Origin of the sequence: Bradyrhizobium sp. MOS002 (assembly GCF_003020115.1) — a bacterium.
Taxonomy (GTDB): Bacteria; Pseudomonadota; Alphaproteobacteria; order Rhizobiales; family Xanthobacteraceae; genus Bradyrhizobium.
On sequence record NZ_PYFX01000003.1, the window covers coordinates 230,032 to 287,702 of the forward strand.

At 64.6% G+C, this 57,671-nt stretch carries 48 protein-coding genes (2 of these 48 only partly in view); 26 read left to right on the forward strand and 22 right to left on the reverse strand.

What is annotated here, in order from left to right; translation table 11 throughout:
- The 9 genes from hyi to C7G41_RS09895 form a co-directional block, all read right to left on the reverse strand.
- Positions 1-475, reverse strand: the 5' portion of a protein-coding gene (gene hyi, locus C7G41_RS09855; RefSeq protein ID WP_106942388.1) for a hydroxypyruvate isomerase. It extends 311 nt beyond the left edge of the window; the window shows 475 of its 786 coding nt (coding positions 1-475); its start codon is at positions 473-475; the stop codon falls past the left edge of the window.
- An 11-nt stretch (positions 476-486) separates the two neighbouring features.
- Positions 487-2,277, reverse strand: a complete 1,791-nt coding sequence (gene gcl / locus C7G41_RS09860) for a glyoxylate carboligase (RefSeq protein WP_106942389.1) — start codon at positions 2,275-2,277, stop codon at positions 487-489.
- Positions 2,278-2,430: 153 nt separating this feature from the next.
- Positions 2,431-4,233, reverse strand: coding sequence for an adenine deaminase (locus C7G41_RS09865; protein WP_106942390.1), 1,803 nt, complete (start codon positions 4,231-4,233; stop codon positions 2,431-2,433).
- A gap of 85 nt (positions 4,234-4,318) precedes the next feature.
- Positions 4,319-5,119 carry an NYN domain-containing protein gene (locus C7G41_RS09870; protein WP_106942391.1) on the reverse strand — a complete coding sequence of 267 codons (801 nt, stop codon included), beginning with the start codon at positions 5,117-5,119 and terminating at the stop codon, positions 4,319-4,321.
- A gap of 51 nt (positions 5,120-5,170) precedes the next feature.
- The gene (locus C7G41_RS09875; RefSeq protein WP_027517005.1) at positions 5,171-6,670 is read right to left on the reverse strand and encodes a tripartite tricarboxylate transporter permease; all 1,500 of its coding nucleotides are present in this window, start codon (positions 6,668-6,670) and stop codon (positions 5,171-5,173) included.
- On the reverse strand, positions 6,670-7,155 hold the full coding sequence (locus C7G41_RS09880) for a tripartite tricarboxylate transporter TctB family protein (RefSeq protein ID WP_106942392.1): 486 nt from the start codon (positions 7,153-7,155) through the stop codon (positions 6,670-6,672). Before C7G41_RS09880 ends, C7G41_RS09875 begins: the two co-directional genes overlap by 1 nt.
- Positions 7,152-8,120, reverse strand: a complete 969-nt coding sequence (locus tag C7G41_RS09885; RefSeq protein WP_106942393.1) for a tripartite tricarboxylate transporter substrate binding protein — start codon at positions 8,118-8,120, stop codon at positions 7,152-7,154. The genes C7G41_RS09880 and C7G41_RS09885 overlap by 4 nt, the downstream gene beginning before the upstream one ends.
- Before the next feature lie 102 nt (positions 8,121-8,222).
- On the reverse strand, positions 8,223-9,065 hold the full coding sequence (locus C7G41_RS09890; RefSeq protein ID WP_106942394.1) for an IclR family transcriptional regulator: 843 nt from the start codon (positions 9,063-9,065) through the stop codon (positions 8,223-8,225).
- Between the two features lie 137 nt (positions 9,066-9,202).
- The gene (locus C7G41_RS09895) at positions 9,203-11,332 is read right to left on the reverse strand and encodes an acetate--CoA ligase family protein (RefSeq protein ID WP_106942395.1); all 2,130 of its coding nucleotides are present in this window, start codon (positions 11,330-11,332) and stop codon (positions 9,203-9,205) included.
- A 349-nt stretch (positions 11,333-11,681) separates the two neighbouring features.
- Between C7G41_RS09895 and C7G41_RS09900 the strand changes: the two genes are divergently transcribed.
- The 4 genes from C7G41_RS09900 to C7G41_RS09915 all read left to right on the forward strand — a co-directional run bounded on the left by C7G41_RS09900 (position 11,682) and on the right by C7G41_RS09915 (position 16,089).
- Positions 11,682-12,374: a GntR family transcriptional regulator gene (locus C7G41_RS09900; protein ID WP_197031202.1), complete on the forward strand. Its 693-nt coding sequence runs from the start codon at positions 11,682-11,684 to the stop codon at positions 12,372-12,374.
- A 79-nt stretch (positions 12,375-12,453) separates the two neighbouring features.
- A complete protein-coding gene (gene oxc, locus C7G41_RS09905; RefSeq protein ID WP_106942397.1) occupies positions 12,454-14,187 on the forward strand; it encodes an oxalyl-CoA decarboxylase in 1,734 nt (577 codons plus the stop codon).
- A gap of 65 nt (positions 14,188-14,252) precedes the next feature.
- Positions 14,253-15,530: a formyl-CoA transferase gene (frc, locus tag C7G41_RS09910; RefSeq protein WP_106942398.1), complete on the forward strand. Its 1,278-nt coding sequence runs from the start codon at positions 14,253-14,255 to the stop codon at positions 15,528-15,530.
- A 376-nt stretch (positions 15,531-15,906) separates the two neighbouring features.
- Complete coding sequence (locus C7G41_RS09915; RefSeq protein ID WP_007593314.1) at positions 15,907-16,089, forward strand: hypothetical protein; 183 nt, start codon at positions 15,907-15,909, stop codon at positions 16,087-16,089.
- A gap of 53 nt (positions 16,090-16,142) precedes the next feature.
- Here the strand turns inward: C7G41_RS09915 and C7G41_RS09920 are convergent, their stop codons facing one another.
- The 3 genes from C7G41_RS09920 to C7G41_RS09930 all read right to left on the reverse strand — a co-directional run bounded on the left by C7G41_RS09920 (position 16,143) and on the right by C7G41_RS09930 (position 16,971).
- Positions 16,143-16,367: a hypothetical protein gene (locus tag C7G41_RS09920; RefSeq protein ID WP_007608359.1), complete on the reverse strand. Its 225-nt coding sequence runs from the start codon at positions 16,365-16,367 to the stop codon at positions 16,143-16,145.
- A 54-nt stretch (positions 16,368-16,421) separates the two neighbouring features.
- Complete coding sequence (locus C7G41_RS09925; protein WP_007608356.1) at positions 16,422-16,664, reverse strand: hypothetical protein; 243 nt, start codon at positions 16,662-16,664, stop codon at positions 16,422-16,424.
- Between the two features lie 97 nt (positions 16,665-16,761).
- Entirely contained in the window at positions 16,762-16,971 is a 210-nt protein-coding gene (locus C7G41_RS09930; RefSeq protein ID WP_007593324.1) for a cold-shock protein, read from the reverse strand.
- A gap of 453 nt (positions 16,972-17,424) precedes the next feature.
- On the opposite strand from C7G41_RS09930, the gene C7G41_RS09935 reads away from it, so the two are divergent.
- From C7G41_RS09935 to C7G41_RS09950, 4 genes are all read left to right on the forward strand, one after another.
- The gene (locus tag C7G41_RS09935; RefSeq protein ID WP_106942399.1) at positions 17,425-18,024 is read left to right on the forward strand and encodes a glutathione S-transferase family protein; all 600 of its coding nucleotides are present in this window, start codon (positions 17,425-17,427) and stop codon (positions 18,022-18,024) included.
- The gene (gene pcaB / locus C7G41_RS09940; RefSeq protein ID WP_106942400.1) at positions 18,018-19,397 is read left to right on the forward strand and encodes a 3-carboxy-cis,cis-muconate cycloisomerase; all 1,380 of its coding nucleotides are present in this window, start codon (positions 18,018-18,020) and stop codon (positions 19,395-19,397) included. The genes C7G41_RS09935 and pcaB overlap by 7 nt, the downstream gene beginning before the upstream one ends.
- 6 nt (positions 19,398-19,403) lie before the next feature.
- Positions 19,404-20,393: a tripartite tricarboxylate transporter substrate binding protein gene (locus tag C7G41_RS09945; RefSeq protein ID WP_106942401.1), complete on the forward strand. Its 990-nt coding sequence runs from the start codon at positions 19,404-19,406 to the stop codon at positions 20,391-20,393.
- A gap of 260 nt (positions 20,394-20,653) precedes the next feature.
- Complete coding sequence (locus C7G41_RS09950; RefSeq protein WP_106942905.1) at positions 20,654-21,097, forward strand: SRPBCC family protein; 444 nt, start codon at positions 20,654-20,656, stop codon at positions 21,095-21,097.
- A 39-nt stretch (positions 21,098-21,136) separates the two neighbouring features.
- Here C7G41_RS09950 and C7G41_RS09955 read toward each other — a convergent pair whose 3' ends face one another.
- Entirely contained in the window at positions 21,137-22,468 is a 1,332-nt protein-coding gene (locus tag C7G41_RS09955) for an Hsp70 family protein (RefSeq protein WP_106942402.1), read from the reverse strand.
- 261 nt (positions 22,469-22,729) lie between these two features.
- Here C7G41_RS09955 and C7G41_RS37720 point away from each other — a divergent pair, with 261 nt between their 5' ends.
- The 13 genes from C7G41_RS37720 to C7G41_RS10030 all read left to right on the forward strand — a co-directional run bounded on the left by C7G41_RS37720 (position 22,730) and on the right by C7G41_RS10030 (position 39,020).
- The gene (locus tag C7G41_RS37720) at positions 22,730-22,867 is read left to right on the forward strand and encodes a hypothetical protein (protein WP_007593333.1); all 138 of its coding nucleotides are present in this window, start codon (positions 22,730-22,732) and stop codon (positions 22,865-22,867) included.
- A 239-nt stretch (positions 22,868-23,106) separates the two neighbouring features.
- Positions 23,107-24,393 carry an oxalate/formate MFS antiporter gene (oxlT, locus tag C7G41_RS09965; protein ID WP_106942403.1) on the forward strand — a complete coding sequence of 429 codons (1,287 nt, stop codon included), beginning with the start codon at positions 23,107-23,109 and terminating at the stop codon, positions 24,391-24,393.
- Positions 24,394-24,651: 258 nt separating this feature from the next.
- Positions 24,652-25,974: an oxalate/formate MFS antiporter gene (gene oxlT / locus C7G41_RS09970; RefSeq protein ID WP_106942906.1), complete on the forward strand. Its 1,323-nt coding sequence runs from the start codon at positions 24,652-24,654 to the stop codon at positions 25,972-25,974.
- 177 nt (positions 25,975-26,151) lie between these two features.
- Positions 26,152-26,577, forward strand: coding sequence for a CBS domain-containing protein (locus tag C7G41_RS09975; protein WP_106942404.1), 426 nt, complete (start codon positions 26,152-26,154; stop codon positions 26,575-26,577).
- 104 nt (positions 26,578-26,681) lie between these two features.
- Positions 26,682-27,701, forward strand: a complete 1,020-nt coding sequence (locus C7G41_RS09980; protein ID WP_106942405.1) for a 2-dehydropantoate 2-reductase — start codon at positions 26,682-26,684, stop codon at positions 27,699-27,701.
- Complete coding sequence (locus tag C7G41_RS09985) at positions 27,698-28,486, forward strand: fumarylacetoacetate hydrolase family protein (RefSeq protein WP_106942406.1); 789 nt, start codon at positions 27,698-27,700, stop codon at positions 28,484-28,486. The genes C7G41_RS09980 and C7G41_RS09985 overlap by 4 nt, the downstream gene beginning before the upstream one ends.
- A gap of 712 nt (positions 28,487-29,198) precedes the next feature.
- The gene (locus C7G41_RS09990; protein WP_199198288.1) at positions 29,199-30,605 is read left to right on the forward strand and encodes a hypothetical protein; all 1,407 of its coding nucleotides are present in this window, start codon (positions 29,199-29,201) and stop codon (positions 30,603-30,605) included.
- A 255-nt stretch (positions 30,606-30,860) separates the two neighbouring features.
- Positions 30,861-31,061: a hypothetical protein gene (locus C7G41_RS09995; protein ID WP_106942408.1), complete on the forward strand. Its 201-nt coding sequence runs from the start codon at positions 30,861-30,863 to the stop codon at positions 31,059-31,061.
- Positions 31,062-31,126: 65 nt separating this feature from the next.
- Positions 31,127-31,774, forward strand: coding sequence for a hypothetical protein (locus C7G41_RS10000; RefSeq protein ID WP_106942409.1), 648 nt, complete (start codon positions 31,127-31,129; stop codon positions 31,772-31,774).
- Positions 31,775-32,910: 1,136 nt separating this feature from the next.
- Complete coding sequence (locus C7G41_RS10015; protein ID WP_106942411.1) at positions 32,911-33,906, forward strand: nitronate monooxygenase family protein; 996 nt, start codon at positions 32,911-32,913, stop codon at positions 33,904-33,906.
- A 25-nt stretch (positions 33,907-33,931) separates the two neighbouring features.
- Positions 33,932-34,900 carry a zinc-binding dehydrogenase gene (locus C7G41_RS10020; protein ID WP_106942412.1) on the forward strand — a complete coding sequence of 323 codons (969 nt, stop codon included), beginning with the start codon at positions 33,932-33,934 and terminating at the stop codon, positions 34,898-34,900.
- Positions 34,901-35,088: 188 nt separating this feature from the next.
- Positions 35,089-36,462 carry a cation-efflux pump gene (locus tag C7G41_RS10025; protein WP_106942413.1) on the forward strand — a complete coding sequence of 458 codons (1,374 nt, stop codon included), beginning with the start codon at positions 35,089-35,091 and terminating at the stop codon, positions 36,460-36,462.
- Between the two features lie 227 nt (positions 36,463-36,689).
- A complete protein-coding gene (locus C7G41_RS10030; RefSeq protein ID WP_106942414.1) occupies positions 36,690-39,020 on the forward strand; it encodes a PAS domain-containing sensor histidine kinase in 2,331 nt (776 codons plus the stop codon).
- 3 nt (positions 39,021-39,023) lie between these two features.
- Here the strand turns inward: C7G41_RS10030 and C7G41_RS10035 are convergent, their stop codons facing one another.
- Positions 39,024-39,917 carry a LysR family transcriptional regulator gene (locus tag C7G41_RS10035; protein WP_106942415.1) on the reverse strand — a complete coding sequence of 298 codons (894 nt, stop codon included), beginning with the start codon at positions 39,915-39,917 and terminating at the stop codon, positions 39,024-39,026.
- A 223-nt stretch (positions 39,918-40,140) separates the two neighbouring features.
- Between C7G41_RS10035 and C7G41_RS10040 the strand changes: the two genes are divergently transcribed.
- Genes C7G41_RS10040 through C7G41_RS10060 form a run of 5 tightly spaced genes read left to right on the forward strand, consistent with a single transcriptional unit; the run spans position 40,141 to position 46,121 of the window.
- A complete protein-coding gene (locus tag C7G41_RS10040) occupies positions 40,141-40,617 on the forward strand; it encodes a formate dehydrogenase subunit gamma (protein WP_106942416.1) in 477 nt (158 codons plus the stop codon).
- A complete protein-coding gene (locus C7G41_RS10045) occupies positions 40,614-42,170 on the forward strand; it encodes an NADH-quinone oxidoreductase subunit NuoF (protein ID WP_106942417.1) in 1,557 nt (518 codons plus the stop codon). The genes C7G41_RS10040 and C7G41_RS10045 overlap by 4 nt, the downstream gene beginning before the upstream one ends.
- 10 nt (positions 42,171-42,180) lie before the next feature.
- Entirely contained in the window at positions 42,181-45,066 is a 2,886-nt protein-coding gene (fdhF, locus tag C7G41_RS10050) for a formate dehydrogenase subunit alpha (protein WP_106942418.1), read from the forward strand.
- 4 nt (positions 45,067-45,070) lie between these two features.
- Complete coding sequence (gene fdhD / locus C7G41_RS10055) at positions 45,071-45,898, forward strand: formate dehydrogenase accessory sulfurtransferase FdhD (RefSeq protein WP_106942419.1); 828 nt, start codon at positions 45,071-45,073, stop codon at positions 45,896-45,898.
- Positions 45,888-46,121, forward strand: a complete 234-nt coding sequence (locus C7G41_RS10060; protein ID WP_199198289.1) for a formate dehydrogenase subunit delta — start codon at positions 45,888-45,890, stop codon at positions 46,119-46,121. The genes fdhD and C7G41_RS10060 overlap by 11 nt, the downstream gene beginning before the upstream one ends.
- Here C7G41_RS10060 and C7G41_RS10065 read toward each other — a convergent pair.
- The 8 genes from C7G41_RS10065 to ccmE form a co-directional block, all read right to left on the reverse strand.
- The gene (locus C7G41_RS10065; RefSeq protein ID WP_106942421.1) at positions 46,078-49,065 is read right to left on the reverse strand and encodes a bifunctional [glutamine synthetase] adenylyltransferase/[glutamine synthetase]-adenylyl-L-tyrosine phosphorylase; all 2,988 of its coding nucleotides are present in this window, start codon (positions 49,063-49,065) and stop codon (positions 46,078-46,080) included. The two genes, C7G41_RS10060 and C7G41_RS10065, sit on opposite strands and share 44 nt — an antisense overlap.
- Positions 49,062-50,522 carry an ATP-binding protein gene (locus C7G41_RS10070; protein WP_106942422.1) on the reverse strand — a complete coding sequence of 487 codons (1,461 nt, stop codon included), beginning with the start codon at positions 50,520-50,522 and terminating at the stop codon, positions 49,062-49,064. The genes C7G41_RS10065 and C7G41_RS10070 overlap by 4 nt, the downstream gene beginning before the upstream one ends.
- The gene (locus C7G41_RS10075) at positions 50,506-51,186 is read right to left on the reverse strand and encodes a response regulator transcription factor (protein WP_106942907.1); all 681 of its coding nucleotides are present in this window, start codon (positions 51,184-51,186) and stop codon (positions 50,506-50,508) included. The genes C7G41_RS10070 and C7G41_RS10075 overlap by 17 nt, the downstream gene beginning before the upstream one ends.
- 273 nt (positions 51,187-51,459) lie before the next feature.
- Positions 51,460-53,043, reverse strand: coding sequence for a Do family serine endopeptidase (locus tag C7G41_RS10080; RefSeq protein ID WP_106942423.1), 1,584 nt, complete (start codon positions 53,041-53,043; stop codon positions 51,460-51,462).
- A gap of 219 nt (positions 53,044-53,262) precedes the next feature.
- Complete coding sequence (locus C7G41_RS10085) at positions 53,263-54,606, reverse strand: methyl-accepting chemotaxis protein (protein ID WP_106942424.1); 1,344 nt, start codon at positions 54,604-54,606, stop codon at positions 53,263-53,265.
- Between the two features lie 188 nt (positions 54,607-54,794).
- A complete protein-coding gene (locus C7G41_RS10090; protein WP_106942425.1) occupies positions 54,795-55,274 on the reverse strand; it encodes a cytochrome c-type biogenesis protein in 480 nt (159 codons plus the stop codon).
- Between the two features lie 4 nt (positions 55,275-55,278).
- Positions 55,279-57,261 carry a heme lyase CcmF/NrfE family subunit gene (locus tag C7G41_RS10095; RefSeq protein WP_106942426.1) on the reverse strand — a complete coding sequence of 661 codons (1,983 nt, stop codon included), beginning with the start codon at positions 57,259-57,261 and terminating at the stop codon, positions 55,279-55,281.
- Positions 57,258-57,671: the 3' portion of a cytochrome c maturation protein CcmE gene (ccmE, locus tag C7G41_RS10100; protein WP_106942427.1), read on the reverse strand. The gene runs 96 nt beyond the window's last position; the window shows 414 of its 510 coding nt (coding positions 97-510); the start codon falls outside the window, past its right edge — the gene reads right to left on this strand; its stop codon occupies positions 57,258-57,260. Before ccmE ends, C7G41_RS10095 begins: the two co-directional genes overlap by 4 nt.

The following is a 57,671-nucleotide window of genomic DNA, read 5'->3' on the forward strand; positions in this document are numbered from 1 at the left end:
CGGTGCCGTTGAGGAAGAAGCCGGGAATGTCGAGCGTATTGATCGGCTCGACCAGAAGCTTGATGTTCTCCCGCGCCAGCGTCGAGGCGGCGAAGCGCAAATTCCCGACCAGCGTCTCGTTGAGCTCGCGCGGATCGGCATCGACAGGCGCGATGCCGACGAGACAGTTGAGCTGCTCGCAATCGAGCGCCTTGGCATAGTCGATGGCGCGAAACACGCCGTCCCGGAACTCGCTGACACGATCCGGCAGGATCGCGATGCCGCGCTCGCCCGCCGCCCAATTGCCGGCCGGCAGATTGTGCAGCACCTGTGTCAGCCCATGGCTGTCGAGTTGCTCGCGCAGCTGCGCCTTGTCGAAATCATAAGGGAAGAGGTACTCGACCCCGCCGAAGCCCGCCGCTTTGGCCGCGGCGAAGCGGTCCACGAACGGCATTTCGTTGAAGAGCATGGTGAGATTGGCGGCAAATTTCGGCATGATGCTGCTCCCTATTCCGCTGGCTGCAGCACGCCGGGCCGCACTGTCGCGACCTCGTCGAGCGGCAGATCCAGCACCTCCTCGAATTCGACGATGTTGTCGATCTCGGTGCCCATCGCGATGTTGGTGACGCGTTCGAGGATGAATTCGACCACCACGGGCACGCGGTGCTTCGCCATCAATTCGCGCGCGGTCGCGAACGCGGCCTGCGCGTCCTTGGGATCGGTGACGCGGATCGCCTTGCAGCCGAGCCCCTCAGCGACGGCAACGTGATCGACGCCGTAGCCGCCGAGCTCGGGCGCGTTGATGTTCTCGAAGGAGAGCTGGACGTGATAGTCCATGTCGAAGCCGCGCTGTGCCTGGCGGATCAGGCCGAGATAGGAATTGTTCACGACGACGTGGATGTAGGGCAGATTGAATTGCGCCCCGACCGCGAGCTCTTCGATGAGAAACTGGAAATCGTAGTCGCCCGAGAGCGCGACGATATCGCGATCCGGACACGCCGCGCGGACGCCGAGCGCCGCGGGTAGCGTCCAGCCGAGTGGTCCCGCCTGCCCGGCATTGATCCAGTTGCGCGGCTTGTAGACGCCCAAGAACTGCGCGCCGGCGATCTGCGACAGGCCGATCACGGTGACATAGGTGGTGTCGCGGTCGAACGCCTTGTTCATCTCCTCATAGACGCGCTGGGGCTTGATCGGGACGTTGTCGAAATGGCTCTTGCGCAACATTGTCTTCTTGCGATCGCGGCACGCCGCTGGCCACGCCTGGCGCTCGCGCAACCTGCCTGACCGGCGCCACTCCCTGGCGACGGCGACGAACAGTTCGAGAGCGGCCTTCGCGTCCGAGACGATGCCGAGATCGGGATTGAACACGCGCCCGATCTGGGTCGGCTCGATGTCGACATGCACGAAGGTGCGACCCTTGGTGTAGGTCTCGACCGAGCCGGTGTGGCGGTTGGCCCAGCGGTTGCCGATGCCCAGCACGAAATCGGATTCGAGCATGGTGGCATTGCCGTAGCGGTGGCTGGTCTGAAGACCGACCATGCCGGCCATCAGCACGTGGTCGTCGGGGATGGCTCCCCACCCCATCAGCGTCGGCACGACCGGCACGTTGGTGATCTCGGCAAACTCGACCAGAAGGTCGGACGCGTCGGCATTGATGACGCCGCCGCCCGCGACGATCAGCGGCCGTTCGGCCGCGTTGAGCATCTCCAGTGCCTTCTCGACCTGCTTGCGCGTGGCGGTCGGCTTGTAGACCGGCAGCGGCTCATAGGTCTCGTCGTCGAACTCGATCTCGGCGAGCTGCACGTCGAGCGGCATGTCGATCAGGACCGGGCCGGGCCTGCCCGAGCGCATCACATGAAACGCTTGGCTGAACACGCGGGGCACCAGTGCCGGCTCGCGCACCGTCACCGCCCATTTAGTCACGGGCTTTGCGATCGACTCGATGTCGACGGCCTGGAAATCTTCCTTGTAGAGTCGCGCCCGCGGCGCCTGCCCGGTGATGCACAGGATCGGGATGGAATCGGCGATCGCCGAATAGAGCCCGGTGATCATGTCGGTGCCCGCCGGCCCCGAGGTTCCGATGCAGATGCCGATATTGCCGGCCTTGGCCCGCGTGTAGCCCTCGGCCATGTGCGAGGCGCCCTCGACATGGCGCGCCAGGATATGGCGGATCGAGCCGCGCTTCTTCAGCGCCGAATAAAGCGGATTGATCGCGGCCCCGGGAACGCCGAAGGCCGTCGAGATGCCTTCCTTCTCCAGAATTCGCACGGCAGCATCGATGGCTCGCATCTTCGCCATATCGGACCTCGCTTGAGTTGCATTGGCTCGAGCGAGATCATCGGGCCCGCGAGGGCTGCACTCAACGAGATCGATTTTATTTTCCACGATGCGGCAGCCGTGGAAAAATCGCGGCGGCTTCAGTCAGTTAGGTCGAGACACGCGTGAAAGCGATCACTCGAACAGCGGCGCCAGCTCCATCTGCGGCACCAGCACGAGGCCCTTGTCGGTGATGCGAATTTCCGGAATGACCGATAGCGGAATCAGATTGAAGCCCATGTAGGGGATGGTGCAGCCCGCCTCCGCCCATTCCTTCTTCAAGACCTTGACCTCCTCGGCCACCTCCGTGACGCGCTTGTCGGACAAGAGCCCAGCGATCGGCAGCGCCACCAGCGCCCTCACCTTGCCGTCGGCGACGACACAGACGGCGCCCTGGTGCTCCTTGATGGCCGAGATCGCCACCTGCATGTCGGCCTCGTTGGTTCCTGCAACGATGATGTTATGGCTGTCGTGCCCGACGCTGGAGGCCACCGCCCCGCGCTTCAGGCCAAAATCCTTCAACAGGCCGTAGGCGACGTTGCCGGCGGATTTGCCGTGACGCTCGACCACCGTGACGAAGCACAGGCCGTAGCGGGCGAACAGTGAGGGCCAGTCTTTTGCGGGCTCGAGCGCGATCTTCTCGTGGATCAGCGTGATGCCGGGCAGCGCCGTCTTGATCGCGTTGACGATGCAGGCTTTCGCCGGAAGCGCCGGCGTCAGCTTGACCTTCTCGGGCAGCTTCACGGTCGCATAGGCCGCCTTCGGGTATTGATAGCGCTGCGACAGCGCCTGATCGAGCTTCGGCGTGATCTTGCGGTTCTCGACCACGAGATCGCCGCCATACCAGGTGCATTGCGGTTTCAGATCGTCGTCCATCAGCACCAGATCGGCGCGGCGCCCGCCGCCGAGCCCGCCGATATCGCTGTCCATGTTGAAGCGCGTCGCGCCATGCAGGGAGCCCATCGACCAGGCCTGCTCGGGCGACACCCCCGCCTTCACGGCTTCGCGCACCACCCAGTCGAGGCCGAACAGCAGGAGATCATCGGCGTCGCGGTCGTCGGTGCACACGGCCGTGCGCTTGTGCGAAGCGCCGAGCTTGGTGATGGTGCGGATCGCCTGCGGCAGCGAGTGCCATGGCGTGGTCGGCGGTCCCCCGCGCAGGAACACCCAGACCCCGGCGTCGAGCAAATCGTCGGCGATGTCGCGGTCGATCGCCTCATGGGTGTCGGTGACGCCGGACGCCGCATAGGCCGCAACGAAGTCGCGGCCATAGACATGGCCGGACACCGGGCGCCCGCGCTTCAGGGCGGCGGCGAGGATGGCGTGGCTTCGCTCATCGCCCATGGTGACAGGCACGAAATCCATCTTCTCGCCGAGCCCGACTGCCTCCGGCCAGCGGTCGAACAGGCCGGCGATCTTGTCCGGCGTGAGGTCGCCGCCCGCGGTCTCCAGTTCCGCCGAGGTCGCCGGCACCGTGCTCGGCACAGTCAGGAAGATCGACAGCGGCGCCTCACGCGCGTCCTCCAGCATCGCCTCGACGCCGGCAACGTCCATCACGTTGCCGATCTCGTGGCTGTCGCAGAAGATCGTGGTGGTGCCGTTGAGCAGTGCCGCCTCGGCATAGGCGCAGGCCGTCACCATCGAGGATTCGATATGGATGTGCGGGTCAACCAGCCCCGGCGCGATGATGCCGCCGGCGGCGTCGTAAAGCGGAACATTGCTCCAGGCCTTCTTCGCCGTCCCGGCCGGCTTCACCGCAGCTATCCGGCCACCCGTGATCCAGACCTCGCGCCCCGAATGGATGCGCTCCGAATAGGTCGAGAGCACCCGCGCGCCGGATATGACGAGGTCCGGCGCGACACGCGCCGAGGCGACATCGGCCAGACGCCGTGTCATTTCATGCAGTGGTGCGACGGCGAAGCGGGTGAGTTTGGTCATCTGGACCCTCGCGTGGCGTTAAGGCCAAGCGATGGTTACGCCCTGCGCCAAACCGGGCAAGCTCAAATATAACGGCACGCCCTGCTTACGCTTTAGGCGCCGAACCGCCTGCCGTGACCGACTTTGCAGGTCTGCGCGGGTTCCGCCTTCTTGGCGGTGGTGCGGCAGCGGGCTTGACCCGAATTCGTATCAACCGCCCCTTCGATTCATCGATCTCGAACGAATTCGTCTTTCGCACGAGGTCGCTCAGCTTGCGGGAGCCGTAGGTTCTCGAATCGAAATCGGGGGCGAGGTTGGTAAGCCCTTTTCCGACTTCCCCGAGAGAAACCCATCCGTCTTCGCTTTCCATCTGGGCGATGACTTTCTTGATCATGGGGATGGCTGCGTCAGGGGGTTGAAGTAGCGGCGACCTCGAGGCAGTGTCCTGATTGCTCGCCGCGCCGGCAAGCAGGTTCTCGGTGTAGACGAACCTTCGGCAGGCCTGCCGAAAACTTTCCGGTGTCTTCTGCTCGCCGAACCCGAAGACGTCGACGCCCTGCTCCCGGATGCGGGCCGCGAGACGGGTGAAATCGCTGTCCGACGACACCAGGCAAAAGCCGTCGAACCGGCCGCTGTGAAGCAGATCCATCGCGTCGATGACCAAGGTGATGTCGGACGCATTCTTCCCTGTCGTATAGGCGAACTGCTGCTGCGGGATGATGGCGTGTTTCGACAGGATATCGGCCCAGCCCCTCGACCTGGCATTGGAGAAATCGCCGTAGATGCGGCGAACGCTGGCCTCGCCGATCTTGGCAATCTCCTCGAACAGTCCATCGGCGATCTTTGCCGAAGCATTGTCGGCATCAATCAGGACAGCGAGACGGGGCGAACGGAGCTCGGACGGCATGACTTTCCCACGAGATGAACGTAGCATTAGAAGACGCTCGCGTCGGGATGGCTAGTCCTCGTTCGCCTTGAAGCGTCCCATCCCTTTAAGCACGAAGGGTGCCAGCAGCGCGATCAACGCCAGCGCAAGCAGCGTCGCCGAGATCGGGCTCTGGAGCAGTGTCATGGGATCGCCGAGACTGATCGCGAGCGCGCGACGCAGCTGGCTCTCGGCGATCGGGCCGAGGATCAGGCCGACCACGACGGGTGCGATCGGAAAATCGAAGCGCCGCATCAGAAAGCCGAGCACGCCGAAGCCGGCCAGCATCGACAGTTCGACCACCGACGGCTTTGCGGCGATGGTGCCCATGGTCGCGAACACGAGGATGCCGGCATAGAGCCACGGCTGCGGGATCGCCAGCAGCCGCACCCACAGGCCAACCAGCGGCAGATTGAGCACCAGCAGCATGCAATTGGCGATGAACAGGCTCGCGATCAGACCCCATACGAGGTCGGGCCGCTCGGCGAACAGCAGCGGCCCCGGGTTGAGGCCGTATTGCTGGAAGCCCGCCAGCATCATCGCGGCCGTCGCCGAGGTCGGCAATCCCAACGTCAGGAGCGGCACCAGCGTGCCCGCAGCCGAAGCGTTGTTGGCGGCCTCCGGTCCTGCGACGCCTTCGATCGCGCCCTTGCCGAATTCTTCGGGGTATTTGGTCAGCCGCTTCTCGCAGGAATAGGACAGGAAGGTCGGGATCTCCGCGCCGCCGGCAGGCAGCGCACCGATCGGGAAGCCGAACATGGTGCCGCGCAGCCACGGTTTCCACGACCGCTTCCAGTCTTCCTTGGTCATCCACAGCGAGCCGCGCACCGGCTCGAGCTTCTCCTCGGTGTGGTGGCGGCGCGATGCGACGTAGAGCGCCTCGCCCACCGCGAACAGGCCGACCGCGAGCGTCGTCACCTCGACGCCGTCGAGCAGCTCGGGCACGCCGAACGCAAGCCGCGCCTGACCGGTCAGCTTGTCGATGCCGACGAGGCCCAACGTCAGACCAATGAACAGGCTGGTCAGGCCACGGATCGGGGAATCGCCGAAGGTCGCCGACACCGTGACGAAGGCGACGCACATCAGCGCGAAATAATCCTCCGGGCCAAAGCGCACGGCGAAATCGACCAGCCACGGCGCGAGAAAGGCAAGCCCGATGGTGGCAATGGTGCCGGCGACGAAGGAGCCGATCGCGGAGGTCGCGAGCGCCGGCCCGCCGCGGCCGGCCTTGGCCATCTTGTTGCCTTCGAGCGCCGTCGCCATCGAGGCGCTCTCGCCGGGCGTGTTGATCAAGATGGCCGTGGTCGATCCGCCATACATCCCGCCGTAATAGATGCCGGCAAACATGATCAGCGAACCGCCGGGATCGAGCTTGTACGTCACCGGCAGCAACAGCGCGACCGTCAACGCTGGGCCGATGCCGGGCAGCACGCCCACGGCGGTGCCGAGGAACACGCCGATCAGGGCGTAGAGGAGATTCATCGGCTGGACGGCGACCGCCATGCCATGCGCCAGCGCGGCAAAGGTGTCCATCACAGCAGTCGCTCCAGGGGGCCGGCCGGAAGGCTCAACGTCAACAGCCGATCGAATGCAAGGTAAACGAGGGTCGACATCACGAGGGCGATGGCGGAATCAACCAGGACGGCCCGGCGCCCAAATGCCGCCGAGGTCGTGACGAACAGCGCCGACGTTGCCAGGATGAACCCACCGCCGAAGCCGATGATGGCGATCAGCAGCGCAAGGCCCGCGAGGATCAAGACAACGGGCACGGGATCGGCGCTTTCGCGCGCCGGCAGGTTACCACGCCACGCGTCGATGAAATTGCCGATCGCGAGCAGCGCGAGGCCGGAGGCGATCACGACCGGCATGGCTTCCGGCCCCATCCCGTACATCGCGGTGGATTGCAGGCCGCGCGCGTCCCAGACCAGCACCGCGGCAAGACCTGCGAGCGACGCGGCAATGACGATGCCGGCGCGGTCGACGCGCCGCGGCGGCTGGACGGGATCGCCTGTGGTCATGACTTGACCAGGCCAACTGATCTCAGCACGTCGGTCACACGTATCGTTTCCTTCTTCAGGAACTCGGCGAAGGCGTCGCCGCCGAGATAGGCATCCTCCCAGCCCTTCTGCTTGAGGATGTCCTTCCAGGCGTCCGACTTCACCATCTTCTCGACCGCGTCGCTCAGCGTCTTGCGCTGCTCCGGCGTGATTCCGGGAGGCGCGACCACCGAACGCCAGTTGGCGATCACGAGGTCGATGCCCTGCTCCTTGAAGGTCGGGATGTCGCTGCCTGGAATGCGCTTCTCCGAGGTCACGCCGATCGCGCGCAGCTTGCCGGACTTGATCTGCCCGTCATATTCGCTGAGGCCCGAAATGCCGGCGGTGACCTTCGCGCCGAGAATGGCGGCGAGCGACTCGCCGCCGCCCGAGAACGGGATGTAATTGATCTTCTTCGCGTCGGCGCCAACGGCGCCGGCGAACAATGCCGCCATCACGTGATCGACGCCGCCGGCCGAGCCGCCGGCGAAGGTCACCTTGGCGATGTCGGCCTTCACCGCCGCGGCCAGATCCTGCGCGGTCTTGATCGGCGAATTCGCCGGCACCACGATCACCTGGATTTCCTCGGTGAGGCGCGCGATCGGCGTCACCTGCTCGAGCGTAACGGGTGATTTGTTCATGGCGAGCGCGCCCACCATGACGAAGCCGTTGACCATCAGCTGGTTACCGTCACCCTTGGCGCCGTTGACGAACTGCGCGATGCCGACGCTGCCGCCTGCGCCGGGAACGTTGGTGACCTGCACGCTGCGTGCGACCCCGGCAGCGACCAGCGCCTGCTGCATCGAGCGCGCGGTCTGGTCCCAGCCACCGCCCGGCGCCGCCGGTGCCATCAGCTTGAGCTCGAGCTGCTGGGCAAAGGCCGGCGTGGCTGCCGCAAGGGTCAACGCGACGGCTGCGCGGACGAGGCGCGCGGGAAGTTGAAACATGGGGACGTCTCCGGGCTCATGCGAACGTTTGCCGCATCGTGTCGTTTGGTCGCATATCAGCCAAAACGGCCGACACTGTCCAGTGACATACCGGGTTTCCGATTAGCGGGGCGCCGGAATTGCCCCGCCGAGCGCGGCCGTCAGTTCGGCGGCAACATTCCGGACGACTTGCCCGATTTCCGGCAACCTTTGATCGGTCAGCCGGCTGGTCATGCCGGAAACCGAAATCGCCGCGAGCGGCTCGGCGCAGTCATTGTAGACCACCGCGGCAACGCAGCGCAGGCCCATGCAGGCCTCTTCATCATCCAGCGCGTAGCCTTGCTTGCGGATCTTTTCGAGCTCCTTGAACAGGTCGCTCGGCCGCACGATCGACTTCTCGGTCAGGCGGGGCATGCCGTGATGGCGGATGACGGCGCCGACATCCTCGTCGGAATAGGTCGCGAGCACCGCCTTGCCGACGCCCGACGTCACCATCGGGACGCGGCCGCCGACTTGGGTCAGCGAGCGCATGATCTCGCGGCTCTCCATGCGGGTCAGCACGATGATGAACTCGTCGTCGACCATGGCAAGATTGGCCGTCTCGCGGGTGAGATCGCGCAGCTTGCGCAAGTAGGGAATGGCCTGGGCGCTGAAATTGCGCCGCCTCGCAAAGCTCGCGCCCACCGTGAAGCTGCGCACGCCGACATGCCATTTGGATTGGGCGCGGTCGAATTGCACGAAGCGGCGGCTTTCCAGCGTCGCCAGCAGCCGGTGCACGGTCGAGGCCGACAGCCCGGTGCGAACGGCGAGGTCGCTGAGGCGATAACCCTCGTCGTCCTCGGACAATGTCTCCAGGATCGACAGCGCGCGGTCAACCGACTGCACGCCACCGTCACGCGCCTCGTGGTCGGCCTCCGACGGCGAGCGGGGCTCGAGCGGTTTACGCCGGATCACGTTCCTGCCCATCGCGACCTGCCGCTTTGGCTATCGTCATTCCGGGGCGCGCGTAAGCGCGAACCCGGAATCTCGATATCCTCAGGTGCGCAATCGCGCACTGGAGTTCGATGCCGCGCATCGCCCCGGGATGACCAGAATGATGACGCTCAGAGCAGCCCTGCCCCACGCGCCCACTTGTACTTGGCGCCCAGGACCTCGACCGGCAGCTCGGTCGAATAGGCATATGCCGGAATGCCGTTCTGGTAGAGATATTCGGCGGCCTCCTCGACCTCGACGTCGCCGGCGAGCGAGGCGACGATCGGCTTCACGAAGCCCTTGGCCTCCATCTCCTTCTTCACCTCGACCATGTTGCGGGCGAACACCATCGGCGGCGTGACGATGGTGTGCCAGTAGCCGAGGATCAGCGAATGGATGCGCTCGTCGGTCAGGCCGAGCTTCACCGTGTTGACATAGGTGATCGGCGGCTCGCCACCGGTGATGTCCACGGGATTTCCGGCCGCGCCAAACGGCGGGATGAACTTGCGGAAGGCCGCATCCAGATCCGCCGGCATCGCCATCAGCGACAGGCCGTTGTCGACGCAGGAGTCCGACAGCAGCACGCCCGAGCCGCCTGCACCCGTGATGATCAGCACGTTCTCACCTTTCGGCGTCGGCAGCACCGGCACGCCCCGCGCGAACTCGAGCAGCTGTCGCAGCGACCGCGCCCGGATCACGCCGGACTGCGCCAGGACGTCTTCGTAGATCTTGTCGTTGCCGGCGAGCGCGCCGGTGTGCGACGAGGCCGCCTTCGCACCGGCCGAGGTGCGGCCGGCCTTGAGCACGATGACCGGCTTTTTCTTGGAGACGCGCTTTGCCGCTTCCGCAAAGGCGCGGCCGTCCTTGAGGTCTTCGCAGTGCTGCGCGATCAGGTTCGTGTTCGGATCCTGCTCGAAGAAAGCAAGCAGATCGTCCTCGTCGATGTCGGACTTGTTGCCGAGGCCCACGATCGCCGACACGCCCATCTTGGCCGAACGGGAGAAGCCGATGATGGCCATGCCGATGCCGCCCGACTGCGAGGACAGCGCCGCGTGGCCCTTGACGTCATAGGCGGTGCAGAAGGTCGCGCAGAGATTGGCAGGCGTATAGTAGAAGCCGTAGATGTTCGGCCCCATCAGGCGGATGTCGTATTTCTTGCCGATTTCGACGATCTCGGCCTGGAGCTCCGGCGCGCCGGCTTCCGCGAAGCCGGACGGAATCAGGACCGCGCCGGGAATTTTCTTCTCGCCGCACTCGATGAGCGCCCCGGCCACGAACTTCGCGGGAATTGCGAACACCGCGGTGTCGATTACGCCGGGCACGTCCTTGACGCTCTTATAGGCCTTGTAGCCGAGGATCTCGGCGGCCTTTGGATGAATCGGGTAGATGTCGCCCTTGTAACCGCCGTTGATGAGGTTCTTCATCACGGAATTGCCGATCTTGCCGTCTTCGGCCGAAGCGCCGACCACGGCAACCGCCTTCGGCTGCATGATGCGGCTCATGGCCGCGACGATCTCTTCGGTCGGGCGCGGCTTCGGCTTGGGCACGTAAGCGAAGTCGACGACGATGCGGACGTCGGCCGCGATCGCGTCCTTGGCCGTGGCGAACACCGGGTTGAGATCGAGCTCGACGATCTCGGGGAAATCGGTGACGAGCTGCGAGACCTTGACGATGACATCGGCGAGCGCCGTCCGGTTCACCGGCTCGCCGCCACGAACGCCCTTCAAAATCTCATGCGCCTGGATGCCGTCGAGCATCGACAGCGCGTCCTGCTTGGTCGCGGGCGCGAGGCGGAAGGTGATGTCCTTCAGGACTTCGACCAGCACGCCGCCGAGGCCGAAGGCAACCAGCTTGCCGAACGAGGCGTCGGTGATCGACCCGACGATCACTTCGGTGCCGCCGGCCAGCATCTGCTGCACCTGGACGCCCTCGATCTTGGCGTCGGACTTGTACTTCCTGGCATTGGAGAGAATCGTCTCGTAGGCCTTCTCGGCGTCTTCGGCCGTCTTGAGGCCGACGATGACACCGCCGGCTTCGGTCTTGTGGAGAATGTCCGGCGAGACGATCTTCATCACCACTGGGAAGCCCATCGAGGAGGCCATCTTGCCGGCCTCGCCGGCCGACTTCGCCACCCCCTCCTTCGGCACCGCAATGCCGTAGGCATCGCAGACCAGCTTGCCTTCCGGCGCGGTCAGGCTGGTGCGCTTGTCCGCCTTGACCTGGTCAAGCACCTTGCGGACGGCATCTTTGGAATTGGACATGTGGCTTCTCCCTTGACCTTGGTTCTTGCGTTCTCAAAGCGCGCGCGTGTTGCGGCTGCCCGTGATGCTTTCCATTCGCCGCGCTCTGTTCCATGTCGCGGAACGGAGTGGCATAAAGCCGAGGTTACTCCGCCGGCTTGGATCACAAATGGCTGGCGATGGCATTTGGTATGCCAGAAGCCAACTTGTCAAGCTGCAGCGCACCTTAGAATGCTGCAAAAAATAGGCAGCTTGACATTCTGGTATTTGGTATGCCAAAAACTTTCTCGTTAATATTCCTGTAAAAGACGACTCCCACTGGAGGAGATTCGTCGTGTCACTGCGGAAACCAACCAAGGCGTTGCCGAACATGGCCGAGGCAGATATCGCAATCGTTCGTATTGCCCCGGAGTCGAGCTTCAAGAACAAGGCGTATGACGCCTTGAAGGAAGCCATCCTCAAGATGGACATCTACTCGACGCCCGAGCCGGTCATGCTCGACGAGCGCGCGTTGTCCGAGCGCCTGGGCGTGAGCCGCACGCCGATCCGCGAAGCCATCGCGATGCTCGAGCAGGACGGCTTCGTGAAGACGGTCCCGCGTCGCGGCATCATGGTGGTGCGAAGGACCAAGAGCGAGATCGTCGACATGATCCGCGCCTGGGCGGCGCTGGAGAGCATGGCCGCCCGCCTCATCACGGCCACGGCCCGCAAGAAAGACATCACGGCGTTGCGCGACTACTTCAAGGATTTTGGCAAGGATCGCCTGCCCGAGGATCACGTCGAGGAATATTCGCGCGCCAACATCGCCTTCCACCAGGCGCTGATCTCGCTGTCGGAATCGCCGGTGCTGGTCGATCTCACCAACGACCTGCTGCTGCACGTGCGCGGCTATCGGCAATTGACCATCGGACGCAAGGACCGCACCGCGACTTCGCTTCCCGAGCATCTCGGCATGATCGAAGCCCTGGAGGCGCGCGACACCGAGCTCGCCGAGAAGCGCGCCCGCGATCACACCCTTGGCCTTGCAGCTTACGTCGAAGCGCATGGTCAGGAACTCTTCTAGCCAGCAACGTTCACCAGAAGGGCGAGGCATCGCCCCCAAAAGCCCGAAACGGCATCTTGAGACCAGGGAGACAAGGCCCATGCTGAATACCGCGACCAAGTCCGAAGCACCGGGCACCGAGCAGGAATTGACGGATGGTTTTCATCTCGTCATCGACGCGCTCAAGCTGAACGGCATCAACACCGTCTATAATGTGCCGGGCATCCCGATCACGGATTTGGGCCGCATGGCGCAGGCGGCCGGTATTCGCATGATTTCGTTCCGCCACGAGCAGAACGCCGGCTATGCGGCGGGCATCGCCGGCTACCTCACCAAGAAGCCCGGCATCTGCCTCACCGTCTCCGCGCCCGGCTTCCTCAACGGTCTCACCGCCCTCGCGCACGCCACCACCAACTGCTACCCGATGATCCTGATCTCGGGCTCCTCCGAGCGCGAGATCGTCGACCTCCAGCAGGGCGACTACGAAGAGATGGACCAGCTCGCGATCGCCAAGCCGCTGTGCAAGGCGGCCTATCGCGTGCTGCACGCCCAGGACATCGGCATCGGTCTGGCCCGCGCCATCCGTGCCGCCGTCTCCGGCCGTCCGGGCGGCGTCTATCTCGACCTGCCGGCAAAACTGTTCGGCCAGGTGATGAACGCCGATGCAGGCCAGAAGTCGCTGGTCAAGGTGATCGACGCGGCTCCCGCGCAGATCCCCTCGCCCGCTTCGATCAAGCGCGCGCTTGATGTTTTGAAGAGCGCAAAACGTCCGCTCATCATCCTCGGCAAGGGCGCGGCCTACGCGCAGGCCGACGAGGAGATCAAAACCTTCGTCGAGAAGAGCGGCATCCCCTTCCTGCCGATGAGCATGGCCAAGGGCCTCCTCTCCGACACGCATCCGCAGTGCGCAGGCGCCGCCCGCTCAACGGTGCTGAAGGAATCCGACGTCGTGCTGCTAATCGGCGCCCGGCTGAACTGGCTGCTCTCGCACGGCAAGGGCAAGAACTGGGGCGAAGCGCCCAAGAAGTTCATCCAGGTCGACATCGAGCCCAGGGAAATGGACTCCAACGTCGAGATCGTCGCACCCGTCGTCGGCGACATCGGCTCGGTCGTCTCCGCCTTCAATCAGGCGATGGCGTCGGGCTGGACCGCTCCGCCGACCGAATGGACCAAGGCGATTTCGACCAAGCGCGAAGAGAACGTCGCCAAGATGGCGCCGAAGCTCATGAACAACAAATCGCCGATGGACTATCACGGCGCGCTCGGCGTGCTGAAGAACGTCATCAAGGATCATCCCGAGGCCATCCTCGTCAACGAGGGCGCCAACACGCTCGACCTCGCCCGCGGCGTCATCGACATGTACAAGCCCCGCAAGCGTCTCGACGTCGGCACCTGGGGCGTGATGGGCATCGGCATGGGCCAGGCCATCGCGGCGGCTCTCGAGACCGGCCATCCCGTGCTCGCGGTGGAAGGCGACTCGGCCTTCGGCTTCTCCGGCATGGAGGTCGAAACCATCTGCCGCTACAATTTGCCGATCTGCGTCGTCATCTTCAACAATGACGGCATCTATCGCGGCACCGACGTCAACGGCGCCAACGCCGATCCGGCAACGACCGTGTTCGTCAAGGGCGCGCGCTACGACAAGATGATGGAAGCCTTCGGCGGCGTCGGCGTGAACGCCACCTCTCCCGACGAGCTCAAACGCGCCGTCAACGAAGCCATGGCCTCGGGCAAGCCGACGCTCATCAACGCCGTGATCGATCCGGCCGCCGGTTCCGAGAGCGGCCGCATCGGCAACCTCAATCCGCAGAGCGTTCTGCAGAAGAAGAAGTAAGCACTCCCCTTCAACCCATAAGGTCCCTGCGGGTGCAGGGGTAGATCAGAGTACGGAGCAACACGATGACAAAAGCGCTCGAGGGCGTTCGCATTCTCGACTTCACCCACGTCCAGTCCGGGCCGACCTGCACGCAGTTGCTCGCATGGTTCGGCGCGGACGTGATCAAGGTGGAACGTCCGGGTGTGGGCGACATCACCCGCGGCCAGCTGCAGGACATCCCGAACGTGGACAGCCTGTATTTCACCATGCTCAACCACAACAAGCGCTCGATCACGCTCGACACCAAGAACCCCAAGGGCAAGGAAGTCCTCACCGAGTTGATCAAGAAGTGCGACGTGCTGGTCGAGAACTTCGGCCCCGGCGTGCTCGACCGCATGGGCTTCCCCTGGGAGAAGATCCAGGCGATCAACCCGAAGATGATCGTCGCCTCGATCAAGGGCTTTGGTCCCGGACCGTACGAAGACTGCAAGGTCTATGAGAACGTCGCGCAGTGCACCGGCGGCGCCGCCTCCACGACCGGCTTCCGCGACGGCCTGCCGCTGGTCACCGGCGCGCAGATCGGCGATAGCGGCACCGGTCTGCATCTGGCGCTCGGCATCGTCACCGCACTCTATCAGCGCACCCATTCCGGCAAGGGCCAGAAGGTGACGGCAGCGATGCAGGACGGCGTGCTCAATCTCGCGCGCGTCAAGCTGCGCGACCAGCAGCGCCTCGCCCATGGTCCGCTCAAGGAATACAGCCAGTTCGGCGAAGGCATTCCGTTCGGCGATGCCGTGCCGCGTGCCGGCAACGATTCCGGCGGCGGCCAGCCCGGCCGCATCCTGAAGTGCAAGGGCTGGGAGACCGATCCCAACGCCTACATCTACTTCATCACCCAAGCCCCGGTTTGGGAGAAGATCTGCGACGTAATCGGCGAGCCGACCTGGAAGACCGACCCGAACTACGCCAAGCCGACCGTCCGCCTGCCGCGCCTCAACGAGATCTTCGGCCGCATCGAACAGTGGACGATGACGAAGACGAAGTTCGAGGCGATGGAAATCCTCAACAAGGACGACATCCCCTGCGGCCCGATCCTGTCGATGAAGGAGATCGCCGAGGACCAGTCGCTGCGCGCGACCGGCACCGTGGTCGAGGTCGACCACCCCACCCGCGGCAAGTACATCTCGGTCGGCAACCCGATCAAGCTGTCGGACTCCCCGAGCGAGGTGGAGCGCTCCCCGCTGCTCGGAGAGCACACCGACGAGATCCTGCGCTCGGTGCTCGGCTTCAGCGACCACCAGGTCGCCGATATCCACAAGTCCGGCGCGCTCGACCCGCCGCAGAAGCAGGCCGCGGAGTAAGCGGGCTTATCTCACGACGCGAAAGGCCGCCGACTTCGGCGGCCTTTTTGTTGGCGCGCAAAGGGGGCGCATCGCACGATCGGCACGCTTGCCGCGCCGCCAAGGCTGGATTAAAGATTGGTTCGCGAGGAACAGACGCGGTGGCCGGCCGTTACTCCCTCGACCGGCGTGCTCCCGGAAATGCGAGCATGCCCGGAAATACCAGCATGCCATCTCCACAGCGAGTGCAGTACGCCTCGCAAAGAACCTGCCCCACGCTGAAGAACTGGTCGCCTTCGCTTCCGAGGATGGCAAGCCGGCCTTTCAGTTCAGGCACGGGTGGCGTCGCGTCCGGCACTCGCCAGGACCACGCTCGTTGATCAAATTGAGGGCTCAAATGTCGAAAGATCAATCCTCTGATCGCGCCAAGCGTGAAGCCAACAAGGCGTTCAAGCCTGCGACAACGCAGAAGCCGATCAACGACTATGCGAAGGACCAGAACTCCTTCAACGAGAATCGCGAGCGGCTGAAAGCGGAGCGATTGGCTCGGGAGGCCAAGCCGGGAAGCCGTTCCGAATAAGCGCGGACGGGGCTCGAATTCCGCTGAAGGCGGGGCGCCGAAATCCGCCTGATCTACAGCATCGAGAGCACGACGATTCCGTCTTCGACTGCACCAGAAGCGAGCTGCGCCCGCGCCATGCGCTCGAACTCGGTCCGGTTCTTGCGAAGATAACTGAAAGCCTGCTTCTGCGTCAGGAACGTCGTCGCAAGGCGGCACATCTGTCGGCCCGCGCCAAGCGCGAGAAAGAAGGTGATGGTGCCACCGCCGTCCAACTTGATTCTAGGCACGACCCGCACTCTTTGGCATGTGATCGGCCCTCTCCGAGGTGTCGTCGGCGCAATGTAAGGCAGCTACGGCGTCACCTTCTTCTTGCGCTTCGTCGGGGTGACCGGAGGCAGCGATGCCTGAAGGGCGGCGTCTGCCGCTTCCTTGGCTTCGCGCAGCTCTCGAAGCCGCGCCATGTTCTTGCGAACATCAACGGCTTGCTTTCCAACATCCACCATCGCCCGAGCGCCTTCCTCGGCGGCCAAACGCTGACGGTTAGAACGCGCGATGCTTTCGGGTGACGGTTCGGCCGGTCTCTTGGCGCTCATTATTCACCCTGCTCTGCAACGGACAAAACCCGCTCAATCCTGGGATCGAGCGGGTGGCATTGCCGTTTCAGTACATCCGTGAAACGGCATCAAGGCTTTAGGCCAGCGAGAGATTCTCAGCGCTGACCTTGCCCCGCATCTTGTCGGTCTTGAGCTCGAAGTTGACCTTTTGGCCTTCAGCGAGACCTGCAAGACCAGCCCGCTCGACCGCGCTGATGTGAACGAACACATCGTTGCCGCCGTCGTTCGGCTGAATGAATCCAAAGCCCTTCTGGCCGTTAAACCACTTCACAGTACCTGTCGTCATTTTCTTCTCCAAAGCGCATACGCGCAGGTTCCGCGTGATCGTCACGCAGAACAAATTCTATTCGTCGATGTCTATGGAAAAGGAGCCCGCGGGCGCATTCAACAAGGCACAGCGGCTGAACGAACAGCCTCAACGTATACCACATCCTCACTATTTGCAAGGCTTGGCATTTGGCCGATTCGACGCCTCAGGAGCTTGGCGGTAGGTACAGGACGCTTCCGTCGGAGAAGCTTGCGTTAGCGGCTTTGATCTTCTCGGCGACGATCTGCAACCCACACATGATCGCGCTTGGCCATATCCGAATTCCAGCGCGCTCAACGGCGTTCTCCAATTCAGAACGCATGTATCGCAATAATGCATTTTTACAAAACGAGGGGGTAACCTAGGCTTGATCGAAGTCAAGCCGTACGGCCGCGCAATGAGGCGCGACGACGGAGGAATCGATACCGACCGATGCGGCTATTCTTCAATCAGACGTCGCCATACGCCCGCAAGGTACGGGTCTCCATTCACGAACTCGGGTTAAGCGAGGCGATTCAGTTTGTCGAAGTCGATCCCTGGCCCGAGCTGCATCATTTCACCGACATCACCCCGCTCTCCAAAGTGCCGGCACTCGTTCTCGCCAACGGCACCCTCGTGACCGAGAGCGACACGATCGGTCAGGCCCTGCACGGCCTGACCATCGGCTCGCAACTGATCCCGAACGAAGAGCCTGCACGTCACCTCTGTCTTGGACGCGCCGCTCTGTATCAGGGCCTGATCGATGCAACCTTCATCTGCGCCATCGAAGGACGCAGGCCATCGGAGTTGCGCTGGGCGGATTGGGTTGCGCGTCAGGAGCGAGCGATTGCGCGGACGCTGTCGTCGATCGAAGCCCGATTCGACCTCGATGACCGGCGCTTCGACCTCGGCGACATCGGGCTCGCCTGTGCACTTGACTATATCGATTTTCGCGCGGGGCATCTGTCATGGCGTTCCGAGAGACCAAGGCTTGCCGGATGGTTTGAACGCGCGCGCGTTCGTCCATCCATGATCGCGACACGGCCATGCTGAGTTTCGAGCCCGGAACGGTCTTCAGCAGCCGTCACCTCGCCGATATTTTCAGCACCGCCCCGATGCGCACTATTTTCGGTGAGCGCAATTCGCTTGAGTCCATGCTCCTGGTCGAGGTCGCGCTGGCGAAGGTGCAAGGGCAGCTCGGTTTGATTCCTGCCGAGGCTGCTGCTGCGATCGCCTCCGCTGCACGTGCTGAACTAATCGATCTCGACGAATTGGCCGCCGGCACCTTGCGCGCTGGTTTGCCGGTCGTGAATCTGGTCGAGCAGCTGATCCGGCTCACCGGCAAACCCCATGGCGAATTCGTCCATTGGGGTGCCACGAGTCAGGACATCATGGACACCGCGCTCGTGATGCAGATGCGCGACGCGCTCGAGCTCATCCACCGCGATCTGGAGCGCCTGATATCGACGCTTGCGGATCTGGCGCGTACCCATCGCGATACGCCGATGGTCGGCAGGACCAAGCTTCAACACGCGATCCCGATCACCTTCGGGTTCAAGGTTTCCGTCTGGCTGTCGGGCCTGCTGCGCCACAGGCAACGTCTCGCCGAACTCAAACCAAGAGTCCTCCAGGTCCAGTTCGGCGGTGCGGTCGGCACTTTCGCATCACTCGGCGATGACGGCGACAGCGTCCGCGCTGCGCTGGCCAGCGAGCTCGGACTCGGCGAGCCCCTGGTGGCATGGCACGCAGCGCGCGATGGTTTGGCCGAGACGGTTTGCCTGCTTGGGCTGATCTCTGCGACCCTGAGCAAGATCGCGACCGATGTCGTGTTGATGGCGCAGACCGAGGTCGGCGAAGTGCTGGAGCCAGGCGGTCAGGGCCATGGCGCATCCAGCACCATGCCGCACAAGCGTAACCCGATCATCTGCGAGCAGATTCTCAGCACCGGACCGTCGCTGCGCCGGCTGGCAAGCGCCATGCTCGACGCTTCGGTCCACGACCACGAACGGGCGACGGGACCGTGGCAAGCCGAATGGTTGCTGCTGCCGGAAGCGTTCGCGCTGGTCTCCCGGGCCATGGATAACGCTGTTCGCCTCTGCAGCGGACTGGTCGTCAGGCCCGATGCGATGCAGGCCAATCTCGGTCGGACACAGGGTCTCATCGCCGCAGAGGCCGTCATGATGGCGCTGGCGCCGCACGTCGGGCGCCATCATGCGCACGAAATGGTGAGTGCGGCATGCACGCACGCCATCGCCTCGGGTCTGACGCTAGCCCAGAGCCTTTCGCGCGATCCGGCCGTGACGGCCCACATCGCACCCCATGAGATCGAGGCGGCTGCGGATCCGGCCCGATACATCGGCCTGTCCGGCCGTGAGGTCGATCGTGTTCTCGCGGCGGTGCAAGGCGACGCCATTGATGCGGAGTGAGGCCATATGATTTTGAAGCGCAAGCGCATCGGCCTCGTCGCAGCTGCGGTGCTGACAATGTTGAATGCGGCACAGGCCGAGTCGCCGTTCCCGTCACGGCCAATCACGTTGATCGTCCCGTTCGCGGCTGGCGGCCCCAATGACGTGATGAGCCGGATCGTGTCCGAACACATGGCGCGAAAACTTGGGCAGCCGATCATTGTCGAGAACATCGCCGGGGCGGGCGGCACGACCGGCTCAACACGCGTCGCGAAAAGCGCGCCCGACGGTTATACGCTCGTCAGCGGTCACGTCGGGACGCATGCTGCATCGGTCGCGCTGTATCCGAATCTCCGTTACGACCCAATGGTTGATTTCACGCCGATCGGCCTCGTTGCGGAAACGCCGATCCTCGTCGTCGTTCGTCGCGACCTCGCCGCCGACAGCATGGCGTCGTTCATCGCGATCGCCAAGGCGCGTGGCCCAGACCTCACCTTGGGCCATGCGGGTGTCGGTTCGATCAGCCACATCAGCTGTCTGCTGTTCACCTCCGTGATCGGATTCAAGCCGGTGGAGGTGCCATATCGCGGATCAGCGCTGGCGATGACCGACCTGATCGCGGGCCGCAGCGACTTCAGCTGTGGACTGTTGGGCGACGTTCTTCCCTTCCTGGGTGACAACAATCTGCGTTTTCTGACCGTTTCGGCGCCCGCACGGGTTCCGCAATTGCCGGACACGCCGACGGCGAGGGAAGCAGGGCTTCCACAGTTTGTCGCATCGAGCTGGTTCGCGCTCTACCTGCCGAAAGGCGCGCCTGACGCCATTCGCGACCGCTTCTCGGATGCGCTTCGCGCAGCGCTCGACGATGACGGCGTGCGGAGACGGCTCGAACAGGTGGGCTTGATCCTGCCACCGCCGGACCAGCGAGGCCCCGAACCGCTCAAGCGGCGGATGACCGAAGAGATCGCGCGCTGGCAGGACATTGTCAAAACCGCGCAGATTCGTCTCGATCAATAAGTGCAACCGATGCAGTCGAGCGCGTGATGGCCGGCCAGCTTTCGCGGTCGGCGCCTCACGCAGGCCGACGAAACAATCCGGTGATCCGCTGTTGCAAGCTGGTGTTCACCATGATGCCACCGGTCGTGGCGGCAGTCTGCCAGTCATCTATCAAAAAATTCGAGATGCCCTGTCGGATCGGCGGTATCTCGTCCGTCATCTAGACATGAATGGGCAATAGACGCTGACGTCGAGCCCGGCGATTCATGAGGAAGATGATCATGCCCAGCACTGTCCGCCTGCACCGCGTTCTCACGACCAGTCCGGAGAAAGTCTATCGCGCCTTCCTGGAGGCGGACGCGCTGGCGAAATGGCTTCCGCCGAACGGCTTCACCTGCACCGTCCATCATTTCGAGCCGAAGGTCGGGGGCACGTTCAAGATGTCGTTCCGTAACTTCACGACGGGCAGCAGCCACGCCTTCGGCGGCGAATATCTCGAGCTCGTCCCCGGCGAACGTCTCCGCTACACCGACAGGTTCGACGACCCCAATCTGCCGGGCGAGATCCAGGTCACCGTGATCCTGAAGAAAGTATCCGTCGGAACCGAGCTGGATATCACGCAGGCCGGCATCCCCGACGTCATCCCGCCGGAGGCTTGCTATCTCGGCTGGCAGGAATCGCTGCGCAATCTGGCGAAGCTCGTCGAGCCCGAGATCAAGCAATAGCGACCGGACGGGACTTAGGGGCGGCCGCGTAACCGTAGGCTACGCGCCCGCCCTCGACTGGAGCCCGCCGCTTGCGGTCCAGCGGTCGGGGTCCGGGCTATGTCCGATCAACGCAAGGCCGTAGGCGATCGACTCGAACTGGTCGCCCGACATCAGCCGTTCGTTGCCGAACCGCTCGGCGAACAGTTTTCGAACGGCGGGCACGAAGGACGTGCCGCCGGTCAAAAACACCTTCTCGATCTCGCGCGCGGTGATGCCGGCTTCGCCCAGCACCTTGTCGACGGTGGCCGCGAGCCTCGCGATGTCGTCGGCAATCCAGGCTTCGAAATTCTTCCGCGTGATGGTCGAGCCGATGTCGACCCCGCCGCCTTTGAAGCGGAACTCCACCTGGTCCTGCGCGGATAGCGCGACCTTGGCGTCGGATACCGCGCGGTACAGCGAAAAGCCGAGGTCGAGATCGACGATGGTGATGAAATCCTCGAGCAGAGCCGGCTTCACCGCGGTGCGCGCAAGCTCCCGGAGTTCGCGCAGGTCGCCGTTGCTCTTCATCATCGCGAGCTGATGCCAGCGCGCGAGGTTGGTGTAGTGGCCGGTGGGGATCGGCAGCACCTTGTCGAACGAGCGGAAGCTGGAGCCCTTGCCCAGCCGCGGCGAGACGACGTGATCGACAATACGATAATCGAACGTGTCGCCCGCAATCCCGATGCCGGCATGGCCGAGCGGCTCGGCACGCAAGGCGCCGCCGGCACGCGAGAACCGCATCACGGAGAAATCGCTGGTGCCGCCGCCGAAATCCGCGACCAGCACGGTCGCATCGCGCTCCAGCCGGCGGGCGAAGGAGAACGCAGCTCCGACAGGCTCATAGACATAGCGGGCGTGGCCGGCGCCAAGGCGCTCGAACGCGGCCCGGTAGCGCTGCATCGCCAGCGCCTCGTCGGGATTGCCGCCGGCGAAGCGGACGGGGCGGCCGACAGTGATGGTGGACGTCTCGAAGCCGAATTTATCGCCACCATGGCGCGCCAGCGTCCGCAGGAACGCCGCCAAAATATCCTCGAACTTGTAGCGCTGCCGGAACACCTGGGTGGTGTTGAAGCTGGAGCTCGCGGCAAAGGTCTTGAACGACTGGAGGAAGCGGTAGACATGCCGGCCTTCCAGGAACTGCTCGATCGCCCACGGGCCGCCTTCGGCCTGGGCCCCGGCTCCCGGCCGGTCCTCCCAGAAGCACAGCGCGGATACGAAGACGCTGTGGCGCTGTCCGCCATGGTCGAAGCGGATGGCCTCGACCCGGCGGTCGTCCGCTGCAAGGGCCACGACCGTGTTGCTGGTCCCAAAATCGATGCCGATCGAGACGGCGGGCGAGGCGCTCGACATGAACCACTCTGACAGATGATTGGAAGGGGGCAGACCACTAACGGCTTTGCCTTGCGCTGCCAAGACCTGCGCTGCCAAGACCTTCGCCTCCGCCAAGTTCCCGAACGCCGCATTCCTAAGCCGTTAACCCGGCGTTATGCTGCAATGCGGTGGATTAAATGCTGCTATGCAATGGCATGCATAGACATTGGCATCTGGTATACATAAATTGCCCTTCGAAATGAGACAGCACTGCTGACCGTCTCAAGAAAGGGATTTCCGATGTCCAAGACCGCTTCCGTCGCTCTCGCGCCCTCCTCCTCGCTGTTCGCCCGCCTGATGGCCACGATCGACCGCCTCCTGATGGCGAGCGCCGAGATCTCGAATCACAATGGCGACCTGCCGCGCTTCGGCCTGTAAGCTGGGCAGCCTCCCGCGCCGCGAGACGGTTTCAGAACGCTTCGCATACTACTTTTGATGAATGGCCCCGGATGACGGGGCCATTTCTACTTGTGCTGTCCTGAGTCACAGCCGCAATCGCGCAAGGTCCTGCGGCATTTGCGCACGGTGACCGGACCAGCGCTTGAAGCTTGGCATAATGCATACAAGAATGCCGTTCCAGCGCTCGCAGAAAAATGAGAGGCGCCACGGGAGGCTTTATGACGGACATGGTGCAAGCAACCGCCCCGACAGCCGCGCGCGTTAGCGACACGTATCGCTGGGCGCAATTGGCAGTCGGTGTCGCGGCTATGGTGATGATCGCCAACTACCAATACGGCTGGACGTTCTTCGTCCCCGACATCCAGAAGAAATTCGGCTGGGATCGTGCGTCGATCCAATGGGCCTTTACGCTGTTCGTGCTGTTCGAGACCTGGCTCGTGCCGATCGAAGGATGGTTCGTCGACAAATACGGCCCGCGCATCGTCGTGCTGGTCGGCGGCGTGCTCTGCGCCATTGGCTGGGCCATCAACGCGCAGGCGACAACGCTCAATGGCTACTATCTCGGCATGATCGTCGCGGGCATCGGTGCCGGCGGCGTCTACGGCACCTGCGTCGGTAACGCGCTGAAGTGGTTTCCGGACAAGCGCGGTCTTGCCGCGGGCATCACGGCCGCGGGCTTCGGTGCAGGTTCTGCGCTGACCGTCGCGCCGATCCAGGCCATGATCAAGGACAGCGGTTTCCAGACCACCTTCCTCTATTTCGGTCTCGGACAAGGCATCATCATCTGCATCCTCGCCTTCTTCCTGCTGGCGCCGAAGGCAGGCCAGGTGCCGAACATCGTGGCGAACGCCAATCTGCAACAGACCCGCCGCAACTATCAGCCGACTGAGGTGCTGCGTCAGCCGATCTTCTGGCTGATGTACTTCATGTTCGTCATCGTCGGCGCCGGCGGCCTGATGGTGACGGCCAATTTGAAGCCGATCGCGGCCGACTGGAAAATCGACAACGTCCCGGTCACGCTAATGGCGGTGACCATGACCGCGGTGACCTTCGCGGCCACGATCGACCGCGTGCTCAACGGCCTGACGCGCCCGTTCTTCGGTTGGATCTCCGACATGATCGGCCGCGAGAATACGATGTTCATCGCCTTCGGCATGGAAGGTATCGGCATTTGGATGCTCTACCTCTGGGGCCACGATCCGCTCTGGTTCGTGCTGCTCTCGGGCTTCGTGTTCTTCGCCTGGGGTGAGATCTACTCGCTGTTCCCCTCGACCTGCACCGACACGTTCGGCGCCAAGTTCGCGACCACCAATGCCGGCCTGCTTTACACCGCGAAGGGCACGGCCGCGCTGCTGGTCCCGATCGGCAACTACATGCAGCAGTCGTCGGGCAGTTGGGACAACGTGTTCATCATCGCGGCCGGCGCCAACATCCTGGCCTCGGCGCTGGCGATCGCGGTGCTCAAACCCTGGCGCAAGGTCGTGGTCGCGCAATCGACCGTCTGACGCTCTCGAAAAGCGCTTTCTCGCGCAAAACGCCCGGCCTCGCGGCCGGGCGTTTTCGTTGTGCGCAAGGTTTTCGTGAACCCGCCGTCCCGTACGGAACTCCGCATATTTTGTCACCGGCTTGCCAAGATAGGGCTTGCAATCTGGAATATGGTATACCAAGGTCGGCGCCGCGCTTGCGACGATAAGCCACAATATTGCGACATCAGGTCATCTTGCGATCGGTGTCGAACCAGACAGGCGCTTGGGAGGTTCTTGATGATTTCCAGCACCGATGGCGCTGTCACGGCCGCGCCTCTCCGCACAGGTTTCCGTTGGCTCCAGCTGGTCATGGGCATCGTCTGCATGGCGATGATCGCCAACCTGCAATATGGCTGGACGCTGTTCGTCGATCCGATCGATCACGCGCACCACTGGGGACGCGCCGCGATCCAGCTCGCTTTCACCATCTTCGTCGTCACCGAAACCTGGCTGGTGCCGATCGAGGCCTGGTTCGTCGACAAATACGGCCCGCGCATCGTCATCATGTTCGGGGGTGTCATGATCGCGCTGTCGTGGATTCTCAACTCCTACGCCGATAGCCTCACTTTGCTCTATGCGGCCGCGATCATCGGCGGCATGGGCGCGGGCGCGGTGTACGGCACCTGCGTCGGCAACGCGCTGAAATGGTTTCCTGATCGCCGGGGCCTTGCCGCCGGTGCAACCGCCGCCGGCTTCGGCGCGGGCGCTGCACTCACCGTCGTGCCGATCGCGACCATGATCGCAACGAGCGGCTATCAGCACGCGTTCCTCACCTTCGGCATCGGCCAGGGCGTGATCGTCTTCGTGCTCGCGTTCTTCATTCAACCGCCGCGGCTCTCGATTCCGCCGAAGAAGAAGCAGCTCAATTTGCCGCAGACCAAGATCGACTTCACCCCGCCCCAGGTGCTGCGCGCCCCTATTTTCTGGGTCATGTATCTCGTGTTCGTCATGGTCGCCTCGGGCGGCCTGATGACCGCGGCGCAGATCGCCCCGATCGCGCACGACTTCAAGATCGCCGACACGCCGGTCACGCTCGCCGGCTTCCAGATGGCGGCATTGACGTTCGCGATCTCGCTCGACCGCATCTTCGACGGTTTCGGACGTCCCTTCTTCGGCTTCGTCTCCGACACGATCGGCCGCGAGCACACCATGTTCATCGCCTTCGGCACCGCCGCGCTGATGCTGCTGACGCTGTCGGCCTATGGCCACGTGCCTGTCGTCTTCGTGCTCGCCACCGCGGTCTATTTCGGCGTGTTCGGCGAGATCTACTCGTTGTTCCCCGCCACCTGCGGCGACACCTTCGGCTCGAAGTTCGCAACCACCAACAACGGCATGCTCTACACGGCGAAGGGGACGGCGTCCCTGCTCGTTCCGCTCGCAAGCGTGATCTCGGCCACGTATGGCTGGAAGGCCGTGTTCGTGGTCGCGGTTGCGCTGAACGCGACGGCGGCGCTGATGGCGCTGTTCGTGATCAAGCCGATGCGCCGCTCCTTCATCCTCGGCAAGGAAGCCGAGAGCGCCAACGCCACGACGGGGAACGCCAAGACCGAGACGGCATAACAAACACGCACCTTGGACGGGCGAGAAGGGGGCGCAGCGATGCGCCCCTTTCTTGTTTGGCTCGCGGCAAATGTCAGCATTGCTGCCGCAAGATTTTTCGGATCAGCCAAATCGAAGGCTTGACGGTTGGCATTATGTATACCACACTTGGCTCGTCATTCACCCAAGGAGGTTGCAATGCTGGTCGGAGACATTCTGCGCAAGAAGACACCGCGCGTTGTCACGGTGCGAATGAACGAAACGGTGGGTATCGCCGCCAAGCTGATGCGCGCCAACAATATCAGCGCACTGGTGGTGAAGGACGTGGTCCGCTCCGAAGGTAACACCGCGGTCGGCATGTTCACCGAGCGCGACGTCGTGCGCGCGGTCGCCGAGCACGGCGCCAATGCCGTCAACGTCAAGGTCTCGCAGCTCGTCTCGGTGCAGCAGCTCGTATCCTGCACCTCGAGCGACACGATCGAGCACGTCCGCCATCTGATGAACCGGAATCACATCCGGCACCTGCCCGTGATCGACGATTACAGCCTCGTCTCGGTCATCAGCATGCGCGACGTCGCTGCCCTCATCGACGAAGCGATCAACGGCACGCCGCAAGCAGCTTAACGCGCCTCACTTCCCCTGCGACTACCGGCCCCGGCTCGGACCCTTCCGAGCCGGACCGGATCTTTCGTCCCGAAATCCGGCTTCTGCTGCTTCGCGAGGATTCCATGAAGATCTGCATCTACGGCGCCGGCGCAATCGGCGGATATCTCGGAGTTCAGCTCGCGCGCGCGGGCGCCGACGTCAGCCTGGTCGCTCGCGGCGCGCACCTTGCCGCGATGCGCGAGCGCGGCCTGACGCTGCTCGCGGGCGAGGAGAAGCACACCGTGCATCCGCGCTGCACCGACGTTCCCGCCGAGTTCGGCGTGCAGGACTACATCATCATCACGCTGAAGGCGCACTCGATCACCGGCGTGATCGAGAAGATGCAGCCGTTGCTCGGACCCCACACCCGCATCGTCACCGCCGTCAACGGCATCCCTTATTGGTACTTCCACAAGCACGGCGGCCAATACGAGAACTCGACGCTGGAGAGCATTGACCCCGGCGGACGGCAGTGGCGCGAAATCGGCGCCGAGCGCGCCATCGGCTGCATCGTCTATCCCGCCACCGAGATCGAGGCACCCGGCGTGATCCGTCACGTCTACGGCAACAATTTTCCGCTCGGCGAGCCCTCCGGCGAGATCACCCCGGACGTGCAACGCCTCGCCGATCTCTTCGTCGCCGCCGGGCTGAAAGCCCCGGTCCTCGACCGCATCCGCGACGAGATCTGGCTCAAGCTGTGGGGCAATGTCTGCTTCAACCCGATCAGCGCACTCACCCATGCAACGCTCGACGTGATCTGCACCGATCCTGCCACCCGCGCGCTGTCGCGCGCGATCATGATGGAGACGCAGGGCATCGCCGAGACGTTCGGCGTCAAATTCCGCGTCGACGTCGAGCGCCGCATCGAAGGCGCCCGCAAGGTCGGCGCGCACAAGACCTCGATGCTCCAGGATCTCGAGCGCGGCCGCCCGATGGAGATCGACCCGCTCGTCACCGTCGTGCAGGAGATGGGCCGCCTCACCGGCGTCGCCACCCCCGCGCTCGACTCCGTGCTGGCGATGGTGACTCAGCGCGCCCGCATCGCCGGTCTCTACGACGGCATCTCGACATCGTCAGATCCGCGCGCGCTGGCGGTGGCATGATGGCTGGCGAGATCAAACAATGGCTCCGCTTCCGCAAGAGCGGTGCGACCGGCTTCGGCACGCTGAATTCGTCAGGCATCAGGGTGCATGAGGGCGAGATGTTTGGCCACCATGCAGCCACCGGCAAGATGCTGGCGCTGTCGGAGGTCGAGCTGCTGGCGCCCTGCGCGCCCAGCAAGATCGTCGCGCTCTGGAACAATTTTCACGCGCTCGCAGCCAAGCTCAACCAGCCCGAGCCGCCGGAGCCGCTCTACCTCCTGAAGGCCACCACCAGTATCACGACGCCTGGCGCGGTGATCCGCCGCCCCTCTTATTACGACGGCAAGACCACCCATGAAGGCGAGCTCGGCATCGTCATCGGCAAGACCTGCGCCCGGGTGTCGCCGGCGGAAGCGGACAGCGTCATCTTCGGCTACACCTGCGTCAACGACATCACCGCCAACGACATCCTGACCAGCGATCCCACCTTCCCGCAATGGGCGCGGGCCAAGGGCATCGACGATTACGGCCCGTTCGGTCCCGTCATCGCCACCGGTCTCGATCCGGCCAAGCTGGTGGTCCGCACCATCCTCAACGGCGCGGAGCGGCAGAACTACCCGATATCGGACATGATCTTCACCGCGCAGGAGCTGGTCAGCAGGATCTCCCACGACATGACCCTGCTCCCCGGCGACCTCATTGCCGTCGGCACCTCGGTCGGCGTCGGCGTGATGAAAGAGCCGGTCAATACAGTGACCGTCGCGATCGACGGCATCGGCGAATTGACGAACGAGTTTCGGCTGTAGCCGCAACCGCGGTGCCCCGGCCCGGATCGTAGCGATATCCGGGACACCATACCCGCAGGGCACGCGCATATCGCTACGCTCACGCGGGTACGAATTCCCAGCCTCCGTCCGACATCTGTGCTCCGCCTAAATCGGGAAGACCTGGCCAGGAAGACCCGGCAAATTGAATGCCTTGCAGAGATCTGACAGCCGAAATGTGACCAAAACCACAGATGGGTTTGCGGCATGGTCGTAGGGTCCTTTCACTGTTCGGCGCCTACTGCGTTGGACTTCAGATGGGGAAGTACGATGACGCTCAAGGGGATCATGACGGGCATTCTGGCCGGCGTTTCACTGGCTGGCACCATCCTGGCCACGACCGGTTCGGCCGAAGCCCGCTTTTTGGCCGGCCACGGGAGCCAGTCCTACTATAGCCGGGTTGCGACTCCTCACCCGTCTTCGAGCACGACATTCAACTGTCCCCGTTGCAGTGACGGCCAGCAACGGCCCGCCACTGGCCCCTCCAATCCCCACTACGGCTGGGGCAAAGCTTGGTGACAAGGCACGAATAGGCCGGCCACGTGCGGTGCTTCCTCATCGTCGTGGCCGGTTCGTCCCGGCCGGCCGCGGATTGCGCGCCTGAAAAATGGGTGCGCCCGCGCCCGCCCCTTGATCTCGGTTCCGCTCTCCAATAGCAATTATGGCGATAATGTGCCGGCGTGAGGAAGTCACGATGTGGCTGTTTTTCCTGGTTGCGTGGTTTGTTCTGCTCGCCGCCATCGCGATCTTCGCCCAGCAGGCGCTCGGTTACGAGGTCGGCCACCTGCCCGCCTGGTTCGGAGGCCTGCCTGTCCCGCAACGTATTGCGACCGGCGCGATCCTGGCACTGGCGCTGGCACTGATCGGCGCCTCCGCCTGGCGGCTCTCGCGCCAGGACCGTCGCCTCGACAATTTGCGCGACCGCCTCAAGAAGACCCGCGAGGACGTCGTCGTCGCCCATGCCCTGCAGAACCACCTCGACGCCACCGTCCAGCACCTGATCGAGAGCGATCCCCGGGAGGCCGTCTCCGCCCTCCATGACAAGCTGGGCGAGACCGAGCAGCGTGCGCTGCTCCAGCGGGGCCGCAACGAATCCACCGACATGCACGACCAGCTCGCCGAGATCCGCCGCCGCCAGCAGGAACTGCGCGACATGGTCGGCAAGGTCGCCGAGCAGCGCCGCGCGGTCGAGCCCGTTTTCACCGAGATCCGCGACCGCCAGAACCAGCTCGAACGCTCGCTGCACGACCTCGAGACCGACGACCGCAAGAACAACCTCGCCGACCGGCTCAAGGACATCGCGCGCGACGTGTCGACGCTGCTGTCCCGGGTGGGCAAGGTCCAGGACACCTTCGCGACCCTGAACCAGTACAAGGAAGATCTGGCGAAGTCCCACGCCGAACTGGTGCCGCTGCGCGCGTCGGACGCCGGCCTCAATGCCCTGATCGGCGAGCTGGGTCTCAGCCATGAGCGCCTCGCCAAAAGCGTCGACGAGCTCGAAACCGGCGGCGAAGCGCCGCTTGGCACCCGCGTCGAGACGCTGTCGAAGAACAAGATCGAGATCGAGCAGCGCCTGGCCCGCGTCGACGACAGCTTCCACATCCTGAAAGGCATCGGGCTCGACTTCGAAGAGCTCCGCCTGCGCCAGGCCCAGCTCGAGCGCTCGCTCGCCGGTGTCGAGACCGACGCCGACGGGAAGACGCTTGCCGACCGCCAGAATGCGCTGAACGAGTTTGTCCTCCAGTCGCGCCAGCGCCTCGGCGCGTTGCAGGAGACGCTGGCGACGCTGAACGCCTTCAAGACGGAGCTGTCGAAGTCGCAGGCCGACCTCGTCCCGCTGAAGGCCCCGGTGTTCGGCATCGAGGCCCTGATCACGGACGTCGGCACAACCCGCGACCTCCTCGCCAAAACCGTCGGCGAGATCGAGGCGAGCGGCGACGTCACCCTCGCCTCGCGCGTCGACGCGCTGACCAGAAGCAAGCGCGAGGTCGAAGACCGCCTCGCCCGCGTCTTCGACAATTTCAACGCGCTCGACGGCTTGCGAAAAGACATCGGCGGCATCTTCTCGACGATCCGGAACAGCCTGAACCGGATCGGGTGAGCTCCGTAGGATGGGTAGAGCGCAGCGAAACCCATCATCTCACCTCGGCTAAGCATTCGACGGGTTTCGCTTCCGCTCTACCCATCCTACAAGCCGCGGGCTCCGAAACACTCAGACGCATCACATCTCCGCGTGCCCGACAGATGCCGCCAACATGTCTCGCGGATGCCGCACTGTGGACGCATTCGGCCGCCCTTCTGTGGGGCGTGTCTGGGGGCACGGCGGTGCCGTGTTTGGACCAAACCTTCTAGGGGTATGACTGTGAAGAAGATTGTATTTGTCGTGGGTGCTACGTTTGCTCTGGTGACGGTCGCGAACGCTGCGGATCTGCCGCGTCGCCAGCCCGTTCCCGTCTATTCGGAGCAGGCGCCGATCGGCAAGATGCCGATTGGCAAGAGCCCGGTTGGAAAAGCCCCGATCGGCAAGGCGCCTGGCCCCGTCGCGGCGCGCTACTGACGCGCTAGCGAAATACGCGCAGAAGAAGCACTCTGCGTGAGTGGCCGAGAGTCGAGGGGCACAGCGTGACCAACAAACCTGATCGATCGGGACCCTGCATCCTTGCGGGATTTGCGCTCGCGGCCATGCTCGCGTGTACGACACCTTCGGCCTCGGCCCACGAAGCGAACAAGCGCGTTGCTGACGCGAACGCGCTTGGGACGACCGACGCCGTATCACGGCCGGCGCCATCGTCGCGTCGCGCAGTCGCGCGCGCGGAGAAAGGTCCGTACTACGTCGATTTCCGCGCCCGCACGGCAGCGAGCTGGGGCCATGCCTTCGTCTGGTACGGCAAGACCAGCGAGCGCGCCGTCGAGGTCGCAGGCCTCACGCCGTCGGGCGACACCTGGGCCTATGTGCTCGGTCATCTCACCTGGGTGCCGGCAGAGACCGGCGCGAGTTACGGCGATCTCGACCCGGACTATCTGACCGCGAACTACCGCGTCTATCTCAACGAAGCCGACGCCAAGCGCGTGTTTGCCTATATCAAGAAATTGCAGGCGAACTCGCCGGTCTGGAACGCCGAGACCACCAATTGCACCGGCTTCATCGGCGACATCGCCGAGTACATGGGATTGAAGGTCCCCAACCGCTGGCAGCGCCCGGAAAACTTCGTCAACAGCCTCAAGGAAATGAACGGCGGCCGCCAGATGGTGCGGCTGTCGACGGAATAGAGCCCGCCGGTACGCACCACGCGACGCCGTCATTGCGAGCGCAGCGAAGCAATCCAGAGTCCCTCCACGGGTAAAGTCTGGATTGCTTCGCTGCGCTCGCAATGACGATGCCGAAGCAATTGGGGCGCGATGGATCGGCGGAGTGCCCGTCGGGCAAAACACCCGCACAAATTTCCCTCACCGCCTGTCAATCCCCGCCCGCGAAAATATTCCACTTTACCGAAATTCGGATTTGTCGTACGTACGACACACCCTGACCCGGGACAAGGGGCGGATCGCGATCGTCACGAACCGCGGGTTGGGCAGCGATGGACGCGACGGCGTCGAGCGCGGCGAGCTTTGCAGGGCGGGAAACCGTGAGCACAGGCTTTCGCGCCTACGACACGGCGCCGACAGCGTCTTCGCATGGCTTTGGGTGCGAGCACACGCCAGCTCCCGAAGGCCCAGCGAGGACGTGCGCGGACGGTCAAGTCGTGTGGTCCTGACGCCCGGGGTCTGTGCGTCAAGTCCTGTGGTGATGCGTGCTGCCCGACCGGGCGCGCGCATCAGCCATCTGCGGGGCGACGGGGGCAATAGTGCATCGCTCCCCGGGGAGAGCGCGAAGTAAGCCGTAAACCATCGCGCAGGGAAGGCCGGGCGATTGGCTGACCTGTGGTCCACCCCGTGTGCATTCTTTTGGCGCACGGACTTGCGGGTGCCAGCCGGCGCCCGGCCTTCCCTGCGCCCTTGTTACCGCGAGGGTGATGCGATCAGGCAAAGCTCGGGCGAAATGCGCCGCGAGGATGCGAAGGTGTGTCTGCTGTTTGCAAGTCGGAACGAGATTGATCAGAAGAGTGTGCGTCCGTGCCCCGGACGCAGCGCAGCGTCCCTTCGACGGTGCGCTGCAGAGCCGGGGCCCCTCTTTCTGAGCGCTCGCTGGGCATGGGTCCCGGCTCTGCGCGGCAACGCGAAGAGGCGTTGCAGCGCGTCCGGGACACGAGCCCGCCTCAAATTATCCGCCCTGCGGAATCCCCTCACTCCCCGCATAATCGCCCCGCCTCCACCGCACGCCGGCGCAATAGACTTTTCCCGGCCCGGGCGGCATCCTGCCGCCATCAACCGATAAAAGAGCGCCACACAGGCGGGGGAAACAGATCATGCTGCAGACACGGTTCACCAAGCTCGTCGGCGTCGAGCACCCGATCGTCCAGGGCGGCATGCAATGGGTCGGGCGCGCCGAGCTGGTCGCCGCCGTCGCCAATGCCGGAGCGCTCGGCTTCATCACGGCGCTGACCCAGCCCACACCGGAGGACCTCAGGAAGGAGATCGCCCGCTGCCGCGATCTCACCGACAAGCCGTTTGGCGTCAACCTCACCATCCTGCCCGCGATCAAGCCGCCGCCTTATGCCGAATACCGCGCCGCCATCATCGAGAGCGGCATCAAGGTGGTCGAAACCGCCGGCAACAAGCCGCAGGAGCACGTCGACGAGTTCAGGAAGCACGGCGTCAAGGTCGTGCACAAATGCACCAGCGTCCGTCACGGGCTCTCGGCCGAGCGCATGGGCGTCGACGCCATCTCGATCGACGGGTTCGAATGCGCCGGCCATCCCGGCGAGGACGACACCCCCGGCCTGATCCTGATCCCGGCGGCCGCCAACAAGATCAAGATCCCGATGATCGCCTCCGGTGGCTTTGCCGACGCCCGCGGCCTCGTTGCCGCACTGGCGCTGGGCGCCGAAGGCATCAACATGGGCACGCGCTTCATGGCGACCAAAGAGAGCCCCATTCATCAGCTCATCAAGGAGAAGATCGTGGCCAATGACGAGCGGGAGACCGAGCTGATCTTCCGCACCATGCGCAACACCTCCCGCGTCGCCAGGAACGAGATCTCGACCAAGGTCGTCGCGATGGAGAAGGAAGGCGCCAAGTTCGAGGACATCCGCGAGCTCGTCGCGGGCGCGCGCGGCAAGATGGTCTACGCGACCGGCAACTCGGACGAAGGCATCTGGTCGGCGGGCCAGGTTCAGGGCCTGATCCAGGACATCCCGACCTGCGCCGAACTGATCTCCCGCATCGTGCGCGAAGCCGAGGCCATCATCCGCAGCCGGCTCGAAGGCATGATCGTTCATCCGGCAGCGCAAGCTGCGGAATAGTCACTGCAAGAAGCGAGAGTAATTCATGAAGGCTTATGTCTACGGCCCTGGTGGCGCTACAATTTCCGACGTCGCTCAACCAAAGCCTGAAGGCACGCAGGTGCTGGTCCGGGTCCGCGCCTGTGGCCTCAATCGCGCCGACACCGGCATGCGCAAGGGCCACGCCCATGGCGCGGCCGGCGGCGCCGGCACCGTGCTCGGCATGGAATGGGCCGGCGAGGTCGCCGAGCTCGGACCGGATGCCAAGGGCGTCAGGGTCGGCGACCGCATCATGGGCTCGGGCGGCGCGGCGTTTGCCGAATACACACTGGCCGATTACGGCCGGCTGTTCCGCGCGCCCTCGAACATGAACTTCGAGGAAGCCGCCACCCTGCCCGTCGCGCTCGCGACCATGCACAACGCCGTCGTCACCATCGGCGGCGTGCAGCCCGGGCAGGCCGTGCTGATCCAGGGCGCAAGCTCCGGCGTCGGCCTGATGGCCATGCAGATTGCGAAGCTCAAGGGCGCCAGACTCGTGATCGGCTCCTCGACCGATGCCACGCGTCGCGGCCGGCTGAAGGAGTATGGCGCCGACCTCGCGGTCGATTCCTCCGACCCCGCATGGGTCGACGAAGTGCTGAAGGCGACGAACGGCGAAGGTGTCGATCTCATCGTCGACCAGGTCTCGGGCCAAGTCGCCAACCAGAACCTCGCGGCGACCAGGGTCAAGGGTCGTATCGTCAATGTCGGCCGGCTCGGCGGCACCCATGCCGATTTCAACTTCGACCTGCACGCGGCGCGCCGCATCGACTATGTCGGCGTCACCTTCCGCACCCGCACCATCGCGGAAGTCCGGGAGATCTTCGACGAGGTCAAGAAGGACATCTGGGGCGCGGTCGAGTCGCGCAAGCTCCAGCTCCCCATCGACAAGGTGTTTGCCTTCGACGACATCGACAAGGCGTTCGAGCACATGGAGGCGAATAAGCATCTGGGGAAGATTGTGGTGAGGGTGTGAGATAGTCGGAGCAAATCTTAAGCCGTCATTCCGGGGAAGCATCGAACCCGGAATCTCGAGATTCCGGGTTCGCCTTTCGGCGCCCCGGAATGACGGACTGAGCGATGGTTCCGCTCCTGCAACTCACTAGCGTCTACGCCTGTGGATCGTCGCTTGATGTTCAGTCACAGGCTGCTAAATCCCCCGCCATGAGCTCCCAACACAACAAGACATCGGTCGCGGCGATCTCGATCTTCGCCAGTGGCGGCATGGCGGCGGCCAAGTTCGCGGTCGGAATCGCGATCGGCTCGCTGGCGCTGATCTCCGAGGCGCTGCATTCCTCGGTCGACCTGGTCGCCACCATCATCACCTGGGCGGTGGTGCGGGTGTCCGACAAACCGGCTGACGAGGAGCACCATTACGGCCACGGCAAGCTCGAGAGCGTCTCGGCACTGGGCGTCACCGCCCTGCTTTACGTGCTGGCGGGCGGCATCCTGGTCGAGTCCTACAGCCGGCTGCGCGAGGGAACGGCGCCGCCGACCATTTCGGCCGTGCCGTTCGTGGTGCTGGTGATCGACATTGTCGTCAATCTCTGGCGCGCCCGTGCCCTGCACCGTGCCGCGCGGGAGACCAGGAGCCAGGCGCTCGCTGCCGATGCGCTGCATTTCGCCTCCGACGTGATGGGCTCGTTCGCCGTGATCGTGGGCCTGATCCTGGCCGGCCTCGGCTTCTGGTGGGGCGATGCCGCTGCCGCCGCCGCGGTAGCCGTGATGATCGCCCTGCTCGGCCTGCGCATGGCCGGCTCGACCGTGCAGACGCTGGTCGACCGCGCCCCGGAAGGCGCGCATGAGACGGCGACGGCCGCGATCCGCAGCGTGCCGGGTGTGATCGGCGTCGAGCGGCTCCGCGTGCGCATGGTCGGGGCAACCACGTTTATCGACACGATCGCAAAGGTGCCGCGGACTTACCCCATCGACCGGGTCGAGGACATCAAGCGCAACGCGCAAGCGGCCGTCGAGAAGGCCTTCGGCGACACCGACCTCACCTTCACCGCGGTCCCCGTCGCGCGCGACAACGAGACCGTGCGCGACCGCATCATGGTCATCGCCCACAATTCGGGCCTCGCCATCCACCACGTCACGGTGCACGATCTCGGCGCCAAGCTGATCGTCAGCATCGACCTCGAAGTCGACGCCGGGATGCAGCTCGACGCCGCCCATGATGTCGCCAACACGCTGGAGCGCAACATCCAGGAAGAGTTCGGCGCGGACGTCGAGGTCGACGTCCACATCGAGCCGTTGGAACCGGAACTGCCGTTCGGGGTCGACGCCGAACGGGAACGAGTCCGGGCCATCGCCGCCGCCCTGACGGAATATGCCGCCGGCGGCGAGATCCACGACATCCACAATGTCCGCGTCCGCAACACCGACGCCGGCGAGATCGTCAACTTCCACTGCCGCGCCGAGCCGTCAATGAGCGTGATCAAGGTGCACGAGCATGTCGACGCGATCGAGCGCGCGTTGCGGCGCGCGTTCCCGAGCGTGAAGCGCGTCATCAGTCACGCCGAACCGCCGCGCGCGTGACAGAGAATGTGCGAGGAGTCACACGTTCTCGTTTCGGACTCGCCACGCACGTAAGTTTGCGGACGCGCGAGGCGCAAACTGCGCGTTGGATAAGAATAAATTCGCGTTAACGATTCGTTGACTCTCGACAGCCTGCGAAATCTGGATTCAAATCAACCATGATTCGGAAGCGATGTGGGGCTGCTTCCGAACTCAAGTTGCAAGCAGGTTTCCAGGGGGCTTTAGGCATGTCGCGTGCAGACGCCGCGAACGCGTGCGTCCAATCCGATTCGATCAAAGGATTGGCGCAATCGATCGCGAAACCTGCCTATCATCGGCTCCTGATCGCGGAGCCGGCGCTGCGCCGTGCCGTGCCGACGCTCATCATCGCGTTCCTGATCACGATCTGCCTCGGCGCGTTCGTGCAGGTGGTCGACCAGACCCGCCAGAAGCGGATGGTCATCCGCCACGACATCTCGGCGCTCGCCGACCTGCTCGCCGAGCGCATCGACCGCCTCACCTCCGGGCGACAGGAGCGGCTGAAGAACATCGAGAGCCTGCCGGCGCTGCTGCCCGATCTCATTCCATCCTGGGGCACCGCGGCGGGCCGCCACGTCATCGTCACCTCTGCCGGAATCGACCGCCGCATCCTCGCCCGCATCCCGATCGACAGCGATCCCTCGGGCAACGACCGCCTGCTCGACGCGATCACGACGGCGCAACTGCTGGCGGCGCCGCCACGCGACGAAAACATCTCCGACATGACGCTGCCGAACGGCAACGCCGCGATGGCGACCTCGCGGCAGATCAAGTCGCTGCCCGGCTTCGTGACCGTGATCCAGGAGCGCAACGAGCCGATCTGGGGCTCGGACGCCGCGCTGTCGGTGACGCTGTCGGCCACCACCGGCTTCGTGGTCCTGATCCTCGGCTTCGCCTTCCACTGGCAGTCCACCCGTGCCCGCGAGGGCGACCTGATCAACGACGCCGTGCGCGGCCGGATCGACACCGCGCTCAACCGCGGCCGCTGCGGACTGTGGGACTGGGACCTGTCACGCGGCCGCATCTTCTGGTCGCAATCGATGTTTTCGATGCTCGGCCTCGACGGCCGCAACGAGCTCCTCACCTTCGGCGAGGTCAACGCGCTGGTGAAGTCCGACGACATCGACCTGTTCGAGATCGCCGACCAGCTCATCTCCGAGAAGATCGACCACATCGACCAGACCTTCCGCATGCAGCATGTCGACGGCCACTGGATCTGGCTCCGCGTCCGCTGCGAAAAGACCAGCGGCGCGACCGACTCCAGCGTGCACCTGATCGGGATCGCCGTCGACATCACCGAGCAGAAGAGCCTCGCCGAGCGGACCGTGGAAGCCGATTTGCGCCTGCGCGACGCGATCGAGACCATTCCCGAAGCCTTCGTGCTGTGGGACGCAAGCGACCGCCTGGTGCTTTGCAATTCGCACTTCCAGCGCCTGCACAAGCTGCCCGACAGCGCCGTCATCCCCGGCACCTCCTACGAGACCGTGCTCGAGGTCGGCCGCATGCCCGAGGTCCGCACCCGGCACAACGAGACCGCGAGCCAGGGCCCCGGCGCGCGCACCTTCGAGGCGCAGCTCGACGACGGCAGCTGGTTGCACATCAGCGAGCGCCGCACCAAGGACGGCGGCTACGTCTCGGTCGGCACCGACATCACCCGCATCAAGGAGCACGAGCAGAAGCTGGTCGACAACGATTTGCGCCTGCGCGCCACCGTCATCGACCTCAAGCGCTCGCAGGCAGCCCTGGAGCGCCAGGCAGGCGAACTCGCCGATCTCGCCGAGAAATACCAGCGCGAGAAGACCCGCGCCGAGGAAGCCAACCAGACCAAGTCGAAATTCCTCGCCAATATGAGCCACGAGCTGCGCACGCCGCTGAACGCGATCATCGGCTTCTCCGAGATCATGGGCTCGGGCATGTTCGGCGAACTCGGCTCGGAAAAGTACCAGGAATACTGCCACGACATCCTGACCAGCGGGCATTACCTGCTCGAAGTCATCAACGACATCCTCGACATGTCCAAGATCGAGGCCGGCCGCATGAAGCTCGACATGGAAGAGCTCGACCTGGCGCAGACGCTGGCGGAATCCCTGCGGGTCGTCACCGGCCGCGCGCAGGACAAGCACCTGACGCTCGACGCCGACATCGCAAAGTCCATCTCCGTCGTCGCCGACCGCCGCGCCACCAAGCAGATCATCGTCAACCTGCTTTCCAACGCCGTGAAGTTCACGCCCGACGGCGGACGCATCGTGGTGCGCAGCCGGCAGCTCGACGACAGGATCGTTCTGATGATCGCCGACACCGGCATCGGCATCGCGCCGCATTCGCTGGCGCGGCTCGGCCGCCCGTTCGAGCAGGTCGAGAGCCAGCTCACCAAGACCTATCACGGCTCGGGACTTGGTTTGGCGATCGCCCGCTCGCTGGCGCAGCTCCATGGCGGCTCGATGCGGCTGCGCTCCAAGCTCGAAGTCGGCACAGTCGTGCGCGTGACCCTACCCCGCGACGCGATCAAGGCGGCGTCCGGGATATCGGCCGCGGCCTGAATCCTACGATTGCAGCGACGGCGCGACTTCGCGCGCGACGTTGACCAGCGCCGCGATCAGCGGCGTCATTGGATCACGCTGCGGGATCACCATGCCGATGCTGTAATTGACATCGGGATCGGTGATCGGGATCGAGCGCACCGTATCGGAAAGGCCGAGCGTCTCGGCGAGCTTGGCCGGCATCACGCTGGCCCAGCGCCCCGTCTTCACATGCGTGAACAGCACGAGCAGCGAATTCGAGGTCAAGCTCGGCGTCGCCTCGGCGTCGACCGAACGTAATGCGCGATCGATGATGCGGCGGTTCTGCATGTCCGGCGTGAGCAGGCACAGCGGCACCTGTCCGACCTCCTTCCACGTCACCGTTTCGCGATCGCCGAACATTCCATCCGGCGCGGTGAGGAGACGATAGCTCTCGCTGTAGAGCGGGATGGTGCGCACCTTGCCGATCGGCTCGTTCTCGATATAGGTCAGTCCCGCATCCACCTCGAGATTCTCGAGCAGCCCCAGCACCTCGGATGAGGTGGTGGACTGGATGCGGAAACGCACCTCGGGATGCCTGGCGCGGAACGGCGTCGTCAGCGCAGCGACCATGCCGAGCACGGTCGGGATCGCGGCAATACGGATCTCGCCGGAGAGCTGATGCTTCAGCCCGTTGATCTCGTCACGCATCGCGCGGGCATCGCCCACGATCCGCCGCGCCCAATCGAGCGCCCGCTCGCCTTCCGGCGTAAAACCCTGGAAGCGGGAGCCGCGCTGGACCAGCATCACGCCGAGGATCTCCTCGAGCTGCTTCAGCCCGGTCGACATCGTCGGTTGCGTCACGCCGCACACTTCGGCGGCCCGGCCGAAATGCCGTTCCTTCGCCAGCGCCAGCAATAGTTCAAGCTTGTCGAGCAACCGGTCATCCCCTGGGATCGTGTGGTGGCATGCAAGCTAGCATGCCCTACCCCTTCCAACACGCAAAAACCGCCCGGCGGACGGCTCCTATCGAAATTTCAAATCGAATGATTGCCATCGCAAATCGATCGGAATCCGCAATCGCAGCATGAGACGGCTTTATTGATCTTCGAACGATTCCAAGTAGTTTGCGGTCAACAGACGCTCTGGTCGAGAACGAAGAATGACAACGGTTTACGAGCCTTGGGACGAAACGCGCGGCGCCGAGATCATCGCCGAACACAGCAGGCAGGAAGGCGCGACGCTGGTAATCCTGCACGCGCTCCAGGAGGCGTTCGGCTACGTGCCGGAGGCAGCCATTCCCATGGTGGCTCAGGCGCTCAATCTGTCGCGCGCCGAAGTGCATGGCGTGTTCACGTTCTACCATGATTTCCGCCACAAGCCGGCCGGCCGCCATGTGCTGAAGCTCTGCCGCGCGGAAGCCTGCCAGGCGGCGGGCGGCGACGCGCTGGCTGCGCGTGCGGAGGCGACGCTCGGCGTGTCGCTGGGCAGCACCACGGCCGATGACCGCGTCACGCTGGAGCCGATCTACTGCCTTGGACTGTGCGCAACCGCGCCGTCCGCGATGCTCGATGGCCGGCTGTTCGGCCGACTCGATGAAAAGCGTATCGATGCACTCGTTGCGGAGGCGAAGCGATGAGCATCCGTCTATATGTCTCTCGCGATGCGGGTGCGCTTGCGGTCGGCGCCGACGAGGTCGCGCTGGCGCTGGAGCAGGCCGCAGCCAAGCGTGGCATTGCGGTCGAGATCGTCAGGACCGGCTCGCGCGGCCTGTACTGGCTCGAGCCGCTGGTCGAGGTCGCGACGCCGCAGGGCCGGATCGCGTTCGGCCCCGTGACCAAGGCCGATGTGCCCTCCCTGCTCGACGCGCTCGCGAGCAACACGCCGCATCTGCTGCGGCTCGGGGCCACCGACGAGATCCCCTGGCTCAAGCGCCAGACCCGCCTCACCTTCGCGCGCTGCGGCGTGATCGACCCGCGCTCGCTCGATGACTACCGCGCCCATGGCGGCTACAAGGGCCTCGAACGCGCGCTGTCGCTCGGCTCGGAAGCCATCCTCAATGACGTGACGGCGTCCGGTCTGCGCGGCCGCGGCGGCGCGGGCTTCCCGACCGGCATCAAGTGGAAGACGGTCGCGCAGGCGAAGGCGGATCGCAAGTTCATCGTCTGCAACGCTGACGAAGGCGACAGTGGCACCTTCGCCGACCGCATGATCATGGAAGGCGATCCCTTCCTCGTCATCGAGGGCATGACGACCGCCGGCATCACGGTCGGCGCGACCAAGGGCTACATCTACATCCGCAGCGAATATCCGCACGCGGTCGAGGCGATGAACGCGGCCATCGTGGCGGCGAAGCGCGACGGCTATCTCGGCGCGAACATCGGCAGCTCCACGCACAGCTTCGACCTCGAAGTGCGGGTCGGCGCCGGCGCTTACATTTGCGGCGAAGAGACCTCGCTGCTGGAAAGCCTCGAAGGCCGCCGCGGCCTCGTGCGCGCAAAGCCGCCACTGCCCGCGCATCACGGCCTGTTCGGCAAGCCGACCGTCATCAACAACGTGTTGTCGTTCGCCGCCATCCCCTTCATCCTGGCCGAAGGCGCCAAGGCCTATGCCGATTTCGGCATGGGTCGCTCGCGCGGTACGATGCCGATCCAGCTCGCCGGCAACATCCGCCACGGCGGGCTGTTCGAGACCGCGTTCGGCGTCACGCTCGGCGAGCTCGTTGACGACATCGGCGGCGGCACGTTCACGGGCCGCCCGGTTCGCGCGGTGCAGGTCGGAGGTCCCCTGGGCGCCTACTTCCCGCGCGCGCTGTTCGACACGCCGTTCGACTACGAGGCCTTCGCCGCGCGCGACGGCCTGATCGGCCACGGCGGTATCGTCGTGTTCGACGACAGCGTCGACATGCGCAAGCAGGCACGTTTCGCCATGGAATTCTGCGCCGTCGAATCCTGCGGCAAGTGCACGCCGTGCCGGATCGGTTCGACCCGCGGCGTCGAGACCATCGAGAAGATCATCAACGGCGAGCGCGTGAGCGAAAACCTCGCACTCGTCGAGGACCTCTGCAACACCATGAAATTCGGCTCGCTCTGCGCGCTCGGCGGCTTCACGCCCTACCCCGTGCTCAGCGCATTGAAGCATTTCCGGGAAGATTTCGTCCCGGCCCCGACCACGCTTCAGGCCGCGGAATAGGAGAACGACAATGTCTCTGATCGAAGAAATCGACTTCGGCACGCCGCGCTCGAAATCGGAAACGATGGTGACCCTGACCATCGACGGCAACACTGTCACCGTGCCCGAGGGCACCTCGATCATGCGGGCGGCGATGGACGCCGGCCACCAGATCCCGAAACTCTGCGCGACCGACATGGTCGACGCGTTCGGCTCGTGCCGCCTTTGCGTCGTCGAGATCGAGGGCCGCGCGGGCACGCCGGCCTCCTGTACCACGCCTGTCATGTCCGGCCTGATCGTGCACACCCAGAGCGAACGGCTGAAGAAGCTGCGCAAGGGCGTGATGGAGCTCTACATCTCCGACCATCCGCTCGACTGCCTCACCTGCGGTGCCAATGGCGATTGCGAGTTGCAGGACATGGCCGGCGCCGTGGGCCTGCGCGACGTCCGTTACGGCTATGAAGGCGAGAACCACGTCTTCGCCAGGACGCCTGGCAAGTCCAATGGCGAGATCAACGCCGCCTGGATGCCGAAAGACGAGTCCAACCCGTACTTCACCTACGATCCCTCCAAGTGCATCGTCTGCTCGCGCTGCGTCCGCGCCTGCGAAGAGGTGCAAGGCACCTTCGCCCTGACGATCTCCGGCCGCGGCTTCGACAGCCGCGTCTCGCCCGGCATGAGCGAGAGCTTCCTCGGCTCCGAATGCGTCTCCTGCGGCGCCTGCGTGCAGGCCTGCCCGACCGCGACGCTGACCGAGAAATCCGTGATCGAGATCGGCCAGCCCGAACACTCGGTCGTCACCACCTGCGCCTATTGCGGCGTCGGCTGCGCCTTCAAGGCCGAGATGCGCGGCGAGGAAGTCGTCCGCATGGTGCCGTACAAGGACGGCAAGGCCAATCGCGGCCATTCCTGCGTCAAGGGCCGCTTCGCCTGGGGGTACACCAACCACAAGGAACGCATCCTCAACCCGATGATCCGCGAGCGAATCGAGGATCCCTGGCGCGAAGTGTCATGGGACGAGGCATTCTCGTTTGCCGCCGACAGGATGCGCGGCATCCAGAAGAAATACGGCCGCGACGCCATCGGCGGCATCACCTCGTCCCGCTGCACCAATGAAGAAACCTATCTGGTGCAGAAGCTGATCCGCGCCGGCTTCGGCAACAACAATGTCGACACCTGCGCCCGCGTCTGCCACTCCCCGACCGGCTATGGCCTCTCGACCACGTTCGGCACTTCCGCCGGCACGCAGGATTTCGACTCGATCGAGGACACCGACGTCGTCGTCATCATCGGCGCCAACCCCGCTTCGGCCCATCCGGTGTTCGCCTCCCGCCTGAAGAAGCGGCTGCGCCAGGGCGCCAGGCTGATCGTGATCGATCCGCGCCGCACCGAGATGGTGGAATCGCCGCACGTGAAGGCGCTGCACCTGCCGCTGATGCCCGGCACCAACGTTGCGGTGATGACCGCGATCGCCCATGTCATCGTCACCGAAGGCCTCGTCGACGAGGCCTTCGTGCGCGAACGTTGCGACTGGAGCGAGTTCGAGGAGTGGGCGGCCTTCGTTGCCCAGCCGAACAACAGCCCGGAAGCCACCGCCATCCTCACCGGCGTCGATCCGAAGGATCTGCGCGAAGCAGCCCGCGCCTACGCCACCGGCGGTAGCGGCGCGATCTATTACGGGCTCGGCGTCACCGAGCACAGCCAGGGCTCGACCACCGTGATTGCGATCGCCAACCTCGCGATGGCCACAGGCAATATCGGTCGTCCCGGTGTCGGCGTGAACCCGCTGCGCGGCCAGAACAACGTGCAGGGCTCCTGCGACATGGGCTCGTTCCCGCACGAGCTGCCCGGCTATCGCCACATCTCGGGCGATGCCGTGCGGGACCAGTTCGAGGCGCTGTGGAACGTCAAGCTCAACCCCGAGCCGGGCCTGCGCATTCCCAACATGTTCGACGCCGCGGTCGAAGGCACGTTTATGGGGATCTACGTGCAGGGCGAGGACATCCTGCAATCTGATCCCAACACCAAGCATGTGGTGGCGGCACTCTCGGCGATGGAATGCGTCATCGTTCACGACCTCTTCCTGAATGAGACCGCGAACTACGCCCATGTGTTCCTGCCGGGCTCCAGCTTCCTCGAGAAGGACGGCACCTTCACCAACGCAGAACGCCGCATCCAGCGCGTCCGCAAGGTGATGACGCCCAAGAACGGCCTCGCCGACTGGGAGGTTACCGTCGGCCTCGCCAAGGCCATGGGCTACGAGATGCCCTACAGCCATCCCTCCGAGATCATGGACGAGATCGCGGCGCTGACCCCGACCTTCGCCGGCGTCTCCTATGCCAAGCTCGACGAGCTCGGCTCGGTGCAGTGGCCCTGCAACGAGAAGGCGCCCGAGGGCACGCCGGTGATGCATATCGACGGCTTCGTTCGCGGCAAGGGCAAGTTCGTCGTCACCGAATATGTTGCGACCGACGAACGTACCGGCCCGCGCTATCCGCTGCTGCTCACCACAGGCCGCATCCTCAGCCAGTACAATGTCGGCGCGCAGACCCGGCGCACCGAGAACGTGGTCTGGCATGCCGAGGATCGGCTGGAGATCCATCCGCACGATGCCGAACAACGCGGCGTACGCGACGGGGACTGGGTGCGGCTGAAGAGCCGCGCCGGCGAGACCACGCTGCGTGCGGAGATCACCGATCGCGTCGCGCCGGGCGTCGTCTACACCACCTTCCACCATCCGGACACGCAGGCGAACGTCATCACGACCGACTATTCGGACTGGGCGACCAACTGCCCCGAATACAAGGTCACGGCGGTGCAGATCTCGCCGTCGAATGGCCCGTCCGACTGGCAGAAGGCCTACGACGCGCAGGCGCGGCATTCCCGCCGCATCGCGCCGGCCGAGGCCGCGGAGTAGCGGCATGCACGTCCCGGTCCAGGCTATCGACCGCGAAATCTGGCGCGACGGTGTCGCGTCCGAAGGCACACGGCTGATCCCGGAGGAGACGCCGCTGGCGCTGACCTACAATGGCGGCACCTACGCCGTCATGATGGGAACGCCGCAGAACCTCGAAGACTTCGCGGTCGGCTTCAGCCTGGACGAAGGCATCATCAAGTCGGTCGATGACATCAAGTCGCTCGAAATGGTCCGCCTCGACGACGGCATCGAGCTGCGCATGTGGCTGGCGTCGGAAGATGCCGCGCGCATCGGCGAGCGTCGCCGCCACATCGCCGGCCCGACCGGCTGCGGCATTTGCGGCATCGACTCGATTGCCGAAGTGGTGCGGCCAGCAGCCGTCGTGCCGCAGGGACAGACGTTTACGCCCGACCAGGTCATGGCGGCGATGCAGACCATCGCACCGCTGCAATCGATCAATTTGCAAACCCGCGCCGTTCACGCCGCCGCGTTCTGGTCGCCTGCCGTCGGTATCGTCGCGCTGCGCGAGGATGTCGGACGCCACAACGCGCTCGACAAGCTCGCCGGTTCGCTGGCGCGCAGCCGTACGGCTGCAAGCGGCGGCATCGTGCTGCTGACGAGCCGCGTCTCGGTCGAGATGGTGCAGAAGACCGCGGCCATCGGCGCTCCGGTGATAGTCGCCGTCTCTGCTCCGACCGCGCTCGCGGTGCGCACCGCGGAGGCCGCTGGCATCACGCTGATTGCCATCGCCCGCCAGGACGGGTTCGAAGTGTTTTCGCATGGCGATCGCATTGTCGCCCGTCATGCCACGGAGGTTGCCGATGTCGCCTGACCGCCTGATCTACATGGCCAACCAGATCGGCACGTTCTTCCGGAGCCAGGGCCACGACAAGGCCGTGCCGGGGATCGCCGACCACATCAAGAAGTTCTGGGATCCGCGGATGAAGCGCGCGATATTCGCCCATCTCGATGCCGGCGGCGCGGGCCTCGAGCCGAACGTGCGCGAGGCGCTCACCTCGCTGACGCCGACGACGTCGCTTCCAGCAGCGCCCTGAAGACACGGCGCACCTCGCTCTGCGTCTCCTTCACGCGCGCCTCCAGCGAGGAGAAATGCGGCGCGTCGCCGGCGCGTGCCATCACGCGCAGGAGGTCGGTGCCGGCGGTTTCCGGCTTGAACCGGTCGCTGACGCAGAGCCGCAGTATCTGCGTCAGGTCGTGATAAAGCCGCGTCGCCGCCCGCAATATCTCGGTCTCCGATTGCCCGAGCACGCCGAGCCTGCATGCATTGTCCAGCACCTGCGGGGTGCCGACGTCGAGAATCTCCGGCGTCTCGTGAGCATGTACGAGCTGGAGATACTGCGCGATGAAGTCGATGTCGACCATGCCGCCGGCGGCATATTTGAGATCCCAGCAATCGGCCTCGCCCTTCTCCTGGGCGATCGCACGCCGCATGTCGGCGACGTCGTTGGCGGTGATTGCGGGATCGCGGCGACGGGTCAGGACATCGCGGACGACGCGCTCGATCCGTTCCTGGAATTCGGGCGAAGCCGACACGACGCGCGCGCGCGTCAGCGCCATGTGCTCCCAGGTCCAGGCCTCGTTGGCCTGGTAGTCCGCGAATGAGACGAGGCTCGACGCCACAGGGCCGGCACGCCCCGAGGGGCGCAGCCGCATGTCGATCTCGTAGAGCACGCCGTAATTGGTCCGCGTCGTGAACGCGCTGATCAGGCGCTGGGTGAAGCGGGCGAAGTAATGTGCACCTTGCAGTGACTTCGCACCGTCGGAGTCCGGATTGTCGCTGTCGAAATCGTAAAGCAGGATCAGGTCGAGATCGGACGACGCGGTCATCTCGCGGCTGCCGAGCCGGCCCATCGCGATGATCGCGGTCTCCTGCCCCTTGATCCGGCCATGTTGGGCGGCGAAGCGGTCGGCGACGAGACCATGCACGGTATGGACGATGCCCTCGGCAACGTCGGCAAAGGCCGTGCTCGCCTGCTGCGCCGAGACCGTGCCTGAGAGAATGCGCGTGCCGATCAGGAACAGGCTCTCCTGCCCGAACAGACGCAAGCGGTCGAGAAACTCTTCGTAAGAGCCGGCATCCTGCACGGTGCTCGCGAGCCGCCCCGACAATTCCTGCCTGTCGGGCATGGCGCCGAAGAAGCGCGGATCAATCAGGCCGTCCATGAGCTGCGGCTGCCGCGCCAGCATCTCGCCGAGCCGGGGCGCCGCGCCCAGCACCAGGGCCACGAGCGCGACGAGATCGCGATTCTGGCCGAGCAGCGTGATCAGCCGGCCGCCGCGCTGAAGCGCCCCAAGGAAATGGTCGAACGCCACGACGGCCCGATCCGGCTCCTCGGCATGAGCGAGACCGTCGATCAGGGCCGGCACGAATTCGACGAATGCGTTTCGTGTCGCCTCATTGCGGAACACGCGGTACTCGCCGGTGATCCAGTCACGCACGGTCTGCGCGACGGCGGCAGGCTTCTTGAAGCCGAGCGTCGCCAGGTACTGGAGCAGCCGCGGATCGTCGGGACCCGCGCTGTAGTCGAGCGCCGGCAGCTTGGCCGTGCCGGTCGGATCGTCGCCCTCGAACAGTTTTTCGTAGTGACCCTGGACGATCTCGAGCTGGCGCAAAAGGTCGCGGGCAAAGGCCTCACGATCCGGATAGCCGAAGAACCAGGCGAAACGCTCGACCGCCTCCTTGTCCTCGGGCAGCGTGTGGGTCTGCTCGTCGGCGATCATCTGGAGGCGATGCTCGACCCGGCGCAGGAATTGGTACGCCGTGGTCAGCTCGTCGCGCGCAGCAACCGTGATCCAGTTGCTGGAAGCAAGCACGCCGAGCGCGGCGAGCGTCGGTCGCACGCGCAGTTCGGGATGCCGGCCACCGGCGATCAATTGCTGGGTCTGGGCGAAGAACTCGATCTCGCGGATTCCGCCGCGCCCGACCTTCACGTTGTGCCCTTCGACCGCAACCTCGCTCTGGCCGCGATAGGTCTGCATTTGCCGCTTCATGTCGTGAACGTCGGCAAGCGCGGCAAAGTCGAGATGCTTGCGCCAGACGAAGGGCGCGATTTCCGCGAGCAGCGCCTCGCCCGCTCTGGGATCGCCGGCGCAGGCGCGCGCCTTGATCATCGCGGCGCGCTCCCAGGTACGCCCTTCCCGCTCGTAATAGTTCAGCGCGGCGTCGCGCGAAATCGCCACCTGCGTCGAGGATGGATCGGGACGCAGGCGCAGATCGACGCGGAAGACATAGCCGTCATAGGTGCGCTGCTGAAGAATGCGTGCCATCCCCTGCGTCACCCTCACGAAGAATGGCTGGGGTTCGATATCCGCGGCCAGCGTCGTATTGTCGGGATCGAAGAACACGATGAGATCGATGTCGCTGGAATAGTTCAGCTCGCCTGCGCCCATCTTGCCCATCGCAAGCACGATCAGCCCGCAGCCCTCCTCCGGAGCCTCGGGATTGGGCGGCGAGAGCTTGCCGCGTGCGGCTTCCTGCCGCAGGAGGTATTGAAGCGCCGCCCGCACCGAGGACACCGCGACATCGGTGAGCGCTGCGGTCACCCGCATCACCGGCCAGACCCCGCCGATGTCGCACAGTGCGGTCAGGAGCGCGGCCTCCGCCTTCATGCGGCGAAGCAACCGCATCACCTCGGCTTCGTCGGATGCCGCGAGCACGGCGCCGTTCGCCTCCGCGACCAGCGTGGCGAGATGCGCATCCGGATCGCATTCCAGCAGCCGGATCAGGCGCTGCTGATCAGCGCGCACCAGCTCGGACAGATAAGGCGAGAATTCCACGATGCCGGCCAGAATGTCCCGCGCGAAGCGATGAGCCAGCAGCGGTTCAAAACGGGTGAATTGCGCGGGCTCGAGCTCGGCCAGCCAGCTTTCAAAACGTCCTTGGTCGGTGACGGAAGCGGCAATATGGGGAGCCTCCGCGAAGCGTGCGGCCAGGCTCTCACCATGCTTGTCCGCGTTTCCCGGCGCGGAATGGTTCATGCCACCTTCTGTGGCACATCCTGCATTGGCGGAGCAACCCTGTCGCCGGCCCCCGCGCGCGCCGGCAGCGCCAGCGTGGCGACAAGTCCGGGCTGGGCGTCACCCAACCTCAACTCACCGCCATGCAATGTCGCGACCGCGGAGGCGAGACTGAGGCCGAGGCCGGATCCAGGCAGCGTGCGGCTGGCTTCCAGCCGCACGAATCGTTCCACGACATGCTTGCGGTCGGCTTCGGGGATGCCGGGACCGCGATCGGTGACACTGAGCAGCACCTGATCGCCCTCGCGCCTCGATTCGATCGTGATCTGCCTGCCCTCCATACTGACCACGGTTCCCGCCGGCTGCGCGGCCGGCTTGCCGTATTTGATCGCATTCTCGACAAGATTGGCGAGGGCCTGGCTGATCAATTCGCGGTTGGCGTGAACCGGCGTCGTCTCGCACCTGACCTTCAAGGTCATGCCGTCGTCTTCCGCCAGCGGCTCGTAGAGCTCGTGAATGCCGTTGGCGACATCGGCCGCGTCGAAATCATCCATGTTGCCGCGCGCCTGCCCCGACTCGGCGCGCGCGATCATCAGAAGCGCGTTGAAGGTGCGGATCAGGCCATCGGATTCCTCGATAGTCCGCTCCAGCGCCGCGCGGTAATCGGCCTCGCCGCCGGATTTCGCCAGCGCCTCCTCGGCGCGGTTGCGCAGGCGCGTCAGCGGCGTCTTGAGGTCGTGGGCGATGTTGTCGGAGACCTCCTTCAGCCCCGCCATCAGCGCCTCGATCCGCTCCAGCATCGCATTGAGATTTTCGGCGAGGCGGTCGAGCTCGTCGCCGCTGCGTCCCACAGGCAGGCGTTCGCTGAGATCGCCGGTCATGATGCGATGGGCGGTACCGCTCATCGCATCGATGCGCCTGAGCACCCTGCGCGCCACGAAGATGCCGCCGCCGAGGCCGAGCACCACCACGATCAGGATCGACCATTGCGCCGCCTTCGCCACGATGCCGAACAGCCGTCGCCGCTCGGCCAGATCGCGTCCGATCAGAAGCCGGAAGCCGTTTTCCAATTCGGTGACACGGACGAGCGCAAGGTGGTCGCGATCGTCGGCGTCCTCGATCCGCCGGTAGGCGGTCTCGGACCAGCCCCGCGTCGCCATCACGCCGGGCGCGAGCGAGCCGACATTGCCGGCGATCGACTGGCCGGTCGGCGTCGTCACCAGATAGAGGTTGGCGCCCGGCCGCAGCGCGCGGTACTCGATCGCGAGCACGAGACCACGCAAGCCCCGGCGACCGTAGATCTCGTTGATCTCGGAGGTCTCGGCATTGACCGTCTGCGTGATCTCCTCGGTGATCAGCCGCCGCGTATTCCAGGCGAAATAGGCGAGCAGCGAGGCCGCGAACATCGCGAACAGCAGCAAATAGACCAGCGTCAGCCGGAATGCTGTGGTGCGGACGAGTTTACCGAATGCCGTCACGGATCATGTATCCCGCGCCGCGGATCGTGTGCAGCAGCGGCCGCTCAAAACCCTTGTCGATCTTGGAACGCAGCCGCGAAATGTGCACGTCGATCACGTTGGTCTGCGGATCGAAATGATAGTCCCAGACGTTCTCCAGCAGCATGGTGCGGGTCACCACCTGGCCCGCATGCTTCATCAAATATTCGAGCAGGCGGAATTCGCGCGGCTGCAGCGTCAGCTCCTCCTTGCCGCGCGCGACGCGGTGGGAGAGCCGGTCGAGCTCGAGATCGCCGACGCGGTATAGCGTGTCCTCGGCCGGACCGCCGCGGCGGCGTGACAGCACCTCGACCCGGGCCAGGAGCTCGGCGAAGGAATAGGGTTTCGGCAGATAGTCGTCGCCGCCGGCGCGCAGGCCCTTGATGCGGTCGTCGACCTGGCCGAGCGCGGAGAGAATCAGCACCGGCGTCGAATCATCCTTGTCGCGGAGCGCGCCGATCACCGACAGGCCATCGCGCTTGGGCAGCATGCGGTCGACCACCAGCACGTCATAATCGCCGTTCTCGGCCATGGCGAGGCCTTCCTCGCCGTCGGCGGCGTGGTCGGCAATGTGCCCGACCTCGCGAAACGCCTTCACGAGGTAGTCGGCGGATTCGCGGTCGTCTTCAATGATGAGGAGGCGCATCGTGCGTTCGGCAACGGTCAAGGGAGTGAACCTTCTCTAAACATGGCGCGAGCGGCAATCGCATGCAAGCCGAGTGAGAGACTCTGGCATCGAGAAAAAGGCGGGCGGTGAAGCTGGGGGGACTTCACCGCCCTAGGCCTTCCGACGGAGGGGGGCGTAATTCCACCGGAAGGTAGACAGGGGAAGCAAACGTTGCGCTGCTCCCCCGAAGGGCGCCATCGGCGGGGGCGACTGATGCCGACGACACCCTTCATCTCGTGGGCCTCCTGAGGCCTAGCCCTTGGCGATGGGCACGGCGACGAAGCGCGACTGGCCGCCGCTCTTCACCCGCATCAGGACGCTGTTCTTGTTGTCGGTCCGCGCCGTGTTGATGGCGTCGCGGACTTCGCCGGCGGTGCTCACGCTCTTGCCGCCGACTTCGAGAATCACGTCGCCTTCCTTGAAGCCGCGTTCGGCTGCGGCGCTCTTCGGATCGACTTCGGTAATCACGACGCCTTCCTTGCCGGCGCCGGCCACGGAATCGGCGGGCGCGACGGTCATGCCGAGCTTGGGCACATCGGTGCCGCGGCTCGCGCCCTTGCCGCTGTCCTTGTCGATGTCGGCCTTGGCCTCGATCGTGTTCGGCAGCTGGCCGAGGGTGAGGTTCACGACCTTGTCCTGACCCTTGTGCAGCACGTTGAGCTTCACGGTCGCGCCGGGCGCCAAGCCGCCGATGGTACGGGCGAGCTCGCGGGCGTCCTTGACCGCTTCGCCGTTGACCGACGTGATCACGTCACCGGACTCGATGCCGGCCTTGGCCGCCGGACCATTCGCCTGCGGCTCGGCAACCAGCGCGCCTTCGGCCTTCTTCATGCCGAGGCTGTCGGCGATGTCGGATGTCACCGGCTGAATCTGCACGCCGATCCAGCCGCGGCTGACCGAGCCCTTGTCCTTGAGCTGCGCTACCACGCTCTTCACGGTGCTCGCGGGAATCGAGAACGCGATGCCGACGCTGCCGCCGGAGGGCGAGTAGATCGCGGTGTTGACGCCCATCACCTCGCCGTTGGTGTCGAAAGCCGGACCGCCGGAATTGCCCTTGTTCACGGGCGCGTCGATCTGGATGAAATCGTCATAGGGGCCGTTGCCGATGTCGCGACCGCTGGCCGAGACGATGCCCGCCGTCACGGTGCCGCCGAGCCCGAACGGGTTGCCGACCGCGAGCACCCAGTCGCCGATCCGCGGCTTGCCGTCGGCAAGCTTCGCGAACGGGAAGTTCGAGCTTCCCTCGACCTTGATCAAGGCGAGGTCGGTGCGCTGGTCGGTACCGATCACCTTGGCGGTGTAGGTCTTGCCGTCATCGGTCGTGACCTCGACCTTGTCGGCGCCGTCGACCACGTGGTTGTTGGTCACGGCAAAGCCGTCAGCCGAGATGAAGAAGCCGGAGCCCTGGCCCTGCACGACGCGGCCACGACCACCACCACCCTTCAGACCCGGGACCCCGTCCGGACCGCCGAAGCGGCGGAAGAAGCGCTCCATCGGCGAGCCCGGCTGGAACGGCGACTGCGCGTCATCGCCGTCATCGTTGCTTGCCGCCTTTTCCTTGATGTTGACCTTCACCGAGATCACCGACGGCTTCACGCGCTCGACGATGTCGGCGAAGCCGATCGGTCGCTCGACCTTGCGGACCTCGTTGTTGACCTGCGCATGCGCCGGGCTGGAGAACAAGTCGGCCGGCGAGGTCGACGGGCTGAAGCCGTGGACGGCAATCCCGAGACCAGCGAGAACCGACGCCATCAGCGCGATCCTGCGGGCCGAGAAAATCGACCGGCGCGGCTGCCGGTAGGACGGAAGGTTCGAGAGGTCGATACGGTCGCTCATGCAGGGATCTCCAGGGCCTTGAATTCATTTTGGTGCCGGATGCCAGCACCTTGCGGACCTGAACATGGGGGCTCGCGCCTTACCGTGCGCTGGCGGCGGGGTTAAACTTTTGTAATGAACGGGGAATGCGATGCGGCAGTTTATCGCAGAACGAAAGTCCTGGTCTTACAGGAACTTAATCGAGTTCCGGTGGCAGCCGAAGCGCCCTTTTCAGGGCTCTCAGCTCGCCCTCACACTGACGATGAATTCGTCGACCTCGCGCTTCAAAGTCTCGGCCTGCTGCGACAGGTCGACCGCGGAATCGCGCGCCTCGGCGGCCATTCGGCCGGTCTCGGCGGACGTCGAGGTGATCTGGACGATGTGATTGGAGACGTCGAGCGTGCCGCGCGCGGCGTCCTTGGCGCTCCGCGTGATCTCCTGCGTGGCGGTGCGCTGCTGGGCGGTGTCGATCTCGATGCCGGACATGATGGACGAGATCTCCGACAACGTCTGCGAGACGCCGTCGATCGCGCCGCGCGTCTGTGCGGTGATGCCCTGGATGCTGGCGACGTGCGAGGTGATCTCCTCCGTCGCCTTGCTGGTCTGGTGGGCCAGATTCTTCACCTCGGAGGCGACCACTGCAAACCCTTTGCCGGCTTCGCCAGCCCGCGCCGCCTCGATGGTGGCGTTGAGCGCGAGCAAATTGGTCTGCGACGCGATCGCCTGCACGAGCTGCACGACCTCGCCGATCTTGTCCGCAGCGTCCGACAGCGAATGGATAGTGTCGCGGCTCTTCTCGACCTGCGTCGCCGCGCCCTCGGCGCGCAGGGTTGCGTCCGTGACGCGGCGGCTGATCGTGCCGATCGAATTCGTCATCTCCTCCGCCGAACCCGCGACTGTCTGCACGCTGCCGCTGGCCTGGCTCGCCGCGCTCGCCACGGCATTGGCCTTGGTGCTGGTGTCGTTGGCCGTCCGCGACAACGTCTCTGCGTTGCTCTCGAGATGCACGGCCGACGATGCCACGCTGTCCACGACGCTGGCGACGAGATCGTTGAAGCGCTTGATCCGCGCGTCCAGGAATTTCGACCGCTCGGCCTGATGCTGCGCTTCGTGGAGCTGCTGCTCGGCGAGGCGGCGCCGCTCCAGGCCATTGGTCTTGAACACCTCCAATGCCCCGGCGAGCAGGCCGATCTCGTTGGTGCCGCCGAGACCCGGAACCGATGTCTCGAACTTCTGGTCGGCGACCTCGCGCATGGCATGAACGATCGCGGCCAGGGGATTGAGGATGCCGTTGCGCACGGCAAACCAGGTGACGAGGCAGATCGCGATCGCGACAACGGCGATCACGCCGCAAGCGACGAGAAAATAGGAGAACGCGGTCTGCGCCTGCTGGTAGATCTGCATCGCGTGGTCGTGCGCGGGACCACTCAGCGCTGCGAAATCGGACGACAGGCTGGTGATCTCGTTGTTGAGATAGAGCACCGCGACGAAGCCGGTGCCGCCGCCGATGCCCAGCAGGAACAATAATGCAACGACGACGGCGCCGACCAGGAAGCGGATCGTCAGATTGCTGTTCGCGAACATAATTGAGGACTCAGAGTCTGGAATCGAATCTTGCGACAAGCTTTCAGACAAAGGTCAACAGAGCATGAAACACGCTGCGGCAGGCAGCTACGTATCATTGCGTAACCAGGACGATTTGAAGTGGCCAAGCTTGAAAACAGTTAAGGCTTGAAACAGCCAAGCTTGAAGCAGCCAAGGCTGAAAGCAGCTTAAGATTTGGCTTCATCCGCCATCAATGCCGCGAGCCGCGCTTCCTCGTCGGGCGTGAGCGGCGGAGCCGGTACGTCTGCACCATTTCGCGAGCGCCGGCGGAATTGCAGCCAAAGCGCCAGGCCGCCGCCAATCAGCAGCAGCGGCGCGAGCAGCCAAAGCAGCATGTTCTGGCGCTCGAAGCGCGGCTTGAGCAGCACGAACTCGCCGTAGCGCGCGACCAGGAAATCGAGCACTTGCGAATTGCTGTCGCCGGCCGCGATGCGCTCGCGCACCAGGAGCCGCAAATCGCGCGCCAGCGGCGCATCGGAATCGTCGATCGACTGGTTCTGGCAGACCATGCAGCGCAGCTCGCGCGACAAGTCGCGTGCACGCGACTCCTTCGCAGGGTCCGACATGATCTCGTCGGGCTGTACGGCATGCGCCGCAGGCAAGGCCAGCAGCATCAGCGCGACGAACGCGACCATCATTCGGCGCATCGGATCACTCCGCCGGCTGCAGGCGCTGCTTGGCCCGCGCCGGTTTCGGCGCACCGACCCGCAGGCGCCGGTCCGACAGCGACAGCACGCCGCCGAACGCCATCAGCACCGGCCCCCACCAGATCAGCAGCACCAACGGCTTGTGATAGATGCGCACGGCAATGGCGCCCTCGGCAGTGGCGTCGCCGAGCGAGATGTAGAGCTGGCTGGCGCCGCGCGTCAGCAGTGCGGCCTCGGTGGTCGAGGAGCCGCGGGTGGTGAAGCTGCGCTTGGACGGAGTCATCACGCTGAGCTTCTCGCCGTCGTGGCTGACGTTGAATTCGGCGATCATCTCGTGGAAGTTCGGCCCCTGACGCTGAAACAGGCCGTCCAGCTTGACGTCATAGCCGGCGACATGGGCGACGTCGTTCTGCTTCATCGTCGCGATATATTCGCTGTTCCAGGTGGTCTCGCAGACGATCCCGATCAGCGCGACGCCGAGGCCGGCATGCGCAAACGCGGAGCCCCAGGCCGAGCGCGGCAAGCCGCGAGCCCGGTGCAGCGCCGTTGCGAACGGTAGCCGCACGAGGCCGGTACGCTCGACGATATCAGTGACGGCACCGGCGATGACGAAGATGCCAAGCCCGATCGCGAGCGGCGCCAGTGTGCTGCCTCCGCTTGCCCAGCCCCAGACGATGGCGACGGCGACAAGCCCGGCGACGCCGGCCGCGAGCAGACGCTGGGTGACGCCGAGCAGATCGCCGCGCTTCCATGCCAGCAACGGCCCGAACGGCACGGCGAGCAGCAACAGCGTGAATAGCGGAGCGAAGGTGAGGTTATAGAACGGCGCGCCGACCGACATCTTGAAATCGGCGAGCATCTCCATCGCCAGCGGATAGAGCGTGCCGAACAGCACCACCGCGCAGGCGACCGTGAGCAGCAGATTGTTCAGCACCAGCGCACCCTCGCGCGAGATCGGCGCAAACAAGCCGCCCTGCTTCAACGAAGTCGCGCGCCCCGCGAACAGCGACAGGCTGCCGCCGATGAACAGGCAGAGAATCAGGAGAATGAACACGCCGCGGGTTGGATCGGTCGCGAAGGCATGCACCGAGGTGATGACCCCCGAGCGCACCAGGAAGGTGCCGAGCAGCGATAGCGAGAAGGTCAGGATCGACAACAGGATGGTCCAGACCTTCAGCGCGTTGCGTTTCTCCATCACCAGAGCCGAATGCAGCAGCGCGGTGCCGGCAAGCCACGGCATCAGCGAAGCATTCTCGACCGGGTCCCAGAACCACCAGCCGCCCCAACCCAGTTCGTAATAGGCCCAGTACGAGCCCATGGCGATACCGAGCGTCAGGAAGATCCAGGCGACCAGCGTCCACGGCCGCACCCAGCGCGCCCAGGCCGCGTCGATCCGACCCTCCAGCAGCGCCGCGATCGCGAAGGAGAACGAGATCGAGAAGCCGACATAGCCGAGATAGAGCATTGGCGGATGCACGGCGAGGCCGATGTCCTGAAGCACCGGATTGAGATCGCGACCCTCGATCGGCGGGTTGGCAATGCGCAGGAACGGATTCGAGGTCACCAGGATGAAGAGATAGAAGGCGCTGGCGATCCACGCCTGTACGGCCAGCACATGCGCGCGCAGCGACAGCGGCAGATTATTGCCGAAGGCCGCGACCAATCCGCCGAACAGCGCGAGGATCAACACCCACAACAGCATCGAGCCTTCATGGTTTCCCCACACGCCGGTGATCTTGTAGAGCAGCGGCTTCATCGAGTGGGAATTTTCGTAGACGTTGGCGACGGAGAAGTCCGAATTCACGTGCAGCGTCACAAGCGCGATGAACGACGCACCGACGAAAAGAAGCTGCGCCAGCGCGGTGGAACGCGCGACATTCATCAGCGCGTCATCGCACAGGCGCGCGCCGATCAGGGGCACGATGGACTGGATCAGAGCCAGTCCGAGCGCCAGCACCAGCGCGTAATGTCCTGATTCCGCGATCACCGCACTGCTCCCTGCGGGTTGCCTTGCGCGGTCGTAGCCCCCGGTTTTACGCCATCGGAAGCTTTGGCACCGTAATCGTCCTTCCAGTGCCCCTGCTTCTTCAGGGCATCGGCAACGTCCTTGGGCATGTAGGTTTCGTCGTGCTTGGCGAGCACGGTGTCCGCCTTGAACACGCCATCGGCGTCGAGCGCGCCTTCGGCGACGACGCCCTGCCCTTCGCGGAACAGATCGGGCAAAATGCCCTTGAAGGCGACCGGAAGCTTTGCGCCGCCGTCGGCGACCTCGAAGGTCACTGCGAGATTGTCGCCGCGCTGGAGCGAGCCGGGCTGCACCAGGCCGCCGAGGCGAAACCGCTTGCCGGGCGCGACGTGCTTCTCGGCGACCATGGTCGGCGTCGAGAAGAACACGAT

What these genes read in the sequence shown, in the direction of transcription:
- gcl (WP_106942389.1), bottom strand. Translation starts at nt 2,277, where the DNA reads ATGGCGAAGATGCGAGCCATCGATGCTGCCGTGCGAATTCTGGAGAAG.
- C7G41_RS09865 (WP_106942390.1), bottom strand. Translation starts at nt 4,233, where the DNA reads ATGACCAAACTCACCCGCTTCGCCGTCGCACCACTGCATGAAATGACA.
- C7G41_RS09870 (WP_106942391.1), bottom strand. Translation starts at nt 5,119, where the DNA reads ATGCCGTCCGAGCTCCGTTCGCCCCGTCTCGCTGTCCTGATTGATGCC.
- C7G41_RS09875 (WP_027517005.1), bottom strand. Translation starts at nt 6,670, where the DNA reads ATGGACACCTTTGCCGCGCTGGCGCATGGCATGGCGGTCGCCGTCCAG.
- C7G41_RS09880 (WP_106942392.1), bottom strand. Translation starts at nt 7,155, where the DNA reads ATGACCACAGGCGATCCCGTCCAGCCGCCGCGGCGCGTCGACCGCGCC.
- C7G41_RS09885 (WP_106942393.1), bottom strand. Translation starts at nt 8,120, where the DNA reads ATGTTTCAACTTCCCGCGCGCCTCGTCCGCGCAGCCGTCGCGTTGACC.
- C7G41_RS09890 (WP_106942394.1), bottom strand. Translation starts at nt 9,065, where the DNA reads ATGGGCAGGAACGTGATCCGGCGTAAACCGCTCGAGCCCCGCTCGCCG.
- C7G41_RS09895 (WP_106942395.1), bottom strand. Translation starts at nt 11,332, where the DNA reads ATGTCCAATTCCAAAGATGCCGTCCGCAAGGTGCTTGACCAGGTCAAG.
- C7G41_RS09900 (WP_197031202.1), top strand. Translation starts at nt 11,682, where the DNA reads ATGGCCGAGGCAGATATCGCAATCGTTCGTATTGCCCCGGAGTCGAGC.
- oxc (WP_106942397.1), top strand. Translation starts at nt 12,454, where the DNA reads ATGCTGAATACCGCGACCAAGTCCGAAGCACCGGGCACCGAGCAGGAA.
- frc (WP_106942398.1), top strand. Translation starts at nt 14,253, where the DNA reads ATGACAAAAGCGCTCGAGGGCGTTCGCATTCTCGACTTCACCCACGTC.
- C7G41_RS09915 (WP_007593314.1), top strand. Translation starts at nt 15,907, where the DNA reads ATGTCGAAAGATCAATCCTCTGATCGCGCCAAGCGTGAAGCCAACAAG.
- C7G41_RS09925 (WP_007608356.1), bottom strand. Translation starts at nt 16,664, where the DNA reads ATGAGCGCCAAGAGACCGGCCGAACCGTCACCCGAAAGCATCGCGCGT.
- C7G41_RS09930 (WP_007593324.1), bottom strand. Translation starts at nt 16,971, where the DNA reads ATGACGACAGGTACTGTGAAGTGGTTTAACGGCCAGAAGGGCTTTGGA.
- C7G41_RS09935 (WP_106942399.1), top strand. Translation starts at nt 17,425, where the DNA reads ATGCGGCTATTCTTCAATCAGACGTCGCCATACGCCCGCAAGGTACGG.
- pcaB (WP_106942400.1), top strand. Translation starts at nt 18,018, where the DNA reads ATGCTGAGTTTCGAGCCCGGAACGGTCTTCAGCAGCCGTCACCTCGCC.
- C7G41_RS09945 (WP_106942401.1), top strand. Translation starts at nt 19,404, where the DNA reads ATGATTTTGAAGCGCAAGCGCATCGGCCTCGTCGCAGCTGCGGTGCTG.
- C7G41_RS09950 (WP_106942905.1), top strand. Translation starts at nt 20,654, where the DNA reads ATGCCCAGCACTGTCCGCCTGCACCGCGTTCTCACGACCAGTCCGGAG.
- C7G41_RS09955 (WP_106942402.1), bottom strand. Translation starts at nt 22,468, where the DNA reads ATGTCGAGCGCCTCGCCCGCCGTCTCGATCGGCATCGATTTTGGGACC.
- C7G41_RS37720 (WP_007593333.1), top strand. Translation starts at nt 22,730, where the DNA reads ATGTCCAAGACCGCTTCCGTCGCTCTCGCGCCCTCCTCCTCGCTGTTC.
- oxlT (WP_106942403.1), top strand. Translation starts at nt 23,107, where the DNA reads ATGACGGACATGGTGCAAGCAACCGCCCCGACAGCCGCGCGCGTTAGC.
- oxlT (WP_106942906.1), top strand. Translation starts at nt 24,652, where the DNA reads ATGATTTCCAGCACCGATGGCGCTGTCACGGCCGCGCCTCTCCGCACA.
- C7G41_RS09975 (WP_106942404.1), top strand. Translation starts at nt 26,152, where the DNA reads ATGCTGGTCGGAGACATTCTGCGCAAGAAGACACCGCGCGTTGTCACG.
- C7G41_RS09980 (WP_106942405.1), top strand. Translation starts at nt 26,682, where the DNA reads ATGAAGATCTGCATCTACGGCGCCGGCGCAATCGGCGGATATCTCGGA.
- C7G41_RS09985 (WP_106942406.1), top strand. Translation starts at nt 27,698, where the DNA reads ATGATGGCTGGCGAGATCAAACAATGGCTCCGCTTCCGCAAGAGCGGT.
- C7G41_RS09990 (WP_199198288.1), top strand. Translation starts at nt 29,199, where the DNA reads ATGTGGCTGTTTTTCCTGGTTGCGTGGTTTGTTCTGCTCGCCGCCATC.
- C7G41_RS09995 (WP_106942408.1), top strand. Translation starts at nt 30,861, where the DNA reads ATGACTGTGAAGAAGATTGTATTTGTCGTGGGTGCTACGTTTGCTCTG.
- C7G41_RS10015 (WP_106942411.1), top strand. Translation starts at nt 32,911, where the DNA reads ATGCTGCAGACACGGTTCACCAAGCTCGTCGGCGTCGAGCACCCGATC.
- C7G41_RS10020 (WP_106942412.1), top strand. Translation starts at nt 33,932, where the DNA reads ATGAAGGCTTATGTCTACGGCCCTGGTGGCGCTACAATTTCCGACGTC.
- C7G41_RS10025 (WP_106942413.1), top strand. Translation starts at nt 35,089, where the DNA reads ATGAGCTCCCAACACAACAAGACATCGGTCGCGGCGATCTCGATCTTC.
- C7G41_RS10030 (WP_106942414.1), top strand. Translation starts at nt 36,690, where the DNA reads ATGTCGCGTGCAGACGCCGCGAACGCGTGCGTCCAATCCGATTCGATC.
- C7G41_RS10040 (WP_106942416.1), top strand. Translation starts at nt 40,141, where the DNA reads ATGACAACGGTTTACGAGCCTTGGGACGAAACGCGCGGCGCCGAGATC.
- C7G41_RS10045 (WP_106942417.1), top strand. Translation starts at nt 40,614, where the DNA reads ATGAGCATCCGTCTATATGTCTCTCGCGATGCGGGTGCGCTTGCGGTC.
- fdhF (WP_106942418.1), top strand. Translation starts at nt 42,181, where the DNA reads ATGTCTCTGATCGAAGAAATCGACTTCGGCACGCCGCGCTCGAAATCG.
- fdhD (WP_106942419.1), top strand. Translation starts at nt 45,071, where the DNA reads ATGCACGTCCCGGTCCAGGCTATCGACCGCGAAATCTGGCGCGACGGT.
- C7G41_RS10060 (WP_199198289.1), top strand. Translation starts at nt 45,888, where the DNA reads ATGTCGCCTGACCGCCTGATCTACATGGCCAACCAGATCGGCACGTTC.
- C7G41_RS10065 (WP_106942421.1), bottom strand. Translation starts at nt 49,065, where the DNA reads ATGAACCATTCCGCGCCGGGAAACGCGGACAAGCATGGTGAGAGCCTG.
- C7G41_RS10075 (WP_106942907.1), bottom strand. Translation starts at nt 51,186, where the DNA reads ATGCGCCTCCTCATCATTGAAGACGACCGCGAATCCGCCGACTACCTC.
- C7G41_RS10080 (WP_106942423.1), bottom strand. Translation starts at nt 53,043, where the DNA reads ATGAGCGACCGTATCGACCTCTCGAACCTTCCGTCCTACCGGCAGCCG.
- C7G41_RS10085 (WP_106942424.1), bottom strand. Translation starts at nt 54,606, where the DNA reads ATGTTCGCGAACAGCAATCTGACGATCCGCTTCCTGGTCGGCGCCGTC.
- C7G41_RS10090 (WP_106942425.1), bottom strand. Translation starts at nt 55,274, where the DNA reads ATGCGCCGAATGATGGTCGCGTTCGTCGCGCTGATGCTGCTGGCCTTG.